The sequence below is a fragment of the Ruegeria discodermiae genome, from assembly GCF_030758345.1.
Taxonomy (GTDB): Bacteria; Pseudomonadota; Alphaproteobacteria; order Rhodobacterales; family Rhodobacteraceae; genus Ruegeria_C.
Genome location: NZ_JAVAMO010000006.1, coordinates 171,212 through 228,087, shown reverse-complemented (window position 1 = coordinate 228,087; position 56,876 = coordinate 171,212). Strand labels below are relative to the sequence as shown.

Sequence of the window (56,876 nt, the reverse complement as noted above, 5' to 3'; positions counted from 1 at the left end):
AGATCAGAGCGCCGGGGTCGTAATTCGAATAATGATGGCCTTCAGACAGGACATGGCCGCCTTATATGGCGGGTTCCAACCGGGGTAAAGCGGTCACATTCACTTCCAGAGCGGGATATCTGGCCGCGCAAGCATCAACCAGATGATTGCCAGCACCGCGAAGAATGCCGGGATGCCACAGAGAAACCAGATGCGGTAGAGCTGATCGAACGCTGGTGGCAAGGGCGCGCCCTGCGCCGCGGCGACACGCGCGAGGTCGCGAAGACGGAGCTGTATCCAGACAACCGGCAGCCAGAACGCACCGGTGAAGGCATAAAGCCCGATCGAGAGCAAAAGCCATCCTTCGGTCAGGTCCCAGCCCAGCTCGTGGGCCAGCAATATGCCCGTTACCGGCTGCGCGATCACGGCGGTCGCGGTGAAGATCAGATCCGCAATTACCACCCACGCCGCCACCTGGGCGATCACGGCAGGGATACGGCTGCGCACCGCCATCAGCATGAAAAAAGCGATTCCCGCCCCGGTTCCAAGCAAGACGCAGGCCCCGATCACATGCAGCCAGCGCAGGATGAGGTCGGGCTCGATCATCGGTCCTCCAGCAGGGTGTAGAGTATGACCGACAGCATCGCAGCAGGCAGGATCTTGACCAGGGGACCCAGCGGGTCTGCCCAAAGCCGCGGCACGACAAAGGTTGCGGCCAAGAGGTAGGCGCTTGAGACCGCGACCTGTCCGATGCAGGCCAGCGCGGCCCAACGCCGCAGCAAAAGCCCTGCCCCCAGAGCCAGATCAGCAAGGGACCAGAACAGAACCGACGCCACCGCAAGCGATGACCCCCAACCGGCCTGGCGCAAGACGTCGGCAGCGGCGTTGATCCGGAACAGGCCAATCACTCCCGAGATGCACCAGAAGATGCAGAGCACGGCCAGAATCAGTGGCATCAGCAACGAAAGTCGGGCCTCCTGACGCTCGGCCCGGGTGCAGTCCTGGCTTGCATAGATTTCGGGCAGCGGCCGGATATGCCCTCCGGTCGCCGCATAAGCGCTCGGATCACCGGTGATCCCATCGCGCAGCACCGTCAACGCCGTGCTGCGCAGGGGCGAGCGCCACCCCAGATGGCCCAGTAGATCGGCGATACGCGATGCCCCTCCGGTGAACCAGCCCGGCATCTCGATCACATATCTGGCCGGTTCAAACCCTAGCCATTCGCGTGTTGACGCCACGACCCCGGCCAAATCGCGCGGATGGGCTTCGACCAGATCATAACACCCCGGCGCGAGCTGCCCCTCAATCGCGTCTGTGATCACGCGGCACAGGTCGCTCAGCCCGACGCATTGGATCGGAACCCGTCCCAGCGCAAGGGGTTGAAGCAAAGGCACAGCCGCCAGCATTCGCAGCAGCGCCGTTCCGCCATAGGCGCTCTGCCCAATCACGAGACCGGGCCGCAGCAGGTGCAGCGAAACACCGGATCGGCGCAACGCCGCATCTCCGCGCGCCTTGCTTTGCATAAACACGGTGGGCGCTTGAGGGTCGGCACCAACAGCAGAGACCTGAACCACAGCAATGTCGCGCTCGGCGCAGGCCGCACCCAGTGCTGCGATGGCAAGATGGTGCACAGCTTCCAGATCATCGCCGCCGCCATCCTGCAGCGCACCGGCGCAATTGACCACGACATCGATATCAGACAGCAGGCCGGACCAGCCGGAGGCGTCCGTCAGCGCCCTGAGATCAGCGACCCTGATAGGGACATTGGGGAGAACCCGGGCCGCAACACGCCGATTACGCACCAGCCCGGTGACTCGCAAATTCCGCTCTTGCAGCGCTCTGACAACGGCGCTGCCGATGAACCCGTAGGCCCCCAGAACCAGAACATGTGCGGTCAATGCGTCACCTCGGATCAGGCAGATCGTCCCGCGATCCTACAGACCTGCGAGCCGCCGGAAACCCATATAACGCTCGGCGCGACATCGGGGCACAAGATCAGTTTCGGGAAAAGAGGCTGCTGAGCGCCCGCTTGATGATCCCGCGGACCGAGGGTTTGTGGCGGTCCGAGAAGGGCAACGGTCGGCAGACCTCCATCGCAGCGACGCCGACGCGCGCGCTGAGCGCGCCGTTGACCAGACCTTCGCCAAAGCGGCGCGAGAGTTTGCTGAGCAGTGAGCCGCCCAGAAGCGGCTCCAGCAGGTCATCGCCGACGGCCACTGCGCCGGTGGCCACCAGATGCGCAAAGACCGCGCGGGTCAGTCGCCAGCTGCCCAACAGCCCGGCGCGCCCGCCATAAATCTCGGCAATGCGGCGGATCATCCGCAATGAGGCGGTCAGCGCCGTCAGCACATCGGCAAGCGCCAGCGGAACCAGGGCCGTGACCGTCGCAACCTGACGGGCGGCGTTTTCGACCTCGCGGCTGGCAGCGTCATCGAGCGGGGCCAGCACCTCATCCTCGATCAGCTGCATCATGGCATCGGCATCGAACTGGTCCGCCTTGCGCTCGGCCAGGCTTTGCAGGCCCCAACGCGTATCCTCGCGCCCTTGATAAAGCTTGTCGATCCGGTCGCCGACCGCCCGCGCCTGGGTCAGGTCGTGTTCGGCCAAAGCCTGCACGGCGGCCTGCCGCAACCCGTCGACGCGGCGCAACCGGCCCAGCGCCGCCAATTCGCGGATCACCAGGATCAAGCAGACCAGAACCAGCGCCGCAAGCATGCCCGAAACCACCCAGCCCAAAAGAGGCATGCGCAGCAGCAGGTTGTTGACAAAGTCCCAGGCCGCGATGGAGACCATCGCGCCGATCACCGTCAGCAGCAGCCCCCAGAACCAGCGCGCCAGACGCGACGGTCGTCGCGCGACGACCTGGGCCGCCACCTGCATGGCGCGCCCTGCCCCGGCATCGGGAACGGGCGGCGCGTCGGCGACGCTGGGCGCAGGGGTGTCCTCGTCTTCGAGATCGATCAGGACCGGGCCTTTGGTCATGTCTTTGTTGCCTCTCTGGACCAGATGAACTTGATATCGGGCAGCTTCTCGTCATTGTCACGGCCATCGCTGCGGGCCGCCTCGCTGAACCCCTCGCGCCGATAGAAGCGCGCCGCACCGGGATTGGCTTGAAAGGCAAACAGCTCCAGCAGGTCGCTTTGCGCCTTGGCGGTTGCAAGCAAACGCGCGCCGATGCCCTGTCCGCGACTGTGTCGCGACAGGTAAAGCGAGTGGATCAGCGCGCCATCGCGGGCCAAAAACCCTTCGACCCTGCCCTCCAACTCGGCCACTGTGACCCAGCGTCGCGCGATCATCGTCCCGCAAAAGGCAATGGTTTCCGCCGCGCTGTGCAGGTCGGGCATCCAGTGATTGTCGCGCGTGAAGCCGTGCAGGATGTCCCCACACCGCCCGGCATCGGTCAGCCGCGCCGGTCGCAGCACCACGCTCATAGCCGGTCACCGATCAAGAATTGCGCCGCCCGGTCCAGCCGGATATGGGGCGGCCCCTCGCCCGGTCTGAGCGTCAGGCGCGCCGGGGCAAAACTCATCACCTCATAATCGCCCGAAAGCCATTCGCTGGCACCGTCCCGTGCTGGCCCTAGCAGATGCGAGGGATCTTCGGGCAAATCACCGGGATAGAAGGCCGCCTGTTTGCCGCTTTCCAGCAGCTGTCCCCGCACGCAGGGCAATTCACGGCCCTCATGCGCGCGCATCTCTTCAGTCGTGGCCCTTAGCGAGGCCATGGACAGCGCCGCCGTCTCGCTACCGGCAAAGCGGGCGCGGTCGCGCGCCTCACGCGTCATCGCCTCGATGATCGCGGTCAGGCGGGGATGCTGGCTGTGATGCAGATGATCGGCCTTGGTGGCCGCAAACAGAATCTTTTCAACCCGTTTGCCCAACAGCAAACGCGACAGCCAGGCGTTGCGACCCGGTCGAAAAGCCGAGAGGATATCGCCCATCCCGCGCCGTAGATCCTCGACAGCGCGCGGGCCGCGATGGATCGCACCCAGCGCATCGACCAACACGACCTGCCGGTCGATACGGGCGAAGTGATCGCGGAAAAACGGCTTTACCACCTGTGATTTATAGGCCTCGAACCGCCGCTCCATCTCGCGATGCAGCGATTTGCGGGGCGCGAGCCCGTCGACCGGCAGTGGCGCGAAGGTCAGAACCGGCGAGCCTTCAAGATCGCCGGGCAGCAGGAACCGACCGGGCGTGCAGTCGTAATGGCCCTGATCGCGCGCCGCGACAAGATAGTCGGCAAAGTTACGCGCCAGGGCCTGCGCGACCGGCTCAGCATGCTCAGCCTTGGGCGCGACATCCTGCAGATGCGCAAGGAAGCCCGCCGCGCAATCGCGCGACCGGATGCGGGTCAAAACCTCCTGCGACCAATCGGCATAAGATCTTTCCAGCAGCGCCAGATCCAGCAGCCATTCGCCGGGATAATCGACAATATCGATATGAACCGTGCGCGGCCCCGACAGCCCCGAGAGCAGGCCCGATGGCCGCACCCTGAGCGACAGGCGCAGTTCCGATACCGCCCGCGTGCTGTCCGGCCAGCGCGGCGCATCCGAGGTGAGCGCCGCCAGATGGGTCTCATAATCGAAACGCGGCACGGTGTCGTCCGGCTGCGGCTGCAAATAAGCGGCCTCGATCCGGCCTTCCTGTGCGGCCGCAAGGCCGGTCATTCGCGCCCGGTCCAGCAGATTGGATACGAGTGATGTGATGAACACCGTCTTGCCCGACCGCGCCAACCCGGTCACGCCCAGCCGGATCACCGGTTCAAACAGCGCCTCGGAGACCGCATCCCCGGCATTTTCCACACCGCGCACCAAAGTGTCGGCAATTGAAGATAGAACCAAACCGCTGCCTCTGACTATTCGACGCCAAGATAGGCAGCCATTGCGGAATTTGCGAGGCTCTGCGTCGCGGTCCGGGATGTTTTTGCCGAATGGACAAGGTACCCGCTCCATCGCGGCCCAAAACTCTATCGACCCTCAATCACCCTTCAGGTCGATGGGACGCGGGCCGCTATAGGTCCATCGGTAGGACGGTGGGGTCGGTCCCTTGTTGCGCCCGCCCTGGTTCATCTGCTCCCAGGCATGAGCGATGATCCCGACTGAACGCGAGAGGCAAAAGAGCCCGCGCGCCAATGGCCCGGCAAAGCCCAGCTCCGCATAAATCACCGCTGTGGCACCATCAATATTCATCGGTACCGGCTTGCCTTTACGGGTGTTGAGCACATGTTGGATGGCGCGGCCGATCTCCGCATAACGGCCAGTGACCGTGCCCGTCTGCGCGGCCTCATCGACCAGGCCCAGCAGACGTGGCGCGCGTGGGTCCACCGGTTTGTGAAAACGGTGTCCGAAACCGGGGATAAATTTCGTGCGCTCTGCCTGCCAGCGATCGATCATTTCGCCGGTCGCCGCTTCAAGCGCTTGACCGGTCTGAGCCGCATTGTCGATCCAGCTATAGAGTTCAACCGCCTGTTCGCCTGCCCCGCCGTGGATGTCATCCAGCATATTGACCGCCGAGGCCAGCGCCCCGTTCAACCCCAGCCCGCAGGTGACCGCCATACGTGAGGCCGCAATCGATGGCGCTTGTGGCCCGTGATCCACCGCTGCCACCAGCGCGGATTCCAAAAGCTCCGCCTGCGCCTTGGACGGGACATCGCCGCGGGTCATGAGCCAGATCATCTGTGGAAAGGTCACGTTGCCGATCAAATCCCCGATCGGATGACCGCGAATCCGGATCTGGCCCGGCGCCATATCGATGATCTCCGTTTGCCACCAATCGGAGACATCGTTTTGTGTCTCGCTCATATCGCGCCATCCTTCTTCAGTGCCTCCAGAGTCTCGCCAGTCACGCCCAGCTCACCCCAGATCTGAGCATTGTGCTCACCCAGTAGGGGCGGCGGAGTGTCGACCACCGGCGCGCTGCCATCGATCTTGATGCCGGTGGTCGCGACCTGAATATCGCGCTCCACACCAGGTACGTTTTCGAAACCGTGCAGAAAACCACGCTCGGCGACTTGCGGCATCTCCAGCACCTCCGGGACCGTCAGAACCGCGCCCGACGGCACGCCGATCCGGTTCAGCTCCTTTGCCCAATCCCGCGCGGGCCGCGTTTTCAGGACGGTTTCCAGCTCGGCCTTCAACGCCAGCCGGTTTTTCTTGCGATCTTCGCGGGTGGCATAGCCCGGCCGCGCGCGAAGTTCGGCCAACCCCAGATGGTCGGTCAGCAACACCCATTGCTCGTCCTTGTTGGCGGCGATGTTGATCAGGCCATCACCCGCCTCGAAGGTGCCCGAGGGTGCCGAGGTCACATTTTCATTGCCATTCGCGGTGGGTACGACCCCGGCGATCAGGTAGTTTGACACCACCCAACCCATCGTGGCGAGCACCGATTCAAGCATCGAAACGTCGATGAAGGACCCGCGCGGACTGCCGTTCAGCGCTGCGGTAATTGCGAAGGCGGCGGTGATGCCGCCCACTGTATCGGCAACCGGATAACCCACCCGCAGGGGCGCACTGTCGCTAACTCCGGTGATCGACATCACGCCGGAGGCGCCCTGAATGATCTGATCATAGGCCGGGCGATGGACCCATGGCCCGTCTTGACCAAAGCCTGAAATCGCACAGTAAATCAGGCGCGGGTTGATCTCGCTCAGGACCTGATAGCCAACCCCGAGACGGTTCATCACACCGGGGCGAAAATTCTCGACCACCACATCGGCGGTGTTCGCCAGCTTCAGAAACAGCGCCTTGCCGTCCGGGTGCTTGAGATTGACCGTGACGGATTTCTTGCCCGCGTTCTGGGCCAGAAACGAAACGCCCATACCCTTCTTGTTCAGCTCGGGATCGGCCCCCAATTGCCGGGCCAGATCGCCGCGCCCGGCGGCCTCGACCTTGATCACTTCGGCCCCAAGATGCGCCAGATGATGGCAGGCAAACGGGCCTGCCAGTACGTTTGTCAAATCGAGAACTCGGATATTGGAAAGCGGACGCATGTGGCTCCATCGGCGTATTCGTTGCCTTTTCAGGTAGACATTCGGGCACATTCAACGCAACTTTCTCTGAGATTTGTTGCGCAGAGTAGAACAAATGAAACAGCCACGTGTTGAATCCGTCGAGAAGGCGCTGTCAATTCTTGAGGCATTCTCGAAAGATCGACCCGCGCTGACCCTGACGGAAATTTCAGTGGAAACAGGTCTTTACAAGAGCAACGTGAGTCGCCTCGCTGCGTCGCTGGAGCGTTACGGCTATCTGAAACGCGATCCGAACCGGCGTTTCCGTCTCGGACCGGCCCTATGGCGGCTCGGCGCGCTTTACCGCCGCAACTTCGAATTAGGCGAATCCGTCCGTCCGGTGCTGCGCCAATTGGTCAGAGAGACCGGCGAAACGGCCTCTTTCTACGTTCCCGATCAGGATGAACGGCTGTGTCTTTACCGCGAGAATTCGCCCGATCCTGTTCGCCACCATCTCGATGAAGGCGCGCGACTGACGATGCAATCGGGCGCGGCGGGGCATGTTCTGGCGGCCTTTCATCTCGGCGATGACACAGCCAGGGCACGCCTGGACGCCGACGGGAGCTGCGTTTCGCAAGGAGAACGCAATCCCCATATTTCAGCCGTCGCCGCACCGATCATAGACGCGACCGGGCAGTTTCACGGGGCGCTTGCAGTATCCGGGCCGCTCGAAAGGCTAAACCGCGAAGCGCTTGCCAAAGCGCGCGCCGTTGTTGTGGCCTCTGCGCGGGCGTTGAGCCGTGGCCTTGCTTGACGCTTTCGCAACTCGGGAACCAGAAACTTGACCTTAAGGAGAGTTCAAAAAGGACAAGGAGACCTGTTCTGCATTCCACCTCAAGGCTGACACACCCTCTGTTACGCAACGTTGCCAACTCAAAGAGTTGCCACGTGCAACTTAAATGTTAGGACTTCCTAAAATTCGGAGGAGACCATAATGCCGCATTTCACAGCACCGGTTGATGATGCTGAGTTCCTGCTGCACGATGTCTTTCGGGTCACGGAATCCGACGTTCCTGGTTACAAGGACCTCGAAAGCGGTTTTACGGCTGCGGTTCTAGATGAAGCAGGCAGGTTGGCCTCGGATACTTTTGCGCCAATAAACCATGATGGCGATCAGATCGGGTGCACGCTCGAAAATGGTCGGGTTCTTACCGCTCCGTGCTTTCGCGAAGGCTTTGATGCGCTGCGTGAAGGGGGCTGGACCGGCTTCAGGGGCGCGACGTGACCGGCGCGAAGACCCCGGAAGGCCGGGCGGACCCGCTGATTGTGCATCCTGAAATGCGCCGCAACCTTCTGGAACAAAAGAGCTTTGTCGAGGGTGGTCGCGCGCTGGCCTGTTGGGCCGCGACGCTGATCGACCGGGCGCATCGCAACGAAGATGCGGAGGCGCGCGCGCTGGTCTCCCCGGTGACCCCGGTGACGAAGGGCTTTCTGCCCGATATCGGCTTTGACATGACCGCCGAGGAATTCTGAAGACTTTGAGACAAACCCCGCCGGACACCCAAACCAACCGGCACAGCAATGAAACACCAGCTACCGGGTCAGATAAGCTAAACGCCCCATAGCCGACTGGAGGATATCAAGCCAATGACTGAACAGTATCCCAACCTTTTTACCCCGCTCGAAGTTGGCCATGTGATCTTGCCGAACCGCATCCTGATGGGGTCGATGCACCTTGGTCTTGAGGATATCAAGGGTGGTGTCGAGCGGATGGCGCGGTTTTATGCGGATCGCGCGCGCGGCGGTGTTGGCCTGATCGTGACCGGTGGCGTCGGCCCCAACCCGGAAAGTGCCGTGATCAAGGGCGGCGGCACCATGATGAACGAGCATGACATCGAAGAGCATCGCCCGATCGCCGAGGAGGTGCATGAGGCGGGCGGGATCATCTGCATGCAGATCCTGCATACGGGCCGCTACGCCTATAACCCCGACAATATCAGCGCCTCCCCCATCAAGGCTCCGATCAACCCGTTTGTCCCACGCGAGCTGACCTCGGACGAGATCGAGAAGCAGATCGACGATTTCGTCAACTGCGCCGTCTGCGCCCAGAAAGCGGGCTATGACGGGGTCGAGATCATGGGGTCTGAGGGCTATTTCATCAACCAGTTCATCGCCGAACGCGTGAACCACCGGACCGATGACTGGGGGGGCTCTTACCAGAACCGGACCCGCCTTGCGGTTGAGATCGTGCGCCGCACACGCGCGGCCGTGGGCGAGAACTTCCTGCTGATCTTCCGCCTGTCGATGCTGGATCTGGTCGAGGGCGGCTCGACCATGGAAGAGGTGATCGAGCTGGGTCAGGAGCTGGAAAAGGCCGGGGTTTCAATCATCAACACCGGCATCGGCTGGCACGAGGCGCGGGTACCCACCATTGCCACGCTGGTGCCGCGCGCGGCTTTCACCCGCATCACGGCCGCGTTCAAGGGGGCGGTTTCGGTGCCGGTCATCACCTCGAACCGGATCAATACGCCGGAAGTCGCCGAAGAAATCCTGGAACGCGGCGACGCCGACATGGTGTCAATGGCGCGCCCCTTCCTGGCCGATGCAGAGTTTGTGGTGAAGGCTGCCGAAGGCCGCTCGGATGAGATCAACACCTGCATTGGCTGCAATCAGGCCTGTCTGGACCAGGTCTTCAAGCAACAGGTCACATCTTGCCTTGTGAACCCGCGCGCGGCCCATGAAACCGAGATCGAGATCGCGCCCACCGACGCGCCTAAGAAGATCGCGGTTGTCGGCGCGGGCCCGGCGGGGCTGGCCTATGCCACCACGGCGGCGCGGCGCGGCCATAACGTGACCCTGTTTGACGCCTCCGACAAGATCGGCGGGCAGCTCAACATTGCAGTGCAAGTGCCCGGCAAGGAAGAATTCCACGAAACCATGCGCTATTTCGGCAAGGAAATCGAACTCTCCGGCGTCGACCTGAAGCTGAACACCTTCGTCAAGCCGGGAGATCTGGAGGGATTTGACGAGGTGATCACTGCAACAGGTGTGCATCCGCGTGAGCCGCAGATCCTGGGCATCGACCATCCCAAAGTGCTGACTTATGTCGACGTTCTGCGTGACCAGAAGCCCGTCGGCAAACGCGTGGCTGTCATCGGTGCAGGCGGCATCGGCTTCGACGTCAGCGAGTTTCTTGTCCATTCCGGCCCATCCGCCAGCCTGGACCCCGATCAGTTTGCCCGCGAATGGGGCATCGATCTGAGCGGCAAGACCCGTGGCGGCCTGACCGGTGCGCCGGACATCCCCGCCCCTGCCCGCGAGGTGTATCTGCTGCAGCGCAAGACCTCTAAACTGGGTGAGAACCTGGGCGCGACCACCGGCTGGATTCACCGCGCGCAACTGCAGCGTGCCCGGGTGAACATGATCGGTGGCTGCCAGTATGTGAAGATCGACGACGAGGGTCTGCACATCAACGTGGACGGTGAACCACGGGTGCTGGAGGTCGACAACGTGATCCTGTGTGCTGGCCAGGAATCAAACCGCGATCTGGCCACCCAGATGGGCGGCACCCCCACCCTGATCGGCGGCGCCGACGTCGCCGCGGAACTCGACGCAAGACGCGCAATCGATCAGGCCGTCAGATTGGCCGCAGTCGTCTGATCCAGGGACTTTCAGACACAGGTATCGCAGCATATGGGGCGTGCTCTGGATACATGGCGGCGGCTTTATCGCCGGCACGACCGAGCAGGTGAACACGGTCGCGCCGCGTTTTGCACGCTGGCTCCGCGTTCCAATTGTGACCGTTGAATACCGCTGGGCGTCGGAAAACCCCTATCCTGCGGCTTTGGACGATGCGCGCGCGGCGTGGCAATGGATGCTGGACGCGGATGACATCGACTCGACGCGTCTGGCCATTCTGGGTCAAAGCGGTGGGGGTGGGCTCGCAGCAGCGCTGGTCAACCGCATTCACAACGAAGGTGGCCAGCAGCCAGTGGCGCAGGTTCTGCATTATCCGATGCTGGACGACCGTGTTGCGGCAGACCGGTCACTGGGCAAGGAAACGTTTGAGATCTGGAACAACCGCTGCAACAAGATTGCCTGGAACGCCTATCTGCAACCGGCCAAGACCGGGGACGCTGCTGTATGGGAATATGCGGCACCGGCGCGACGCGCAGATTTGAGCGGCCTCCCACCGACTTGGATTGGGGTTGGCATATATGACCTGTTCTCGGAAGAAACCCGCAAATATGCGGACCGTCTGATCGACGCCGGAGTACCCTGCGAAACCATGTATGTCGATGGTGCGCCGCATGTCTTTGAAATCGTGGCGCCGGAATGGAAAGTCTCTGGGCTCTTTCTTGAGAGGACACGTGCGTTCCTGAAGAAGCATCTTGCCGCCGGCGAAACAGCAAACGCCACGTGATGCCTGCGCGGGCGACCGAACCGCCACCGGGTTCGCTGATCGACAGCTACGCATTCAAAACAGGGTTCTATACCGATTGTTTTTCAACCGAGATTGCCGGCCACGTGACTTTAGAGGACTATCTGTCAGCGTTCTATGGCATCTGGCTGTTTCGCCTGGAACGTCTGATCCTGAGATCGCTATTGAAGGCGCCAACAAGCGACCGGGATTTATCGACCTATATTGCCGGTGACATCAACGAATTCGGGCGGGCAACAGCAGATGGTTGCCATCGGGCGGGCGCTGATGGCCAATCCCGATCTGACCCTCTTCGACGAGATCAGCCTCGGCCTCGCGCCGACTATCATCAAGGACATCTACACCGCGCTTCCCGGCATCATCGGCGAAGGGACGAGGCCAGTATCTTCGAATAGGACATCGCCCAGACGCTGTCGGTCTCAAACCGGGTCTAATGCCTGCAAGGGAGGCGCGTTTCGCTGCAGGCAAACGGCATGAGAATGGGCGATTTCTTCCACGGCGTGTAGCTTAAGAAAGAATTGGCTGGCAGAGTGAGCTCACAAGCAGGTATTCGGCTAAACCAGTTTCGACTGAAGCGGGCATTCAAGGACATGAGATAAAGGTCGGGTTTCTTCGCCTAGCGGTCGTCGGCCCGGCCAACGGATAAGGTCTGCCGCGCGGACGAAAGCGGCCGCACAAAATCAGTGGAGAGCTTAGCGTTGGGGTATTTTGAATGGGTGCTCCGGATTGCGAGCAATGAAGTCGTCAACTTCAGATAGACGCTCTGGCAGCCTCTCTGCGTCGGGACAGCACCTATAGCTATGGAAGCGAAAACCGGCGTTCCAGAGCCGCCTTACCTTTTCCCACTGCTCCTTGTCGGACTTTTTGGGAGCCTTGAACGAGCGGCCCATAGTGCAAACCGCTTGCCCACATTCAGGACAGACATGACCGCTTTTGTCAGGAGTCATTTTCCACGATTTATTGCAGCTAAAGCATGCGTGTGCAGTAAGGTATTCTGGCCAGCGAGGCGGCCCGGCTTCTGGCATCTTCGGGAATTCCCGCGTGCCGTTTTCACGTCGAAGTTCCATCCGCCGCCACTTTTCATTTCCTCTAGCCGTGGGAGCAGATTGCGCACTACTTGAACTGACTGCAATGGGTTCATTCCGCACCTTCTCCGCAGCGTGTCGCTAGGACAAAGATATCTGGCGCTGGACGGTGGAGATTGGAGAGTTCAGCCGAAGTCGGTAGGGTCAGTTTTTGGCGCAAAGGTCAAAGTTGTTTGACGTCCTACAAACCGGAGCGCTTCAGCGGGCACGGTCACCGGCGCTCCTGCCTACAGCGCGAAGACAATGATCAAGCACATCACCTGAAGATCCGGTACTTAATCTGGCTATGACTATCACGATGGGGTCGCCTTTGGTGACGGGGTCAGCGCTCTCTGTCCGCTGGACATCGGGGTGCCGGTTGGATACCTGCGCGGCCATGCCACGTTATGCTTTGAAAGTCGAATACCAGGGCGCACCCTTTGCCGGATGGCAGCGCCAGAAGGATCAGCCCTCGGTGCAGGGCGCGATTGAAGGGGCTTTGGCCCGGTTGCAGCCGGGTGCGCATACGATTGCTGCGGCGGGCCGGACAGATGCAGGCGTGCATGCGCTGGGCCAGGTGGCGCATTGCGATCTGGACAAGGACTGGGAGGCGTTTCGGCTGTCAGAGGCGTTGAACCATCACCTGAAACCGCACCCAGTCGCCATCACCGCTGCAGCGCGGGTAGAGGACGATTGGCACGCGCGCTTTTCCGCTGTTGAGCGGCAATATCTGTTTCGCATCCTGATGCGCCGTGCGCCTGCCACCCACGAGGCGGGACAGGTCTGGCGGGTCAACCACCGGCTGGATGCGGTGGCCATGCAGCAGGGCGCGGACAGGTTGTTGGGGCGGCATGATTTCACCACCTTCCGCTCGTCGCTCTGTCAGGCGGCGAGCCCAGTCAAGACACTGGATGAGTTGCGTGTAGAAGAGGTCGCAGGCTTCTCCGGCCCCGAGATACATTTTCATGTGCGCGCCCGCAGCTTCCTGCACAATCAGGTGCGCAGTTTTGTCGGCACGCTGGAGCGTGTGGGGGCCGGTGCCTGGACACCCAGTGATGTGCAAGACGCTCTGGAGTCGCGCGATCGCGCCGCCTGTGGTCCGGTCTGTCCGCCGCAGGGCCTGTATCTTGCGCAGGTCCGCTATCCCGATCCGGTCTTCGGGTAAACCGGCTCAGAGCGCGCGCAACAACAGCCCGCCCGCCACGACCGCAACAAGAAGTCCTGCCATCAGTTCGACCAAGGGCAGCACTTTTGCCGCCTGCTGGAACGCTCCGGCGGACCCGGCGATCCCGCCGCGCATTCCGGCAGCGGCAAGGCCGACCGTGATCGTGACGGTTGCAGTACCCAGGGCCATGGCAAACGCCCCGGCGATGCCCGCACCCCCGATCCCCATCTGCCAGGTGATCAGCAACACAAAGAGCGCGCCGGTGCAGGGCCGGATCGCAATGCTGGCGATCAGCGCAAGCGCCTCGCGCGGGGTCGAGACCTGATCGACCTCATTCAGATCGGGACCGTGTTTGTGGCCACAGCTCTCGCACGTGCCGTGATCATGTGCATGCGTGTGCGTGTGCGTGTGAGGCCGGTGCATCAACTTCCGCAGCCCGCGCCAGACCAGCCAGAGCCCGACCAGCGCAATCGCACCGTAGCTGACCGGCGCCATGACATCCTCGGTCACGCCGATCAGCCGCTCGCGGGTCATGTCAAACAGGAAAACCCCGGCATAGACGATGGCCACCGCCGTCACCGCCTGCCCCAGACTGGCCAGCAACGAGATCACGCTCAACCGCAGCCAGGGCACACGACGACCCAGCCCGTAGCCTCCGATCAGCACCTTGCCATGCCCCGGCCCCACGGCGTGAAAGAACCCGTAGGCAAAACAAAGCCCCATCAAGAGCCAGAGCGTGCCGTCATGCCCGGCCCGCAAGCCCCGCAATGCGCCAGCAATCTGGTTCTGAAACTCCCGCTGCTCACCTGCGGCCCAAACAGAAAGCTGATCGAAGCCGCCCCCGGCCCAGAGCCACAAAAACAAAGCCGCGGCGATGCCAACCGGCAGGATCAGGAGTTTGGACATGTGATCCGGATCTCAGTCGCAAATTGCTCGCCGATCAGAGGGATGTCGTTCTCTTCGAGATCAGCATTGACATCCAGGCTCAGCAGAAATGCCCGCATCTCCGACAGTTTCTGGTCGATATCTGGGTCAATCCGTTCAGTCAGGCAGGTATGTTCGCCGGTCAATCGCACCGGCAGGGTGAGGTCGTAGCTCACATAAAACGTCTCATCATAGGGTTTTATGGAAAGTGTTTCCCCGCCGACCTGTGGCTGACCAGTGACCTCTCGCAGATGGGTGGTAATAATGCGACCGTCACGCAGTTCTGCGGTCGGCTCCATCGGTCTGGACAGTTGAAGCTGTTGACCGCCCAGCGTTGCGTCAAGATCACCGTTGAACCCTTCAACCCAGTTCATGTCGAAGCCTTGCAGCCGCTTCTGCTCCCACGGCGCAAGGATATTGTCAGCGTCCGAATCCAGACCCAGATCTTCGAGGATCAGAAGCGAGTAGAAATCATCATATGCCCAGGTGACCCGCACATGGGTGAGCCGGTTCTGGTCGTCAAAGATCACATCCAGCCCGGTATCCACAAAAACGTGCGGATGGGCGGTCAAGCCGACCGGCATCAGACACAGAACAAGAGGCAACATGCGTTTCATGCGCAGAAGATAGGGCGCTGGCGGCGGCGGCGCAACGCAATGCGGCTCAGACTTTTTCCTGCGTGTATTTCTTTAGCTCCGTCCGGGCGACCTGCCGCCGATGCACCGCGTCCGGGCCATCGGCCAAGCGTAGCGTCCGCACATGAGTCCAGGCGGCGGCCAGCGGCGTGTCCTGACTGATACCTTGCGCGCCGAACATCTGCGCGGCCTCATCGATCACCTTGAGCGCCACGCGCGGCGCGATCACCTTGATTTGCGAAATCCAGGGGGCTGCAGCCCGCGCATCCCCCTGATCCATGTACCACGCCGCCTTGAGGCAGAGCAGGCGCGCCATCTCGATCTCCATCCGGCATTCAGCGATGATGTCGTAATTCGCGCCAAGCTGCGCCAGTCGCTTGCCGAACGCCTCGCGTTGCAGCGACCGCCTGCACATCTGTTCCAGCGCGGTCTCCGCCTGCCCGATGGCACGCATGCAATGGTGGATGCGGCCCGGCCCAAGACGGCCTTGCGCGATCTCGAAGCCACGCCCCTCGCCCAGCAGGATGTTCTCGACTGGAACCCGCACATTGGTGAATCGGATATGCATATGCCCGTGCGGCGCATCGTCATGACCGTAGACCTGCATGGGCCGCAGCACCTCGATCCCTGCAGTGTTCGCAGGCACCACGATCATCGAATGGCGCTGATGCTTGGGAGTGTCATCATCCCCTGTGCGCACCATCACGATATAGACCCGGCAACGCGGATCGCCCGCGCCCGAGGCCCACCATTTCTCGCCATTCAGCACATATTCCGCCCCGTCCCGCACACAGGACATCGAGATATTGGTGGCATCAGACGAGGCCACATCCGGCTCGGTCATCAGATAGGCGGACCGTATCTCTCCCTCCAGAAGCGGCGCCAGCCACTCGGATTTCATGGCCTCGGTGCCATAACGTTCAAAGACTTCCATATTGCCGGTATCGGGCGCCGAGCAGTTGAACACCTCGGCCCCCAGCGGGGTCTTGCCCATCTCTTCGGCGAAATAGGCGTATTCAACGGTGGTCAGGCCGACCCCCCGGTCACTGTCGGTCAGCCAGAAATTCCACAACCCCGCCGCCTTGGCCTTTGCCTTTAACCCTTCAAGGATCTCGGTCTGCCGGTCAGTGTATTGCCAACGGTCGCCCTTGGCCACTTCCCCCTGATATTCCTCCTCCAGCGGCATGACCTCATCACGGATCATCGCGCTCACCCGGTCCAGAAGCGCGCGGTGTTCGTCCCGCATCCCAAAGCTCATTGTCATGACATGTCTCCTTCGCCGGGATCACCGGACTTTACGTTTGACCGGAGGATGACTTAGCTGGGCAGCAGAAGTCCAGTTGGGTGACGATACGTCACCGCTATTTCTGAAAGGACCTTTGATGGCGCTGTTGATCAATGTTGGCCATGACGGATGGATGGGAGATGATGAGATTGCCAAAATCCTGAGTGCGCATACCCCGACATCGGATGTACGCACGCTGGCTGATCCCGGCGATCTTAGCGAGGTGAGCATGCTGGCCGTCTCGCGGCTGGACCCGGATCTGCCGCACCGCCTGCCCAACCTGCAACTGGTGCAGAAACTGGGTGCCGGCGTGGAAACCATCGTGCGCCACCCGGCGCTGCCCGATCACGTCCGGGTTACCCGGCTGAAGCCAGAGGCCCCCGCCCGCGAGATTGCCGAATGGTTCCTGACCTATATCCTGAACGCCCAGCGGCAGGGCGATCGCTATCGCCGCCAGCAGACGCAGGCGGACTGGTCGCCGGTCGCGCCGCTGATCACGACACAGACACAGGTGGGCGTATTGGGGCTGGGCCATATCGGTGGCTATACGGCACGGCTGCTGGATCAACTGGGGTTTCAGGTCCATGGTTGGAGCCGGTCGCCGAAATCCCTACCCGGTGTAACCTGCCACCACGGCTATGACGCGCTTCCCGCGCTTTTAGGCCGCTGCGACCATATCTGCGCCATCCTGCCCAGCACGCCCGAAACCGAAGGGCTGATCGATGCGCGCATGCTTGCCGCCATGAAACCGGGCAGCCAGTTGCTCAATGCCGGGCGCGGCGATCTGATCGACGAGGCCGAGCTGTTGCAGGCGCTGGATAGGGGCACACCCGGCCTTGCGGTTCTGGATGTGGTCAGCCAGGAACCCTTGCCCGCCAACAGCCCGCTATGGTCACACCCGAAACTCACCCTCACACCGCATGTGTCCGGCTGGCATCTTGGGGACGCGCTGAAAGATGTGGCGGAAAACCTGCGCCGCCTGAGCGCAGGCGAGGATCTGTTGCACGAGGTCGACCGCGCACGCGGCTATTGAGAACAGGGCACAACGCCCGCCACAAGCGGCAGCGCCTGTCCGCAAGGACAGGCCAGCAAAAGAGCGGCGGGCCCGCGGCCCGCCTCAATGTGAAAACAGCCCGATCCCCCAGCGAAAAGCTGAACAGTCAGGCGATAAAGGCGTTATAGGTGGCCTCGTCCATATAGTCGTCTATCGGCGACATGTCGGACACTTTCAGCTTGAAGAACCATCCGGCCCCGGTCGGGTCCTCATTGACCTTGCCCGGCTCGTCGGCCAGCGCCTCGTTGACCTCAACAACCTCGCCATCCAGTGGCGCAAGGATGTCGGACGCGGCCTTGACGCTCTCGATCACCACAATCTCGTCATCCTTGGCCACATCAGAGCCGATCTCGGGCAGCTCGACAAAGACGATATCACCCAGTTGTTCGGCGGCATGGGCCGTGATGCCCACGGTCACCACATCCTCCTCGACGATCAGCCATTCATGTTCTTCGGTATATTTCATGCTGTCTTCCCTCGACCTAGCACTTGTCCCTGGCGCCCCAATCGGCATGCCAAAGCCTAGGACCGCCTGCGCCGCAAGCGCAAGCGTTCAATGCATCGACCTTCGGCGGAGGTTATCGGCGCGGGACCCAACCGGGTCAGGGCACAAGCAGCCATCTGCCATCCGCTTGCCGGCACATGCGGCTGCGAATCTGTACGGGCTGTTCGGCACCCTTGGGATGCGCCTGCTGACTGAGGAACCCGCAATTGTCGCGCATTTCCTCCAAGGTGACTGAGCCCTTGGATTTGGTCGCCGGATTTTCCCATGCCACGGTCTTTCCAACCTGCGGTACACCATTCACAACCAGCTTACCCATGGCTTGCCGCATCAGCTGAAAATCCTCGGGCGACAACCCGCTTTCGGCGATGATACGCGACAGGGGTTTTGCTTGCGACGTGACGGCAAGCCCCGCCAAAGCAAAACTCAGACAAAGCGTTAGAAAAATCTGTTTCATGGCAGGCTCGCGATAAAATTGTGTTGCAGTCATGCTCGCATGGACCGCAGGGCTCGTCTAGGGTCACGACCCAAATTCACCGACGGGGTCGACCCGTGCCATTTTGGACGCCACGCGCGCAGATTGATCTGCGGGGGCTTCCCATAAGATGAAAAATTTGGTGTGGTTCAACGAGATGTCGCATCCACGGAGATGAGTTATGAAAATTCGCGCTGCCCTTTTGGTCACTCCCATTTTGCTTGGCCTTGGTGCTTGCAGCGATCCGTTCGCCTTGTCGGGGGGGCCGAACGCCTATCCCAGCAAGAATGTCTCGGTCATGAGCCGGACCTGGGCGGTGCGGCAGGTGTCCGATAACCCGGTGGTCTACCGGGCCACGCGCGACATGAACAACCTTAACCCGTTTGGCCAGCCCGCGCGCCCGCGTCCGGTTCAGGCCAGCGCCGCGATCCGGCAGGCGACGGGATGCCGGGTTCTGGGCAACACGATGTATGAAAACATCTCGGGCCAGTTCTTTGCCCAGGTGCAATGCCCGGCGGCTCCGGCCTCTTAACCGCCTAACCAGCTAAATTGTATCAATATTGCGGCTGTCGTTGAGCTGCCCGTCAAGCGCTGGCATATCTGCGGCATGAGACTCGCGATCAACGGATTTGGCCGCATCGGCCGCACCATTCTGCGCCAGATACTGGCCTTGCCCGCCGACGCGGGCATCGAATTGCTGGGCGTCAACGACATCGCCCCGCTGGGGGCCTGCGCCTATCTGTTCCAGTATGACAGCACCTTCGGCCCCTATCCCGGCCGAGTCGAAACCGCGCCCGAGACGCTGGTGGTAGACGGGCGGTACATTCCCTTCACCCATAGCGACGACCTGAAACGGATCGATCTGTCGGGCGTTGATGTTCTACTGGATTGCACCGGTGTTGCGCGCTCCTCCGATGTGGCGCGGCGCGGTCTGGATGCGGGCGCGCGCAAGGTGCTGATTTCCGGCCCCTCGCCGGCTGCAGAGTTGACGGTTGTTCTGGGCGCCAACGAGGATCAACTGGGCGATGCGCGGATCGTGTCGAACGCGTCCTGCACCACCAACGGGCTGGCGCCGCTGATCAAGGTGATCCACGGCATTGCCGGGATCGAGACGGCGCATATGACGACGATCCATTGCTACACCAACAGCCAGCCCATGGTCGACGCCCCGCGCGGCAATCTGGCCCGCTCGCGCGCCGGAGCGCTGTCAATGGTGCCCACCACCACCAGCGCCACGCATCTGGTGAACGAGGTCCTGCCGGAACTGGCCGGGCGTATCAGCGGGGCCGCCGTTCGCGTGCCCAGCGCCAGCGTCTCGGCGGTCGATCTGGTTATTCAACTGGCGCAGGACTGCCGCGAAGACGCGTTCGTCAGCGCCCTGCGTGCCGCGATCGACGCCTCGCCCATCCTGGGCTGGACCGATCAACCACTGGTCTCTTCGGATCTGCGCGCAAGACCCGAGTCGCTGGTGCTCGCAGGCCCAGAGACCCGGATGACCGGACCGCGCCAGGTGCGCGTCTTTGGCTGGTACGACAATGAATGGGGCTTTTCCGCGCGGATGCTGGATGTGGCCCGGCTGATGGCCTGAGCGGCCCGCAGCCGGGCTTACCGTTTACCGCCGCCCTTGCGCATCGGTGCCGCCATCCCACCGGCGTTGCCTGCGGCAGCCCGACGCGCACGGTTCTTCTTGCTCGACGGTTTGCCGATGGGGGGTTTGGGCCCGCGCGGACGATCCCCTTTGCCATCGCTCCGCTTGGATCCACCTGCCGGTCTGCGGGGTTTGGCAGGCTCGACCACAACCGCTTCGGGCGGTTGCGCCGCTATGGGTTTCGGGCCCTTCCGGTGTCCGGGTTTCGCGCCCGGTTTGGGCTTTTTCACGCGTGGTTTCGGATCGTCATTCCAATCCACCGGCGTGGTGGTGCCCGGCGTTTTGCCTTTGGCTTGTGGTCCCGCGTCGCGCGGTTTGCGGGGTTTGGACCCAGAGTGTTTGTCGTGTCGCGGAGCGCGATCCAGCTTCGGCGGGGTGGCCAGCCGGGTCAACAACGCCCCGCCTTCCAGCACCATTTCGGACCCGATTGCCGTCAGGAAACCCTGAACCGCGCCTTCGCGCATTTCGATCAGCGATTCCTTGGGCTGAATGCGGATAGCCCCAACATCCTCGCGCGAGATTTTGCCCCGCTTGCACAGCATCGGCAGCAACCGTCGCGGCTCAGCCCCCGCGTCACGCCCGCCGTCCAGCGAGAACCAGACGCTGGGACCAAAGGGCGCGCGCGGTTTGGGGGCTTCGCCGATATCGGACAGCTCCTCGGGCGCGGAATGGCGTTCGCGATAGAGCCTGAGATAGGCCGCCGCGATCTGTTGGGCGGTAAACGCCTGGGTCAGGGTCGTGACCATATCCTGGTCCGACTCCTCAACCGGCATTTGCCAGTCCGGGTTGGCCAGCAAACGCTCCTCATCCATCGCAGACACCGCCTCGGCGGAGGGTGCTTCATCCCACTCTGCGGTCAGTTTCGCCCAGCCTAGCAGGCGTTGCGCCTTTTTCTGCGCGGCGGGCGGCACAATCAGCGCGCTGACGCCCTTGCGCCCGGCCCGGCCGGTGCGGCCCGAGCGATGCAGCAGCGTTTCCTGATTGCTGGGCAGTTCCGCATGGATCACCAGATCGAGATTTGGCAGGTCGATTCCGCGCGCCGCAACATCGGTCGCGACGCACACCCGCGCCCGCCCGTCGCGCATGGCCTGCAAGGCATGGGTACGCTCGGTCTGCGACAGCTCTCCAGACAGGGCAACGACGGAAAATCCACGGTTGGACAGGCGCGTGGTCAGCCTGTTGACCATCGCGCGGGTGTTGCAGAAGACAATCGCGTTGGGCGCCTCATAGTAACGAAGCACGTTGATGATCGCATTCTCGCCATCACGCGCGGACACTTTGAAGGCCCGATAGTCAATATCGGCATGCTGCTTTGATCCGCTGGTGGTGGCGATGCGGATCGCGTCCCGCTGATAGCTCTTGGCGAGCTTCGCAATGGCCGGGGGCACCGTGGCCGAAAACAGCAGCGTCTGCCGCTCGGCCGGGGCGTTTTCCAGAATGAACTCCAGATCCTCGCGAAAGCCAAGATCCAGCATCTCATCCGCTTCGTCCAGCACCACCGCCTTGAGCGCGCTCAGATCAATCGAGCCGCGCATGATATGGTCGCGCAGACGTCCGGGCGTGGCGACAACGATATGGCTGCCGCGTGCCAGCGCGCGCCGCTCGTCACGCATATCCATGCCACCCACGGTCGAGGTCACGATGGCGCGCGTGTTCTCAAAGAGCCACCCCAACTCCCGCTTGACCTGCAGGGCCAGTTCCCGCGTCGGCGCAATCACCAGCGCCAGCGGCGCATCCGCAGGATCAAACACGTCGCCCTCGCCCAGAAGGCCCGGCGCGATGGCCAGACCAAAGCCCAGCGTCTTGCCTGACCCGGTCTGGGCCGAGACCAGCAGGTCCTGCCCGATGGCTTCAGGTGCCGTCACCGCCTCTTGCACAGCGGTAAGGGTGGTATATCCACGCGCGTCCAGCGCATCAGCGAGAGTCTTCTTCACAGCCGTTCCATCTTCTTGTTGTAAACAGTTCTGGAGGCTCGAAGTCGCGGCACCGGCCAACAAAGGCGCGCGTGTAGACCTTTGCACCGGGCATGTACAGGGCTTGTTGCGGCGAGAAGCGCGAAAATGGCGCGCCCATGTCGGATTTTCAGCGGTTTATGCCTGTTTGTGCGCCGGACGCATGGCGGCCATTCCGTCTGGGGCGTGCCTCAGGTCAACAGCCTCAGTCAATCGAGACTGCCATAGCACCTAACCTTCGGGTGACTGGCGTGACGGCCTGTACCCGCCTAGGATGAGACATCCGTATCCTGTTCCGGGACTTTCATGCCATGCTCACCATCACCGGCCTCAGCCATATCTGCATCAATGTCGATGATATCGACAGCGCGCTTGCCTATTATCAGGACTTGCTCGGCGCCGAGCCGCTACAGATCTTCCCCCATTTCCGAAACAAAGGCTTCGCCAAAAGCGCGGGCTTTGGCGAGGGTTGGGACAGGGTCGATGTCTCGATCGCCTTCATGGCGCTGCCCGCCAATGCGATGACGCTGGAACTGATGGAGTATCACGCGCCCGCAGGCCAATCGCTTGACTATGACCTGGCCACGACTGACCGCCGCCGTGTCGGACATGTCGCACTCAAGGTTTCAGGCATCGATGCCGCCTTTGCCCATGTTCAGGCGCAGCCCGACACGCGGATGATCTCGCAAGCTCCGGACTATCGCCCCGAGCGGATCAGCCCGACAACCCCAGCCGATTTCCGCTTTTTCGATGCGGCGGTCGAGGCGGATGCCGCGCAAAAACAGGCCACCGCCGATATCATCAGCGGCATCCGATATTTCTATTTCGTCGATCGTTACGGCATACAGTGGGAATGCGAGGAAGGGCATCACGATATCGGCGATCCGACCGAGTGACCGCCGATATCGGCCCGCAGAACCCCCATTTCGTGGGGCCATGGTCACATAAACCCAATAGAAAGTGTCTGCGGGCAGAAAATACCTTTCCGATACGCGCCCCGCATGTGTTAACTGGTGAACAAGCACGGTGCCATTCGGGTGGGCAAACCGTCGGAACATTGAGGCAATTCGGAGCCGGCCATGACAGGTCTCGGTAAGTGGAAAGCAGTGAAACGCGGCTGCATGATGGCCTGCGTGATGCTATCGCCTTCCATGCTCTGGGCGCTGGAAACCGGGCTTTCGGCCCCCGGTGCCTCCGAGGAGTTGCGCGAGAAGCTGGAAGAGGGTTCATCGGTTCTGAACGCTGAGGCGCGCGGTCTGGACACCCCGCTAGAATTGCTGTCGGCGGCCCTGGCGGATTACCGGACACTGGTGCAAATCCTTTATGATGCCGGGTATTTCAGTCCGGTTGTGAACATCCGCCTCGACGGTCAGGAAGCGGCGGATATCGATCCACTGAACACGCCCGGCGCGGTGCAGTCGGTCAATATCTCGGTCAAGACCGGCCCGTCCTTCACCTTTGGCGCGGCGGAAATCGCGCCGCTGGCGCGCGGCACCGAACTGCCGGAAAATTTCGCGCCCGGTCGCCCTGCCAGCACCGGCACCATTCAGCAGGCGGCCACCGCCGCCGTGCAGGGCTGGCGCGATGTCGGCCACCCCAAGGCCGCGATCGGCGATCAAAAGATCACCGCAAGGCACACGCAGGCGCGTCTCGATGCGCAGATCGATGTGGCCCAGGGGCAGAGGCTGACCTTCGGCACATTGCACATCAAGGGCGATACCCGCGTCAGGCCCGAGTCGATCTACCGGATCGCAGGCTTTCCCACCGGCGAGATCTATTCCCCCGCGCAGGTCCAGCAGGTCGGAACCCGGCTGCGCCGCACCGGGACCTTCAGCAGCGTCCGGATCACCGAATACGAAACCGCAAACCCCGATGGCAGCCTCGATTTCGATGCAACCTTCGAGGATATGCCGCCAAGACGGCTGAGCTTCGGGGTCGAGCTGTCGTCAAACCAGGGCCTCGACCTGAGCCTTGCCTGGTATCATCGCAACGTGTTCCGCCGCGCCGCACGCTTCAAGTTCGAGGCAGCGCTGCGCAATATTGGCGGCGACGAGGATATCGACGGGCGCATCGGTATGCGGCTGGACATGCCCGACCGGCTGGGTCCGGATGACAGCATGTTCTATCTGGCTCAGTGGGAGAGGCGCAATCGCGAGCACTATGACATCTCGACCCTGCTGCTGGGCGTAGGTGCACGGCGGGTGTTCTCGCCCGCGCTTTTTGCCGAAGCCTATGTCGCTGTAAGCGACGCCAAGGCCGACGACGCCTTTGGCGATGACCGGCCCTTCCGCTATCTGCTGGTGCCGTTCCGGGCCGAATGGGACCGGCGGGACAACAAGGTCAACCCCACGCGCGGCTTCTTTCTGGATGGGCGCTTCACCCCGCTGATCGGTATTTCCGGCACCGAAACTGCCGCGCAGCTTTATGGTGATGGGCGCACCTATTTCGATGTCGCCTCGAATGGCAATCTGGTGCTGGCCGGTCGCGTTCAAGTCGGATCGGTCGGCGGCCCGGCCTTGAACAAGGTATCCCCGGAATATCTGTTCTTCTCCGGTGGTGCCGGCACCGTGCGCGGGCAACCTTATGAAAGCCTCGGCATTCCGGTTGGCGACGAGGTTGCAGGGGGCAAATCGTTTCTGGGCCTCTCTGCCGAGGTCCGGGGCCGCGTGACCGAGAGCATCTCGCTGGTGGGGTTCTACGATTATGGCATGGTCGGTGCCGATGCCATTGTCACGGGTGACTCGGAAAGTCACTCTGGTGCCGGGATCGGGGTACGCTATGATCTGGGCGGGTTCGGCCCGCTGCGGGTTGACCTGGCGGTTCCGGTCAGCGGTGATACCGGTGACGGGCTGCAATTCTATATCGGGATCGGACAGGCGTTTTGATCAGATCAGCTCCATATGCCGTGGCAGTCACACTCTGCCTCAGCCAGGTCCCTGCCCCGGCGGTGGCGCAGGAAGAAACCGGCGGGCTGCTGGTCGATTTTCTTGAGGATACGCTGTCAGGCGATGGCCGTTACCTGAAAGTGGTGGGTCTGGAAGGCGCCCTCAGCTCGCGAGCGACCATACAGGAAATCACCGTCTCGGATGATGACGGCGTCTGGCTGACCATCAAGAATGCGGAACTGGACTGGAACCGGCTAGGCCTGCTGCGCGGGCGGTTCTCGGTCAATACGCTATCCGCCGAAGAGATCGACATCGCGCGCAAGCCCGAACCCATTGAACAGGACACTCCGCCGCCCGATCCGGGTGCCTCGACCTTTCAGGTGCCGGAACTGCCGGTGGCGGTAAATATCGAAGAGCTGCGCGTTGACAAGCTAAGCCTGGGCGAGCCGCTGATCGGGCGCGCGGCGGTGCTGGAGGTCAACGGCAACCTGTCGCTGGCTGATGGTACGCTGGACACCAACCTGGAGGTCACACGCCAGGACCGTCCCGGCGACAGCGTCAAACTGACCGCTGGCTATGTCAATTCCAGCACCCAGATCACGCTGGATCTGCAGGTGGTTGAGGATGCGGGCGGGATTATCTCGACCGCTTTGAACCTGCCCGATTCACCGCCCCTGCTGCTTACCGCCAAAGGCGAAGGCCCAGTGGATGATTTCACCGCCGATATCGGCCTGACCAGCGACGACACGGAACGAGTCTCGGGTCAGGTGCGGCTGCGGGGCGTTCCGACCCCGGATGCCGAGGATGAGACCAGCATTTCCTTTGCGGCCGATGTGGGGGGCGATCTGACGCCATTCCTGCAACCCCGGTTCGATCCGTTTTTCGGCACCGATACGCGGCTCGTGGTGGATGGCCGCAGCGACCCGGATGGTGGGCTAACGATTTCCGAGCTGGACCTGACCTCGGAAGCCTTGCGCCTTGAAGGTGAAGTGGAACGCGCGGGCGACGGTGTGTGGGAAAAGCTGGCCATTCAGGGTCGCATCACCCCACCGGATGGCAATGCGGTCGTGCTGCCGGTCGCCAATCCGGTCACCCAGTTGGAGGCGGCGGAGTTTTCGCTGCTGCTGGACGCGGCAAGCGGTGAGGGCTGGTACCTCAACCTGAGCGCCAACGCGGTCTCGACTCCGGACATGTCGCTGGATCAGTTGAAACTCGGCGCGCAGGGCGAACTGAACCAGACTGGCAGCAAGGAACTGACCGGTGATCTGCAGGCCGCGCTGAACGGGCTGAGCTTCAGCGATCCGGCACTGGCAGAGGCGGCAGGCGACACGATCACGCTGGACGGGTTCTTTGACCTGCTGGGTGATGGCGAGCTGAAACTGTCCGAGTTCGAGCTGATCAGCGGCGATGTCACCGCGCAGGCGGATGTGGACATCAAGGGGCTGAACAGCGGCTTCGAGATGGATGGCAACGTGATGCTGGATGCTTCCGACCTGTCGCGGTTTTCTGGCGTGGCGGGCCGTGATCTGGCCGGGTCGGTGATGGCCAGCCTGGACGGCACCGGCGCGCCCTTGGGGGGCAGTTTCGATTTTGTGCTGACCGCCGATGGCACCGGCCTGAAAAGCGGCATGGGCGAGGTCGACCCGCTGCTCGATGGCCCGGTCTCCATCACGCTCGACGCGCTGCGCGACACGGATGGGTTGACGGTTCGCGAATTCACCCTGACCGGCGAGACGTTATCGGTCGAAGCCGCCGCCAATCTGACCGGGTCGGAGGGCGATTTCAGCGGTGACGGACGCGCCAAGGTGGCCGCCGAAGACCTGTCGCTGTTCTCGAAACTGGCCCAGCGCGATCTGGCGGGGACGATCAACGCCGAGATCGAAGGCAGCGGGGCCATCAAGGACAAGCATTTCGACATTCAGATGAGTGCGACTGGCCGGGACCTGAAAAGCGGGCTGTCACAGGTCGATCCGCTGCTGAGCGGCGACACCAGCATCCAGTTGGACGCAAAGAATGACAGCGACGGCCTGACACTGCGGGATTTCAAGATCGATGGCCGCAGCTTTTCGGCTGAAGCGACGGGCATGGCGACCGGGATCGACAGCGGTGACTATGCCGTCTCGGAGGCGGATGTGAACCTCTCTGCCAAAGACCTGTCGATCTTTTCCGATCTGGCGGGACGGGAGTTGGCGGGGAGTTTGACGGCAGCGCTCAAAGGCAGCGGCGCGCTGAAGGTTCGCAGCTTTGACATTCAGGCGCAGGCTTCCGGCAGAGACCTCAAAAGCGGCATGGACCAGATCGACCCGTTGATCGCGGGCGACCTTAAGATCACCATCGACGCTGCAAACGCGGATGACACGCTGACCATCCGCGATTTCGATGTGACCGGCAAAACGCTTAAGGCCAGCGGAGCAGTGACCGTTTCGGGGATCGAGGCACAAGAGTATGCGGCCAATGGCAACATCAAAGCCAGCGCCTCTGATCTGTCGCTATTCTCGGATCTGGCGCAGCGCGATCTGGGCGGCTCGGTAGCCGTGACGCTTGGCGGTTCGGGCGCGGTGGCGGATGAGACTTTCGATATTCAGCTCAGTCTTGACGCGCAGAATCTGCGCAGCGGCATCGAACAGCTCGACAAGCTGATCACCGGTCGCACCACGCTGAAAGCGGATGCTGCCAAGACCGACGCGGGTCTGAACATCCGCGATTTCGACCTCGCCGCAACGGCAATTTCGGCGCAGGCCAGCGGCACCCTGCAGGAAGCTGGCGGCAAGCTGACATTTTCGGCCGCACTTGATGATATCAGCCGGATCACAACGCTCAGCAGTGGAGAGATGAAACTGCAGGGCGATGTGGCGCGCACCGGATCCGGGTTTGACGGTGTTGTGCAACTGAACGGCCCGGCCTCGTCTTTTGCCAAGCTTGACGGGTCGGCCGAGTTGAACGGCAATGCCGATTTCGACTTCGAGGCCAGGCTTGACCAGGTCGAACGGCTGATACCCGATTTCCCCGGCTCGCTCACCGCCAATGGCAATGCGCGTCGCGACAATGGTGTCTGGACCATCGATGGTCAGGCCACCGGCCCGGCGGATGTGTCCACGACGCTCAAGGGTACCTTTGACGAAGCCAGCGGCGATGCCGATCTGGCGGCCAAGGGTCAGGTCAATATCGGTATCGCCAACAATTTCATCTCGCCCAACAAGATCGAAGGCACCGCGCAATTCGACCTCGCCCTCAAGGGGCAACCGGCGCTTGATGTGTTGAGCGGTACGATTTCGACCAACGGTGCGGCACTGGCGATCCCCGGTGCGCGCCAGACGCTGACCGGCATCAATGGCACCGTGACGATGGCCAACAGCACCGCGACCGTTGCCATGAATGCGGCCATCCGCACCGGCGGCAACATTCAGGTCAACGGGCCCATTCAACTGACACCGCCGCTCAACACCGACATCAATATCGCGCTCAATCAGCTGGTGCTGACCGACAACCTGCTCTACGAAACCTCGGCCAATGGCCAGATCGCCATCACTGGCGCGCTGGCGGGCAACAACGCGATCGCCGGGCGGATTGATATTGGCGAGACCAATATCAACCTCAACGCCGCCACCGGGTCGGCCAGTGCCGCCCCGATCCCCGACATGACACATGTGGGTGAATCCCCTGCGGTTTACCAAACGCTGAAGAATGCCGGTCTGATCAAGCAGGACGAAGAGGAAGGGCGCAGCGATTCGACAACGTCCCTGAATATCGACATCGTGGTTCCCAACAAGTTGTTCGTGCGCGGGCGCGGGCTGAATGCGGAACTGGGCGGGGCGATCAATATCGGCGGAACCACAGCCAATGTCTCGCCCTCGGGTCAGATCGAGCTGATCCGAGGCAATCTGGACCTGCTGGGACGGCGCCTGGAACTGACAAAGGGCATTGTCGCGCTGCAGGGCAATCTGGACCCCTATATCGAGTTCGAATCCACCTCCACAACCTCGGATGGTCAGGCGACGCTGGAAATCTCTGGGCCGCTCGATCTGCCCGAAATCCAGGTCTATTCCGATCCCGAGCGCCCCCCCGAAGAGGCCTTGGCGATGCTGCTCTTCGGCAATCGCTTTTCGGAACTGTCGCCGCTGGTCGTGGCGCAGATGGCGGCCTCGCTGGCGCAGCTGAGCGGTGCCGGTGGCGATGCAACGAAAGGTGTGCGCGATAGCACCGGGCTGAGCAATATCGACATCGGCGCCAACGAAGGCGGCGGCGGTCGTTTCGGCGCGGGCGCTTATCTGAGCGATGAGCTTTATACCGACTTCACGGTTAATACCGAAGGCGAGACCGAAGTGAACCTTAACCTGGATGTGACCGACAACATCACGCTGAAAGGCAGCGTGGACAATACGGGCAGCACCGGGATCGGCGTGTTTTTTGAACGTGACTATTGACCGGCAAGGCGTGGTGCCAACCCATCGCGCGCAACCGCATACAGAAGGAACGAGGCCAGAATGACCATGACAAAAACACGATACATACCAGGCAGAAATTCCCTCCTGCTGACAGCCGCCGCTGCGGTATTGCTAACCTCCGCCTGCACGATGCAACCGCTCAAGGACCCGTCCACCAAACCGGTCAATTGCGCCACCGCCGAAGGGGATCTGCGGGCGCTGAATTCGGAAAAGAAATACGCGCAAAGCCAGGAACTTGTCTCGGCCACCGCAATCACGCCCGCAGGCGCGCTGCTGGGGATCGTGACAGACACCGAGAACGAAAAGCTGGAAATCCTGTCGGGCGACTACCAGAAAAAGCTGGATACCCGCATCGCCGAGATCAACGCCAAGTGCAACACATAGCGGTGATCAGCGGTTCTGCTTAACGTCCGCCGCCTGCAGCATAGATCCCGTCGATCACCTGCTGGACCTTCTTGGACATCTCCAGCGGAAAGACGTTGCTGCGGTCGCCACGGCAGGCGGCGACAAAGGCATCGGCCTGTAGCTCGTACTGGTTCACATCGAACCTGTAGACCGTCTGTGTGGCGTTTTTCTGGTCGTGCAACACGACCTCGGCATAGTCGTAATTCACCGCGTTGAACGGCGCACGCACGTCGATCCAGCCCGCATCGCCCATGAACCGCATGGACTGGTGCAGGGCCATCTGGCTGGAGACGTAAAAGGACAGGTTGAACCCATCAAAGGCGACATTGGCGCGGGCGTAGATATCGGTTCCAAACTCGGGCGAAAACTCAACCTGCCCGGTCACCTCCCCCGCCTCGGCCCCGGTGGCCAGCAAGGTCGACACCACCGGATAGACCCCGATATCGGGCAAGGCACCGCCACCCAGATCGGGCTTGTTGCGCATATTGCCCGGGTCGGTCAGATGGTATGAGAACCCGCCTGTCACATGGCGCAACCGTCCGATTGCGCCCTCGGCGATCAGGTCCCGCACCTTGTGCCATTGCGGGTGATAGGCAACCATGAACGCCTCGGAAATCAGGCAGCCCGTGCTGTCGCGCGCGGCGATGATCGGGTCGATCTCTGCGGCCTTCAAAGCAATGGGTTTTTCGCACAGCACATGCTTGCCCGCCTGCGCCGCGCGGATCGACCATTCGGCGTGATGGGCGGTGGGGATCGGTAGGTAGACACCATCAATCTCGGGATCGGCCAACAGCGCGTCGTAGTCGCCGTAGGATTTCAGCGCGCCGAACCGGGCGGCCTCGGCCTGTGCACGCGCCGGATCGCGACTGGCGATCGCATGAACCACCCCGGAGGCCGAGCGGGCGATCGCGGGCAGGACCTGCTCGCGCCCGATCTTTGATGTCGACAAAATGCCCCAGCGAAACAGCGCGTCGCCCATGTCTTATCCTTTCTTGCCGCTTGTCACGAAATGAGCCGCGCCTATTAACGCGGCAGCGTCATCGGCGATCAGCCTGATCGGCACGCGCGCAACCTGATCTGCCAGCACTCCATCCTGCTCGAAAGCGGCCAGAAACGTAGACACGGCAGAGGACCCGAGAATGCCGCGCGCGGCACCCCCGGCAAAATGTATCCCGGCAAGCGGCAGGTATTGCAGCACCATTTCGCGGGTCAGTATGCCCAGCAGTCGCGCGCTGAGCAGGACGGTGCGCTGCGCTTCGCACCCTCCCGGGCTTTGGGCAAACTGCTCAAGGATTTGCGGCCCCGACATCTGCGTGCCAGAGATCGCTTGATGAAGCCGCGCCAGCCCGCGCCCGGAGAACAAGTCTTCGTTGGTCTCGAACCGCTCCGCAGCCCCGCCCAACTCCGCGCGCAGCACATCCGCGACGCTCACCGGCAGGCTGACATGGCCCAGTTCCGCCTCTACAACCGTCGTGCCCTTGAGCAGGCAGGCATTGAACCCGGTTCCCGCCCCGGCGACCAGCGCCTGATCATTGGCGGCCGGCCCGGGGACGGGGCGAATTTCGTCCAGTTGCTCGGCCCGCAAATGCGGCAACGCATAGCCAAGGGCCACAAGGTCGTTGGTCAGCCGCACATGTTTTGGCCCGCCCAGAACAGAGCGCAGATCATCGACGTCGAAATCCCAATCCCGATTGGTCAGTCGCGCATGATCAGCGTTGACAGGGCCCGCCACAGCCACGCAGCAGGCCTCGACCGGGGGGCTATCGATACTGTCCCGATAGGCCTGCAACACCTCATAGAACGAGGAGTGACTGTCATTATCGTATCGCTTGATGGCGGTTGGGATTCCGTCCCGGACCATGGCGAGCCGGGCATTGGTCCCTCCTACATCGGCAACAAGAACAGACATCGACCTTCCTCATCTGGTATAATACGGCAGCTTCGGGACCAACGGGCGTCCCGGAAAAACTGCCGGAGATCTGCGTGCAATTGGGCCCGGACAGGGCACATTTGGGGTATCGTAGCTTTTTTATTTCGCAAAGTAAATTAATTAAAATCGCGCGCGACCCGCTCTCAGACGAGGCGAAACTGACCCGGTGTCTGCCCGGTCCAGCGTTTGAACGCGTCATTAAAACTGCTCAATCCGGAATAGCCCAGCAGAAAGGCAATTTCGGCCAACACCAGATCGCTATCCTTGAGATAGCTGACCGCCAGCGCCCGGCGAAGCTGCTCCAACGTCTTGAAAAACGTGGTATTCTCAGCCGCGAGGCGCCGAGACAGGGTGCGCGGGCTCATGCCCATGGCACGCGCCACCTCTTCCTGGCTGGCCTCGCCTTTGGCAAGCCGGTCGGCGATGGCCCGTTCGACATCAACGATCAGCGGCGGCAGGTTGCGCGATTTGTCGCTCAGGATCGCTTCGCAATATTCGGTCAGAACCGAATAAAGATCGTTGTCGGCGGTCAGCAGGGGCAGATCCAGGTCTTCGCGCCGGAAATGATAGGCGTTCTCGGCCTCGCCAAACCTGACATCGCAGCCGAAATACTGCCGAAACCGATCCTGATTGCTGTTGCGCATGTGGTGGAAGGTCACCAGGCGCGGCCGAAACTCGCGATTTGCCGCTTGCCGCATGGCATGAAGCAGGCCAGAGGCGCCAAATTCCACATATTGACGGCGACGCACCTTGGTCGGGACCGCAAAATACCAGCGCAGGATGCCGTCACTGTCCAACTGATCGACATCGATCTCAACCGCATCGCTGAAGACGCGGCGATAGCGCGCAACGTTCTTGATGAAGTCCAGAACGGTCGGGGCCGCCATTCCGACATAACAGATTACCCCGGACCGGCGCATTTCGCGCTGCGCGCCACGATCAAAGCCCAACGTGTCTTCGCCGGTCAGCTCTACCGCATGTTCGAAGAAGGAGGCGATCGCCTCGAAAGCCACGAAGGGCTTTTCCTGATGGATGATGTCGGGGGAAATGCCGGTACCGTCAAATACCTGACGGGGTTTGTATCCCCGCGCGAGCAGGTCGATGGCCAACTCTTTTGCATAGACGGCCCCATGCCTTGGTGAGGTGCTAGGCATTCGGCAAAGATATCCGTGCAAATCGAAGGCGCATTGTCGTCAAATATCGTGTCATTGCGGGTAGCATAGGCCGTTTCCTTTGCACCCGGCAATATGGCGGGTGCAAATTTAGCGTGCCTGTTTATCGGCCATATCCGCCCCATGATTCGAGATGACGGGACTGTGGCGGACACATGGCGGCCAAGCCTGATCCCCTGCCAATCAAAGGTCAAAAACCGAATTGTTTCCAGCGAGATAGGCAATTAACCAGCAATAAACCAGAGTACGGGACAAGCCCTTAAAATTTAGGGCAAATGGTTCTGCTAGCCGGCATCAAGGTGTCGCGCAGCCGCCCGGTCGCACTTGGGGGTGTCCTACCGACAGGACGTGCGACCGGGTGCTTATTCCCTCGTGTGGGTTACGAGTTTCTGCGGATACCGAGCGGCGCGCCAAGGCGCGCCGCGAGGTCCGGGTGTTCATGCGCTGCCGCCATCCGCGCCAGTCGCGTCTGAGCCCAGTCGGGAAACGGGGCCGAGCGACCGGTGGACTGGCTGACATTGACGATCAGGGCCTCTTGCGTGGCGCAAAGCGCACCGTCCTCCTCGGCAAACATCTCCGCATAATAATGCAGCCGCTTGGCGTCGGTATCGGCTAGCCAGTAATGGATGGTGTATCCTGCACCCTCAAGCAATTCGCGGGTGAAATGCAGATGCGATTGCAAGATATAGGGGCCATGCCCCGCCGTGCGCACATAGGTTTCGCCAAGCCCCAGATGCTCATCCAGCATCACCTCCAGCGCCTGATCGAAGGCAACGCCGTAATAGCCGACATTCATATGCCCGTTATAGTCGATCCAGCCGGGATCAACACTCAGCCCGCGGACCACGACCGGCGCGGGATAGGGCCCGTCATGACCTGATTTCGGCTCTGTTTCTTCTGACATGCCCCTGCTCCTTACCGCTTCCCCTGTCCCATCCTGCCGTGCATCGCGGCGCAAAGGAAGCACCGGCAAAGCCGCGCCCATGTACGGCGAAGTGATTGTCGCCCGGATAGGGCAATGCTATCGGACAGTCATGACGAGTGCCCCCGATACCCGCCAGCGCGGTTCCGCTGATCTGTGGCTAGATGCCGCGACCAAGATTCTCTGTGATGCCGGCATTGATGCCGTCAAGATCATGCCGCTGGCCAACCAGTTGGGCCTGTCGCGGACCGGCTTCTATTGGCATTTCAAAGATCGCGCAGCGCTTCTGGACGCGCTGATCGCTCGGTGGGAGGCACGCAATACCGGCAATCTGGTCGCCCGCACCGAGGCTTATGCCGAAACCATCTGCGAGGCGATTTTCAATATCTTCGACTGTTGGCTGGATGAGGAGCTTTTCGATTCGCGCATGGATCTGGCGATCCGCAACTGGGCGCGCACCGACCCCGCCCTGCAGTCCCGCGTCGATGCGGCAGATGACCGGCGCAGGCAAGCGGTCGAGGCCATGTTCAGCCATTTCGGCTATTCCGAGACTGAGGCCGAGGTACGCGCGATGACGGTGATCTACACCCAGATCGGCCATCTTTCGATGCAGGTGCACGAGACCCGTTGGAAACATGTCGCCCGAATGCCCGATTTCGTCGAGGTCTTCACCGGCCAGCGCCCCAGTCAGAGCGATGTGGGCCGCTTCATGTCCCGACATCTGAACGATTGAAAAGGCGACCGTCTCCGGTCGCCTTCTCTTAAGTCAGCACCAAACTTCCGCTATTCCGCAGCAACCGCTGCAGCGGGCTCGACTCGGACCGCCGAATACTTGAACTCGGGGATTTTTCCGAAAGGATCAAGCGCGCTGTTGGTCAGGATATTCGCTGCTGCCTCGACATAGGCGAAGGGCAGGAATACGTTATCCTCGGCAACCGCGCGGTCGGCCCGCACCATGACCTCGACCGACCCGCGACGGGTGGTCAGGCGCACAGCGTCACCGGGAGCGAGCCCCATGCGGCGCAGGGTTCTGGGGTGCATCGAACAGTTCGCCTCGGGCTCGACAGCGTCCAGAACGTGGGACCGGCGAGTCATTGAACCGGTATGCCAATGCTCCAGCTGCCGTCCAGTGATCAGGACAAACGGATATTCGGCATCGGGGCGCTCATCCGGTTCGACGATCTTGGCCGGGGTAAAGCGGGCGCGCCGGTTTGGGCGCGGGAAGCCGTCGCCAAACACGATCGCCTGACCGGGATCTTCTGGGCTGAGCGAGGGATACGTCACCGCCTCACCTTCCAGCCGCTCCCAGGTGATGTTGTCGAGTGAGCCCATATTGAGCTTCATCTCGGCAAAAACCTGGCTGGGATGGGTGTAGTTCCAGTTCAGACCCAGCCGTTTCGCCAATTCCACCTCGATCCACCAGTCCTCTTTTGCTTCACCCGGAGGCGTCACGGCGGGGCGGCCCATCTGTACCTGACGGTTGGTGTTGGTCACGGTTCCGGTCTTTTCCGCCCAAGCGCTGGCGGGCAGGATCACGTCGGCGTAGTTCGCCGTCTCGGTCAGGAAGATATCCTGAACCACCAGATGATCCAGCTTGGCCAAAGCGGCACGGGCATGATCCACATCCGGGTCAGACATAGCCGGGTTTTCGCCCAGGATATACATGCCCTTGATGTCATCCGCATGGATCGCATCCATGATCTCGACCACGGTCAGGCCCTTCTCGTTCGAGAAGTCGCCGCTGTTCCACACATCGGTAAAGGCCGAACGCACGCCGTCATCCATCACCGACTGATAATCCGGCAGGAACATCGGGATCAGCCCCGCATCCGAGGCACCTTGCACGTTATTCTGGCCGCGCAGCGGGTGCAGGCCGGTGCCGGGACGGCCCACATGGCCACACATCAGCGCCAGCGAGATCAGGCAGCGCGAGTTGTCGGTGCCGTGGATATGCTGGCTGATGCCCATCCCCCAAAAGATCATGCCTGCTCGCGCGGTCGCGAAATCCCGCGCCGCCTGACGCAGCACATCTGCCTCGATCCCGCAGATCGGCGCCATCTTCTCGGGCGTGTAAGCGGCGAGATGGGTTTTCATCTCGTCCCAATTCTCTGTGTAGCCCTCGATATATTGCTGATCGTAGAGGCCTTCTTCGACGATCACATTCATCATCGCGTTCAGCATCGACACATCCGCGCCCGGCTTGAACTGCAGCCGGTGCGTGGCGAATTTGCCCATGCCAACCCCGCGCGGATCGCACACGATCAGCTTGCCGCCGCGCTTGGTGAACTGCTTGAAATAGGTGGCCGCGACCGGGTGGTTCTCGATCGGGTTGCAGCCGATGACGATGGCCACGTCTGCGTTTTCGATCTCGTTGAAGGTCGCCGTCACCGCGCCCGATCCGACGTTTTCCAAGAGGGCGGAGACCGAGGAGGCATGGCAGAGCCGCGTGCAGTGGTCCACATTGTTGTGGCCAAAGCCCTGCCGGATCAGCTTCTGGAACAGATAGGCTTCTTCGTTGGAACATTTGGCCGAGCCAAAGCCCGCAACATTTGTTCCCTTCTCAGCGCGAAGGTCCGACAAGCCCTTGGCGGCGGCATCCAGCGCCTCATCCCAGGTCGCTTCGCGGAAATGGGTACGCACGTTGGCGGGGTCAACATTCAGCCCCTTAGGCATGCCTTCCTTGCGGATCAGAGGTTTGGTCAGGCGGTGAGGGTGGCTGATATAGTCGAACCCGAACCGGCCCTTCACACATAGACGGTTTTCATTGGCCGGGCCCTTGATCCCGTCGACATATTTGATCTTGTTGTCCTTGATCTTGTAGCTGAGCTGGCAGCCCACGCCGCAGAACGGGCAGATCGATTTGACCTCGCGGTCGTAATCCTTGCTGTCGCCTGCCTGTTCGTCATCCAGAACCGTGGCCGGCATCAGCGCGCCGGTCGGGCAGGCCTGTACGCACTCCCCGCAAGCCACGCAGGAGGACGCGCCCATCGGGTCGTTCTGGTCGAACACGATCTCTGACGTCGCCCCGCGACCGGCCATGCCGATCACGTCATTGACCTGCACCTCGCGGCAGGCGCGGACGCAGAGATTGCAGCTGATGCAGGCATCCAGATTGACCCGCATCGCCACATGGCTGGCATCCAGCAGCGGGATCGTCTCAGGCGCTTTGGCCGGAAAGCGGCTCTCATCCACCCCGTTCATGGCCGCCATATCCCAGAAATGCGACGAGGCATCATGGGCAACCTCGGGCTGATCGGCCACCAGCAATTCCATCACCATCGCGCGGGATTTTTCGGCGCGCTCGCTGTCGGTGGTGACCACCATCCCATCAGCGGCAGGGCGGATGCAGGAGGCCACCAGCGTGCGCTCCCCCTCCACCTCGACCATGCAGGCCCGGCAATTGCCGTCCGGGCGATAGCCGGGCGCGGGTTTGTGGCACAGATGCGGGATTACAAGGCCCTTGCCATTGGCGGCCTCCCAGATGGTCCAGCCTTCGGGGACAGTGACATCTTCGCCATTGAGGCTGAAGGTCACGGTTTTGGTTTCGCTTGCGTCAAGCATGGCTCGTTCCCTGTCCTTCAGATTTCGTCTGCGAAGTGTTTCATGACCAGCCGGATCGGGTTCGGGGCCGCCTGCCCCAGACCGCAGATCGAAGCATCGGCCATCACATCACACAGATCACTCAACAGATCGGTGTCCCAGCTCTCGGCCTGCATCAGCTTCACCGCCTTTTCGCAACCTGCACGGCAGGGCGTGCATTGGCCGCAGCTTTCATCCTCGAAAAACCGCAGCATGTTTAGCGCCGCGTCGCGGGCGGTGTCCTGATCGGACAGAACCACCACCGCCGCCGACCCGATGAAGGTGCCATGCGGCTGCAACGTGTCGAAATCGAGCGGAATGTCATCCATTGATGCGGGCAACAGGCCAGAGGAGGGCCCGCCCGGCTGATAGGCCTTGAAGGCGTGGCCCTCAGCCATGCCCCCGGCAGCCTCGATCACATCCAGAATGGTCGAGCCTGCGGGCAGCAGGTAGACGCCGGGCTTGGCCACACGGCCCGAGACCGAATAGCTACGCAGCCCCTTACGACCGTTCTTCTCGGTGCTGTTTAGGCATTCCGGCCCCTCACGGCAGATCTTCGAAACCCAATAAAGCGTTTCGACATTATGCACGAGCGTGGGTCGCCCGAACACGCCAACCTGCGCCACAAAGGGCGGGCGATGGCGCGGCAGGCCCCGCTTGCCTTCGATCGATTCGATCATCGCGGATTCCTCACCGCAGATATAGGCGCCTGCGCCGCGCCGCAGGTCGATATAGCCGGGCGCGACAATCCCCGCTGCTTCCAGCGCGGCGATCTCGCGACGCAATATCTCCAGCACGGCCGGGTATTCGTCGCGCATATAGATGAAGCAGGTCTGCGCCTCGACCGCCCAGGCGGCGATCAGCATCCCCTCAAGGAACACATGCGGCGTGCGTTCCAGATAGTAGCGGTCCTTGAAGGTGCCCGGCTCGCCCTCATCCCCGTTCACGGCGAGATAGCGCGGGCCGTCATTCATCCGCACAAAGCCCCATTTCTTGCCCGACGGAAAGCCCGCCCCGCCAAGACCGCGCAGGCCCGAGGCCAGAACCTGTTCCTGCACCTGCTCCCAATCGCCGGAATCGCGCAGGGATGTCAGGGCCTCGTAACCACCGTTGGCCGCATAGCCAGCAAAATCCTCATAGTCAGGCAGATGCGCATGAGTGTCGCCTGCGGCAATCGCCCGTTGCACCTTTTCGGGTGTGGCATGATCGATATGGTTGTGGCCGATCTCCAGCACAGGCGCCGTATCGCAGCGCCCCATGCAGGGCGCGCGCAGCACGCGAACCTCGCTCGCTTCCAGCCCCTCTTCCAGCGCCTTCTGCAACTGCTGTGCCCCCGCCATTTCACAGGAGAGTGAATCGCAGACCCGGATGGTCAACGAAGGCGGCGGCGCCTCATCTTCTTTGACCACATCGAAATGGGCATAGAAGGTCGCCGTTTCATACACCTCGGCCTGACCGACCTTCATCTCGGCAGCTAGCGCGCAAATATGTTCGGCGGACAGATGTCCGTGCGCATCCTGAATCAGATGCAAAAACTCAATCAACAGGTCGCGACGCCGGGGACGGTCCCCCAGCAGGCGCTGCACCTCTTCCAGCGCCTCATCCGTAAACTGCCGACCCTTGGGCGTGCGCCGCCCCTTGCCTTTACCTGACTTCCAGACGCCCTTTTTGTCGCCTGATGGCTTGGTATCCAATGGTGCCATGATGCCCTCCGATTGAGGTCCCGTTTTTCATAAGCAGGATGTATCATCAAATCTTGAATTCGAATGGCACGATCACGACAAATTATCACGACAAAGAGGCAACAACGCTCCGCAACGCCGCTATTGTCGGCAGATCGGGGTCGCGATCCAGCGTGGCCAGACAGATCGGTTTGCTGACCTCCGGATCAATCAGCGGGCGCACAACAGTTCCCTCAAGCACGCCCAGCGAGGCGACCAGTATTTCAGGCAGCACGGTCGCTGCCAAACCCTCGCGCGCCAGCACAAGCGAGGCGGTAAAACCGCTGGTCTCTGCGACCACCTGCGGGTGCAGGCCCTGATCGGCAAATATATGGTTCAGGATGCGGCGGTTCTGCATCTGCGGCTCAAGCAGCGAGAGCGGGTATTCGGCCACCTGCGACCAGGGCATCGGACCGGTTGCATCACTCATATGCGCGGGCATCAGCAGCACATAGGTCTCATCATAAAGCGGCTGCACGATGCGCAGATCAGCACCGATACTGTCACCATAGGTCACGCCCGCATCGATCGAGCCATCGTCCAGCTTGTTGTGGATCGCCGTGGCAGACAGCGCCTCGATCCGCGTCACGATCCTTGGATGCGCCTCATGTACCCTGCGCGTCAGTTCCCCGGTAAAGGCCAGCGCGGTCGGCACAACGCCCAGGATCAGCGTTCCGGTGATCGCCCCGCGCGCGGCCTGCACCTCCTGTTCGAGTGCCTTGGTATCATCAAGGATACGGCGCGCGCGGCGGACGATCATCTCGCCCTCTTCGGTGAGCCCCTGAAACCGGTTGGCCCGGCGCACGATCGAAACCCCAAGCCGCCCCTCAAGCCCACGGATACGCATCGAAAATGCCGGTTGTGAAATCCCGCAAGCCTCAGCGGCCTTGGCGAAATGCTTGTACCGCGCAAGGGCGGTCAGCAATTGCAGATCTTTGAGATCAATCAAGAGGGTATCCGGGCAATGTCAACGAGCCTGACCATAATGACATGTCCCGCAGGCCCCGCAATGGCTTCTCGCATCAGGCCGCCTGGGGTCCAGGGCAGCGCACTGTTTGACAGATCACGTGTTGAACAGGAAATGCAGCACGTCGCCATCCTTGACGACATATCCCTTGCCCTCGGCGCGCATCTTGCCCGCTTCCTTGGCCCCCTGCTCGCCATTGCAGGCGACAAAATCGTCATAAGCGATGGTTTCGGCCCGGATGAAGCCCTTTTCGAAATCGCCATGAATGACGCCTGCCGCCTGCGGCGCGGCCGTCCCCGTGCGAATGGTCCAGGCCCGCGCCTCTTTCGGGCCGACGGTGAAGTAAGTCTCCAGATGCAAAAGCTCGTAGCCCGCCTTGATCAACCGGTCGAGCCCGGCCTCGGCAAGCCCCATCTCTTCAAGGAACATCGCTGCCTCATCCTCTTCAAGCTGGCTGATCTCTTCCTCAATCTGGGCTGAAATGATGACATGGGCATTACCCTGCTCCGCCGCCATCGCAGCAACTTTGGCGGAGTGTTTGTTGCCATCGGCGGCCTCGGCCTCGCCCACATTGCAGACATAAAGCACCGGCTTGGTCGTCAGAAGCTGCAGCAGCTTCCAGGCTCTTGCATCTTCGGCATCCACCTCGACCAGCCGCGCGGGCTTGCCATCTTCGAGCATCGCCTGCGCGGCAGCCAGCAAGCGGTCCTGCTGTTGGGCTTCCTTGTCATTGCCCTTGAGCTTGCGCACCAGATTGGCACGGCGTTTCTCGATGCTTTCCAGATCGGCCAGCATCAGCTCGGTCTCGATCGTGTCGGCATCAGCAACCGGATCGACGCGACCCTCAACATGGGTCACATCGCCATCTTCGAAACAGCGCAGCACATGAGCAATGGCGTCCACCTCGCGGATATTGGCCAGAAACTGATTGCCCAGCCCCTCGCCCTTCGAGGCGCCTTTGACCAGACCGGCAATATCAACAAATGTCATGCGGGTGGGGATGATCTGTTTGGATCTGGCAATTGCCGCTAGCTTGTCCAAACGGTCATCGGGCACTCCCACCTCACCCACATTGGGCTCAATGGTGCAAAACGGAAAATTCGCCGCCTGCGCCGCCGCCGTACGGGTCAGCGCGTTGAACAAGGTCGATTTGCCCACATTGGGCAGACCCACGATTCCCATTTTAAAGCCCATGACAGTCTCCTGATGTCAGTCGCGGCTGCTTCTAGGCAGCTTGCAGGGAATGCGCAAGCGGGCTCATTTGCAACAGTGCTGGGCTGCAAGCACGCCCTTCACGCCCTCGTCACTATACTTAGCCCCGAGCACCCAATATTGACGGAAGCAAAAATGGGAAAGTTCGACGGGGACAATGATCAGAATTCTCTTAACTACGGTCCTGCTCACCGCAGGGGCCACGGTCGCGCAGTCGCAAAGCCTTATCTTAGGTGCTGGTTACGCAGACTTTTCGAACAGTCGGGGTGAGGATCAGGCGATCTTTGCGCTCGACTATCATCACAAGCCGTTTCACGAAGCCACCCGCTTCAGTGCCGGTTGGGGCGGTACGCTGTCGGTCGATACCAGTGGCGACACCCATATTGGCGCGGGTCTTTATGGTGTCTATCAGCTCGGCCAAAGCTGGTTTCTGGAGGGCAGCGTGATGCCCGGCGCTTATTTCGAATCCGAAAGCCGCAACGATCTGGGCGGAAATTTCCAGATCCGCAGCCTGATTGGCGTGGGCTACAGCTTTGACAACGGCAACAAGCTGTCGCTTGCCATCGCCCATAAATCCAATGCCAGCACCGAGGAATTCAATCCCGGCGTCAACGAGGCGCTGATCCGCTATCACTTCTCTTTCTGAGCCGCAGGGCGCGCGGCGGGATTGATTTTCGGGACAAGTTTCTGCACATCAGGTCGAACCCTGACTGCAAGGAAACCCGATGACCCGTATCGACGCCAAATTCGCCGCCCTGAAATCGCAAGGGAAGAAGGCCTTTGTCGCCTACATCATGGCGGGCGACCCGGATTTCGACACCTCGCTTGACGTGGTCAAGGGGCTGCCCGGCGCGGGTGTGGACGTGATCGAACTGGGCTTGCCCTTCACCGACCCTATGGCAGACGGACCAACAATCCAACTGGCCGGTCAGCGGGCGCTCGATGCAGGCATGACGCTGGAGCGCACGCTGGAGCTTGCGCGCCGGTTCCGCGAAACCGACGGCACGACCCCAATTGTTCTGATGGGCTATTACAACCCGATCTACAATCGCGGCGTCGATCAGTTTCTGCGCGATGCGAGTGCCGCTGGTATCGACGGCCTGATCGTCGTCGACCTGCCCCCGGAAGAAGATGACGAGTTGTGCATCCCGGCGCAGGAGGCGGGGCTGAACTTCATCCGTCTGGCCACGCCCACCACCGATGACAAACGCCTGCCGCGTGTCCTGCGAAACACGTCAGGCTTTGTCTATTACGTCTCGATCACCGGCATCACCGGCGCAGCCGAGGCGCAAGCGACCGATGTCGGCCCCGAAGTGGCCCGCATCAAGTCGGCCACCGATCTGCCGGTCATCGTGGGGTTCGGCATCAACACGCCCGAGAAATCCCGCGCCATCGCCAGCGTTGCCGACGGTGCCGTAGTGGGCTCGGCCATCGTCAGCCAGATCGGCGCAGGCAAGCCGGTGGGTGAAGTGCTGGATTTCGTCAAAACGCTGTCAGACGGCGCGCATTCGGTCTAGACGCCGACCTCAGACCCGGTCCCGGCTTTCATCAAGATAGATCCGCAGCTCGGTCAGAACCGGCAGGATGTGCTGTAACTTCGAGATGTCGAAGTCACGGGCCAGCCGTTCGAATTGAGGGCTCATATCACTGATGATTCGGGCGCGCAGGGCGCGGCCCGCATCGGTCAGCCAGACCTGTTTTGAGCGGCCATCCTCGGGGTTTGGCCGCATCTCGACCAGCTCGTGTTTCACAAGCCCCGAGACCGTGTGCGTCATCGAGGTTTTGGGCACCTGAAACGCCCGCGCCATCGCCATGGGCGTGCTGCCGTCGCCCACCCGCACAAGGTGGTTGAGCACACCGAAATGCGGCGCGATCAGGCCCTTGGGCATATGCGCCTCAAGCACTGTGCGACTGAGTTGTTCGATGATACCGATCTCATTGAAGACCTGAAAGACCAGCGGCGGCGCATCCTGTGATGTCAAACGGTTCGTACTTTCGCATCCAGCGGCCAGCGCGGGCTTTGGGGAACCTGCGGGCCATATCCCAATCGGCCCAACATTTGCACGGTTCCCCCGTCAGGGGCCAGCAATTCATGCACTTTTTGGTACTGCCCGGCCATCTCGGGGAATTCCTGTAGCGCCTGGCTCATGGGCTGCACACCCAGCCCCTGCGCGGTGGCGGCGAGGTTGAGACGCACCCAATCCCGCCCCGCCGCAATCTGGTCGGTGCGGGAGTTTTCGTCACTCGCCAGCCAGATATAGGCCATGCTGGCCTGAGCTGTGCCGCGCACCATGTCAAGGCCGGAGCTATAGGCAAACCCATCGCGGTCAAGCGCCGCCTCGCGGGAGAACAGGCCGGTGAGGCGCATCATCTCCCACATCGGGCCAGAGAAATTGAGCCCGTCGGGATTGGCATTGACCTCGCGCTTGCCGATGCGGAACAGATCGACGCTTTCCTTGTAGGTATGGGGCGTTTCGAACTCGACCTGCAGGGCGTCTGCGGTCAGATTACGCAGGTTCTGCACCAGGCCGGGTGTGTTGGTGGTGGCCACATCACTGCCCTTGTCGACCGCCTGTTCGAGGGCTGTCAGAACCTCCGCTCCGACTGGTCTAGCCATGTCGTAAGGTTCTTTCAGTGACCGGCGGTTGAGAATCTGCGCAAAAAGATCCGGTTCTTCGCCGCCCGTTTCGGGGATGAAACGCGCGACCGCGACGGGCCGGTTATCGAGATTGAGGCCCGGTTCGCCATCGGGGAACAGATCAAATGCAACGCGATACCCGTCCTGCGCTGCCGCTATCGAAAGCAGCTCCAGAAAGCAGCCCAGCCCAACAATGATCTGACGGCTGAATGGATCGGTATGGGGCAGCAGACGGTTGGTATCGACATAGAGCGTCACCTTATCCTCATGCCGCAGATCAACCAGCCAAGGCTGCCGGTTATGCGGGTTCGGGGCCAGGATGGCATAGCTCAGCGCGCGTTTGCGCGGATCGGAATACTGCCCGGCCAGTGACCAGGGCCGCAGTGCATCCTGCGGTGTTCGGGTGGATACGAAACCGGCGGTGGCCGCGCCTGCGGCAACAACGGCACCCCCACCCAGCAAAGCGAGGGTTTTTCTGCGGCTCAGGGTCATGGGACTCTCCTTTAGTGCGATATTGCACCAATATAGTTCGATATCGCACCAGTCAAGCGACCAAAGATTCCCTGTTGCAAAGCGAATTCCAAATTGGTAAATAATTTTTACCAAATTCGGAGTTTCTCGAAAATGCCAGTGATTACAAACATCGACGACCTCAAGCGCATTCATGAGCGTCGAGTGCCGCGCATGTTCTATGACTATGCCGAAAGCGGTAGCTGGACCGAGCAGACCTTCCGCGAGAACACATCGGATTTCGAGAAACTGCGCCTGCGCCAGCGAATCGCCGTCGATATGTCAGGCCGATCAACCACCAGCCAGATGATCGGACAGGATGTGGCAATGCCGGTGGCTCTGGCGCCGGTCGGGCTGACGGGCATGCAGCACGCCGATGGCGAGATCAAGGCAGCAAGGGCGGCCGAAGCTTTCGGTGTGCCCTTTACGCTCTCGACCATGTCGATCAACTCGATCGAGGACGTGGCCGAAGCAACATCCGCGCCGTTCTGGTTTCAGCTCTACACGATGCGCGATCAGGACTATACCAGCCGTCTGATCCAGCGGGCCAAGGACGCCAAATGCTCGGCCCTGGTGATTACACTAGACCTGCAAATCCTCGGCCAGCGGCACAAGGACCTGAAAAACGGGCTGAGCGCACCACCGAAACTGACTCTCAGCACCATGGTGAACCTGATGACCAAATGGCGTTGGGGCATCGGCATGCTGGGCGCGCATCGGCGCGAATTCGGCAATATTGTCGGCCATGTCGATGGGATTTCGGACGCCTCCTCGCTCGGGGCCTGGACCGCCGAACAGTTCGATCTGACACTGGACTGGGCCAAGATCGAAAAGCTGATGGAGCAATGGGACGGCAAGGTGATCCTGAAGGGCATCCTTGATCCCGAGGACGCGAAGATGGCCGTCAAGCTGGGGGCTGATGCGATCGTGGTGTCAAATCACGGCGGGCGGCAATTGGACGGCGCGCTCAGCTCGATCCGCATGTTGCCGCAGATCATGGATGCGGTCGGCGATGATATCGAGGTGCATCTGGATAGCGGCATCCGCTCGGGTCAGGACGTGCTCAAGGCACTGGCGCTGGGGGCGAAGGGCACCTTCATCGGGCGCGCCTTTGTCTATGGTCTGGGCGCGATGGGCCAGCAGGGCGTCACCACCGCGCTGGACGTAATCCACAAAGAGCTCGACACCACCATGGCGCTGTGTGGCGAACGCCACGTGACCGACCTTGGCCGACATAACCTGCTGATTCCTGAAGACTTCGAAGGCCGCTGGCAGAAGGTCTGAATTGCTCCTAAAGTGGCGCCATGCTGATCTTTTCCGATCCCTGTCTGGCATTTATTGCCGTTCCCAAAACCGGCACAACCGCGTTCGAACTGGCCTATCGGAGGCAGGCGGATGTGGCGCTTCTGGGGCGGCGCAAACACATGCCGGCGCAGCGCTACCACAGCAAGATCAAGCCGTTTCTGGCGGATACATTTCGCCTGTATCCCGAAACCGTGGCGATCATGCGCGATCCACTCGATCAGATCGGTAGCTGGTACCGCTATCGCACCCGTGACGAGTTGAAGGGAACCGACCGCTATACCGGTGACATGAGCTTTGACAGCTTTGTTCAAGACCTGCTCAGCGACGAGCCGCCCGAACATGCCGTGATTGGCAGTCAGCACCGGATGCTGACCAGCAAAAAGGGTGAATTGCTGGTGGACCATCTGTTCCGGTACGAGCAATTCGAGATATTCGAAGCGTTCCTGACACAGCGTTTTGGCGCGCAGCCAGAGCTCAAGACCCAAAATGCGTCGCCCGAAATGGAGCTTGAACTCAGCCCCTCGACCCTGCACGCGCTGCATCGGGAACGGGCGGCGGAGTTTGAGCTTTACGAGCGCCTTTGCGACGCCGAGGGCCACCTGCGAAACTAGGCGGGCCAGGCCTGCGAAATGGGCCTTTTCAAACCCAACAGTCTGGTCTATACGCGCGACTTCACGCGGGGTGACAGCCTTGGAGGCACCCTGCCCTAACTTTGGAGATTTATCATGGCTGGTGAGATTCCTGATCTCGTAGCTCTGGAACGGACGGGGACAGGCAAGGGCGCCGCTCGTCAGGCGCGTCGCGCCGGTATGGTTCCGGGCATTGTGTTTGGTGGCGACGTAGACCCGCTGCCGATCCAGATTCCGTTCAACGTGTTGTTCAAGCGCCTGAAAGCGGGCCGGTTCAAGTCGACCCTGTTTAACCTGAAAGTCGAAGGCCACGACGACGTCCGCGTCATCTGCCGCGACGTGCAGCGCGATGTGGTCAAGGATCTGCCGACGCATCTCGACCTGATGCGCCTGCGCCGCACCACCAAGATCAACCTGTTCATCCCGGTTGAGTTTGTTGGTGAAGATGTGGCCCCCGGTCTGCGCAAAGGTGGCGTTGTCACCATCGTGCGCCCCGAGGTTGAACTGATCTGTACTGCGGGCGACATTCCCGAAAAGATCATCGTTGATCTCTCGGAAATGGAAATCGGCGACGTGGCCACCATCTCGGGCGTGACTCTGCCCGAAGGCACCAAACCGACCATCGACCGCGACTTCGTGATCGCCAACATCGCCGCCCCGTCGGGTCTGGCGTCGGCGGATGACGACGAAGAAGGTGAAGGCGCTGAGGCGGAAGAAGCAGTCGAAGCGGAAGTAGCCGCAGAAGAATAATCCTCATCACATGAGGATCGGAACGGAGCCCCTGCGGGCTCCGTTTTTTTGTGCCGATTGTATCTGCGGACATCCGGCTGGAAATCCGGGCCAAATCGGTGCATCTACCCTGGGAGCAACAATTTGCTTGGAGCGCAGCCATGAAACTGTTTGTCGGATTGGGCAACCCGGGCGGGCAATATGCCGGCCACCGGCACAATATTGGCTTCATGGCCGTGGATCGGATCGCCGAGGATCACGGGTTCGGCCCGTGGAAATTCAAATTTCAGGGCCAGATCGCCGAAGGCCGTCTGGGCAGCGAGAAAATCCTGCTGCTCAAGCCGCAGACCTTCATGAACCGCTCGGGTCAGTCCGTGGGCGAGGCGATGCGTTTTTATAAGCTCGAATCAACCGATGTTACCGTGTTCCACGATGAGCTTGATCTGGCCCCCGGCAAGGTCCGGGTCAAGGCCGGTGGCGGTCATGCCGGGCATAACGGGTTGCGCTCGATCCACGACCATATCGGCGCGGCGTATGACCGGGTGCGTCTGGGCATCGGGCATCCGGGCCGCAAGGAACTGGTTTCGGGCTATGTGCTACACGATTTTGCCAAGGCAGACGAGGCCTGGCTAGATGACGTTCTGCGCGGGGTCTCCGACGGTGCAGTGCAACTGGCTGAAGGCGATGGCGGCAGGTTCATGAACGCGGTTGCCTTGCGCACCGCCCCGCCCCGGTCTTCCAACACAAAGCCTGCGAAGAAAGAACCCGAGGCCGCGCCCGCACGCGCCGAACAGCCCTCCGAAGACACCCGCTCCCAGATGCAAAAGCTCCTGGACCGTTTTCGCTGAGCATATGCCCTTACGTCGCCGTTGTCCGGGCGGCTGTCAGTTGCCACGGTAGCGCCAAACAGGAGGACGTCATGCGGGTGATCGTGAAATGGCTGTTGCGGATCGTTCTGGCCCTTGTGCTGGCGGTATTGGTCGTCGGGTTTTGGAAACGCGAAGAAATCGGGCGCCTGCTGGCCGCGAACTCGGTGTTTGACGAAGACAAGATCGTCGCGAATTTCTCGAACATGAACGCGGCTTTTCTCTCTACACCCCTGCCCCGGGGAAACGGCCCGACCAGTGAACTGACCTATGGCGCGGAATTCGAGCTGCCACAGGGGGCCGACCAATGGCTGGAGGCGCGAACAGCGACGTCCCTGCTGGTGCTCAAGGATGGCGATATCCGCTATGAGCAGTACTTTCTCGACACCAGTCCCGAGGGTCAGCGCATCTCGTGGTCAGTAGCAAAAAGCTACCTTTCCGCGCTTTTTGGGATTCTGCTGGAAGACGGCGCAATCACGTCCCTGGATGATCCGGTGATCAAATATGCGCCGCAACTCAAGGGCAGCGCCTATGAGGCCGCAACCATCCGCAACGTGCTGAACATGGCCAGCGGCGTGGTTTTTGACGAGGACTATTTCGACTACAATTCCGACATCAACCGGATGGGCCGGGTTCTGGCGCTGGGCGGCAAGATGGACGATTTTGCGGCCTCGCTGAGCGAAACCTTCGCCGAACCGGGCGAGACCTGGCAATATGTATCCATCGACACGCATGTGATTAGCATGGTGATCCGAGGCGCGACCGGGCGCAGCATTCCTGAATTGCTGACCGAGAAGATCATAGAACCTCTGGGGCTGGAGCGAGACGGCTATTACCTCACCGACGGCGTGGGTGTGGCCTTTGTTCTGGGCGGCCTCAACTTCACCACGCGCGATTTCGCGCGCTTCGGGCAGATGATCCTGCAGGACGGGACCTTTGAGGGAAAACAAATCGTTCCGGCGGGCTGGATCGCGGATTCCACCGCCGCCAGCGCCCCGACCAAAGCCGGGCAGAGCGGCTATGGGTATCAATGGTGGATACCCGCGGATGCGAAGGAAGGCGAGTTCTTTGGCCGCGGCATTTATGGGCAATATCTCTATTTCGACAAACCGCGCGACGTGCTGATCGTTATGACCGCCGCCGATCGCGGGTTCCGCGACAAGGGCGTCCATCAAAGCAATCTGGAAATGTTCAGACAGATCGCGCAAAACCTGTAAGATAGGCCTATGGAGCCCGATGACAGCATAAATGCCCTTGGCGAAGCCCTTGAGCCCTGTTCAAACGACCCCCTGACCGGGTTCTTTCGCGACGGGTATTGCAACACCTGCGCGCAGGATCGGGGCAGCCACACGGTCTGCGCGGTAATGACGGCCGAGTTTCTGGCCTATTCCAAATATGTCGGCAACGACCTGAGCACCCCGCGCCCGGAGTTTGGCTTTGCAGGGCTGAAGCCGGGCGACAAATGGTGCCTGTGCGCCGCGCGGTTCCTGCAGGCCCATGACGAGGGCTGCGCGCCCAAGGTCAGTCTGGCCTCAACCCATCGCAGGGCTCTGGCCATTGTTCCGCTGGATATCCTGAAACGCTATGAGGCACAGGCACATTGACCGCAAGGCTGGGCTGGCGGCCATACCTCCCGGCCCTTTGGCATTTTTTCGTCAGTCAGCCTCGCGTCCTTCGGTGTCTGACATGTCGAAACCCAGATGCTTGGCGACGGTGAAGATGTCCTTGTCGCCGCGTCCGCACATGTTCATGCAGATGATGTGATCCTTGGGCAGGTCTGGTGCGATCTTCATCACATGGGCCAGCGCATGGCTGGGTTCCAGCGCCGGAATGATCCCCTCGGTCGCGCAGCAAAGCTGGAACGCTTCAAGCGCCTCCTTGTCGGTGATCGAGACATATTGCGCGCGCCCCACCTCATGCAGCCAGGAATGTTCCGGGCCGATACCAGGGTAATCCAGACCGGCGGAAATTGAATATCCCTCAAGGATCTGGCCATCGTCATCCTGCAGCAGGTAGGTGCGGTTGCCATGCAGCACGCCCGGGCGCCCCCCGGTAAGCGAGGCACAATGCTCCATCTTTTCGTTCACACCCCTGCCGCCTGCTTCGACGCCGATGATACCGACCTCTTTGTCGTCAAGGAACGGATAGAACAGGCCCATCGCATTCGACCCGCCGCCAATCGCCGCAATGAGCGTATCGGGCAGACGGCCCTCGGCCTTCATCATCTGCTCTTTCGCTTCCTTGCCGATGATCGACTGGAAATCGCGCACCATTGCTGGGTAAGGGTGTGGCCCGGCCACGGTGCCGATGCAGTAGAACGTATCACGTACATTGGTCACCCAGTCGCGCAGCGCGTCGTTCATCGCGTCCTTGAGGGTGCCGCGACCCGAGGTGACCGGGATCACCTCCGCCCCCAGCAGGCGCATTCTGAACACGTTGGGCGACTGGCGCTGCACGTCATGCGCACCCATATAGACCACGCATTTCAGGCCGAACTTGGCACAGACCGTGGCGGTCGCCACCCCGTGCTGCCCGGCGCCGGTTTCGGCGATGATGCGGGTCTTGCCCATGCGGCGGGCCAGAATGATCTGGCCAAGCACATTGTTGATCTTGTGGGCTCCGGTATGGTTCAACTCATCCCGCTTGAGGTAGATTTTGGCCCCACCCAGATGTTCGGTCAGGCGCTCGGCAAAATAAAGCGGCGACGGGCGGCCCACATAATTGGCCCAGAGGTCATCCATCTCGGCCCAGAAGCTGGGGTCATCTTTGGCCTTGTTGTATTCCTCTTCCAGCGACAGGATCAGCGGCATCAGCGTTTCGCTGACGAAGCGGCCCCCGAATATGCCAAACCGGCCCTGTTCATCTGGGCCGGACATGAAGGAATTAAACAGATCGTTGGCCATGGGTCCCTCCGACTTCGTGTGGGATGTTCATATGGGGCAATCGTGGGATTTGCCATCAGAAAAACGCACGCTCAGGCGTATGTTGCGAACCGTGCAAGCTGCCATCGGGCGTAGGCGTTTTCCTGGGTCGGCACATCCTCGCAGGGGAAATGGTGAAAGTGATGGGTGATGGCCAATCTCGGGGCGGCACTGACAACCGCCCGATGTGGACCGCTTGTCGCATAACGTCTCATCGCCTGCGCGTTTTCCCAAACCGACAAGGAAAGCAACACGCCCTCGCGCTGAAAGACCGAAGCATGGTGACATCCGGGGTCCCGTCTGGCCTGTCGTAGTACCCGACCCGCACGCCAGTAGAACTCGGGCGCCATGATCCAGCTTTTCAGTTCCAACCCACCGATGGCCGCCAAGAACATGCTTCACCTCCTGTTAAGGAGTGATACGGCCCGCAGCGGCACAAGGATCAGTTTGTCGCGGCCTGAATGAAGGCCCGGATGAGATCGGAATCCTTCTGGCCCGGCGCGATCTCAATACCTGACGACACATCCACCTGTTTTGCCCCGGTCATACGGATGGCCTCGCCCACATTCTCGGGCGTCAGGCCGCCAGCCAGCATCCACGGCTTGCGCCAGTATTTGCGCCCTGCCAGCAACCGCCAGTCAAAGCGCAGACCAAGACCGCCAGGCATCGGAGCGTCTTTGGGTGGTTTCGCCTCGATCAGAAACTGATCTGCCACATCGCCGAACAGGTCGATCTGTTCCAGATCGCCTTGATCAGCCACGCCGATGACCTTGATCACCGGCAGGCCATATCGCGCCTTCACCTCGGCCACGCGTTCCAGGCTTTCGCCGCCATGGAGTTGGAGCATATCGAGCGGTACGGCAGAAGTGATCCGATCAAGCTCTTCATCGTCAGACTTGACAGTGACGGCCACTTTGGCGACCCCCACCGGAACGATGTCGGCCAGGATAGCTGCCTGATCCAGCTCAACATAACGGGGCGACTTGGGAAAGAAGTTGAACCCGATATAGCGCGCACCAACCTCTGCCGCCGCGCGCACATGCTCGGCCTGTTTCAGGCCGCAAATCTTGACGCCGATTTCCGCGGGCATGGCTGGTCAGTTACTCTCTTCGAGCAAGGCCAGCACCTCGTCCTTGCCTTCGTTCTTCTGCTTCTTGAGCTTGTTCACCTCGCGCTCAAGCTTGCGCACTTCGCGGTATTTCTCACCCGCTTCGCGGCGATGCTTGTGCTCGCGCAGCCATTCCAGAACATAGCCGATGATCAACCCTGTCGCGATCCCGCCAAGGACCACGATGAAGACCGGCAGAGGCAGCGAGAAATTGAACCCCAAAAGTTCAGCCAGGGCATCCGGCATCAGCTTGAGGGTCACCATCTGGAGGTTGGCCAGCGACACCGACACCAGAACGATGATCAGTGCGGCCAGAAAGGCGTAGCGAATATAGCGCATCATGTCAGGCTTTTCCGTTTAATCGATCCCTGAGCAGCTTGCCGGTCTTGAAAAACGGCACGTGCTTTTGTTCCACATGCACTGTTTCGCCGGTCCTGGGATTGCGACCAATCCGCGCGTCCCGCTGTTTGACCGAAAACGCGCCGAAACCGCGCAACTCCACCCGGTCGCCGCGTGCCATGGCATCGGTGACCTCATCAAAAACCGTGTTCACAATCCGCTCGACATCGCGTTGGTAGAGATGCGGGTTCTCGTCAGCAATCTTCTGGATCAGTTCCGAACGGATCATAGGCTCTACCCTCCCAAGGCGACGCGACAGTTTTTGTGAACGTACCGGCAAGTATATGAAAATTCAGGCTTGTGTGGAACGTAAAGTCGCAGGCAAAACCCGCTATTTCAGGCGCCTCGGTGAAAGATTTCGCTTTGTTCGGCGCATTTGCGGCAAATCGGCTTACGCTGCGTCGCAGAAACACACGTCAGAGGGGGCTGCGTCGAAGCCCTTGATTCGCAAGGTAAAGCCAAAATGGCCGCGCTCGTTCAGGGGTTAGAGCGTGCAACCGCCAGGCCAAGGCCCGCGGCGAGGAAAAAGCCGCCGGTCAAGCGGTGCCGCCATTGCCCCAGCCGCAGCACGAACCCGCGCGCGGATTGTGCCATCGCAACCCAGACCAGATCGCCGACAAAGATGACGCCCAGATAAACAGACGCAGCCCAGATCAGTCCAAACCCACCCGCCTGCGGGCTAACAAACTGCGGCAGGAAAGCCGCACCGAACAAAAGCGTCTTGGGGTTGATCACCGCCAGAAACAGGCCTTGCCAGAACATGGCGGTGACGGGTCGGTCGGTGGCCCGAGCCTCGGGCATCGGATCGAAGCCTTGCCGCAATGCCTGAATGCCAAGGAACAGCAGATACAGCACACCTGCCCATTTGATCCACAAAAGCGCATCTGCGGCCAGTTGCAACAGCGCGCTCAGGCCGATCACCACAAGGCAAAGCTGCAGCAGAATGCCCAATGTGGTGCCCAGAACGGTCGCCGCACCAAAGCGGAACCCATGCGCGATGGTGTTGGCAATGATCAGCGCAACATTCGGTCCCGGTATAACCACCAGAACCGCAGTGGCGGCAATCAGAGCAAGGAGCAAATCCAGTGACATCTCTAACTTCCGAAATATCGTCGATCCAACTTGCAAAGAGCTTATCTCAAATGTCGCCCCCTACAAAACCACCCTAGAACAGGCCTGCCCAGCATGTTCAAAACACCTCTCTATGGCGATCCGGAAACTTTGAAAGTTTCCGGTCCGATTTCTTTGAAAGAAATCGGCGCAGATTGCGACCCGAACCCTGAACCGGTCACAAAAAAGCCCCGCAGCAGGCGCTGCGGGGCTCTTCAACTTCAAGACCTTGGGGATCAGTCGCCGGATTTCAGCGCCGCGCCCAGAATGTCGCCCAGCGACGCGCCGGAGTCCGACGAACCGTACTGTTCCACGGCCTCTTTCTCTTCCGCGATCTCGCGGGCTTTGATCGACAAGCCCAAACGGCGGGTCTTGCTGTCGACATTGGTGACGCGCACATCGACCTTGTCACCGACCGAGAAACGCTCGGGGCGCTGTTCGGCACGGTCACGGCTCAGGTCCGAACGGCGGATGAAGGACTTCATGCCTTCATATTCCACCTCAATGCCGCCATCTTCGATCGCGGTCACGTTCACGGTCACGATCGAGCCGCGCTTCACGCCGCCAACCGCTTCGGCGAACTTGTCGCCACCCAGCGCCTTGATCGAGAGCGAGATACGCTCTTTCTCGACGTCAACCTCGGACACAACGGCCGAAACCATGTCGCCCTTGCGGTAGTTCTGGATCGCATCCTCGCCACGCTCGTCCCAGCTGAGGTCGGAGAGGTGAACCATGCCGTCGATGTCGCCGTCGAGGCCGATGAACAGACCGAATTCGGTGATGTTCTTGACTTCGCCTTCGACTTCGGTGCCCTCGGGATGGGTTTCTGCAAACACTTCCCACGGGTTGCGCATGGTCTGCTTGAGGCCCAGAGACACGCGGCGCTTGGCACCGTCGATTTCCAGAACCATGACGTCGACTTCCTGGCTGGTCGAAACGATCTTGCCGGGGTGGACGTTTTTCTTGGTCCAGGACATCTCGGAGACGTGAACCAGACCTTCGACGCCCGGCTCCAGCTCAACAAATGCACCGTAATCGGTGATGTTGGTGACGCGGCCCTTGTGGACAGAGGACAGCGGGTACTTGGCGCCAACCAGATCCCACGGATCTTCCTGCAGCTGCTTCATGCCGAGGCTGATGCGGTGGGTTTCCTTGTTGATCTTGATGACCTGAACCTTGACAGTTTCGCCGATGTTCAGGATCTCGTTCGGGTGGTTGACCCGACGCCATGCCATGTCGGTGACGTGCAGCAGTCCGTCAACGCCGCCCAGATCAACAAACGCACCGTATTCGGTGATGTTCTTGACCACACCGTCAACAGCCTGGCCTTCGGTCAGGTTGCCGATAACCTCGGCGCGCTGTTCGGCACGCGATTCTTCCAGGATTGCGCGGCGCGACACAACGATGTTGCCACGGCGGCGGTCCATTTTCAGAATTTGGAACGGCTGCTTCAGACCCATCAGCGGGCCAGCGTCGCGCACAGGGCGCACATCAACCTGCGAGCCGGGCAGGAACGCAACTGCGCCACCCAGATCAACTGTGAAGCCACCTTTGACGCGACCAAAGATGGCACCTTCAACGCGCTGGTCGTCAGCATATGCTTTTTCCAGACGGTCCCAAGCCTCTTCACGGCGGGCCATCTCGCGCGAGATGACGGCTTCGCCCTTGGCGTTTTCGGCGGCGCGCAGGTAGACTTCGACTTCGTCACCAACAGCGATTTCAGGGGCTTCGCCGGGATTTGCGAATTCTTTCAGCTCGACGCGGCCTTCCATTTTGTAGCCTACGTCGATGATGGCCTGGCCCGCTTCGATCGCGATGACCTTGCCTTTGACAACGGTCCCTTCCTCGGGCGTGTCCATTTCGAAGCTTTCGTTCAGGAGGGCTTCGAATTCCTCCATGGATGCGTTAGCCATATGGCGGTTTTTTCCTTTACGTTTCACTTTATCTGGCCGAGCGGTTGTCTCCGCCGGTCTTGTTTCAAGTCCCCACCCAACGTGGCCCGACTACGCATCTGAAAACACAAACAGAAAGGGCCGAGGTAACCCGGCCCTGCTCAGATACGTCATCCGGACGTTGACCGTCCTTGTGTTGACAGCGCGCGTATAGGCGGATTTTCGATCCCATGCAAGTGCAAAGCCAATAGAGGCAGGGTTCAGCGCGGCCCCGCGGATCGATCCGGATTCAGCCCCAAACTCCCAAACAACTGAGCCTCTCGCGCCATTGCTTGCTCGATCGCATACAATTGCGACCTTAAGGCTTAGGGGTCTTGCGCATTGTTAACGCGCTGCCAGATTTTCAAAGGGGATTAGGGGCTCTCTGGAAGGAAAGCCAACGAGGCAATACTAACTCTGGTCAGTGGCTCAGATTTCTTCGCCCTTTTTCAGCAGATCGTCAATCAACTGGCGCTGCAGACCACCACTGTCGCCTCCGCCATATTGCACTGCTCCGCCGGAATAGAGCGTGCCATAAGTCTTGGCGACATTCACGGTCTGGCCCAGCCCCGAGATGAACTGGTTCTTCTCCAGCGGTGACAATGGATGGATGAAGGCGGCCCAAAGCGTGCCGTTGGCAATCGCGTAACGGGCATCCAATGCGGAATCGAAATTGGCCTGCATCATGCGCGTGAGGTCCTCGGCGCTCAGATCGCTGGCGCTTCGGATCGGCACCATGGCCCGCATCCGGTCGGCCTGCGCATCGGTCACGACCAGCACCGGCACCCCTTCGATCACGAACTGAAAGCCCGGCCCGCTCGGCTGCGCTTCGGGGTCGAGCGCAAAGATGATACGGCCCAGCCGCTCATAGGTCATGGCAGGTTCAGGCGCTGGGAGTTCCGGGGCGTCCTGGGCACTGGTCATGGAGGCGATCAGAACCAAGGGAAGGATATAGCGTAGCATCGGCGATCTCTCCTCTAGACTGGTCCCAACCTAGGCACGCTTGCCCGGGCTGGCGAGACACAGCTTGGTGAGATTTGTGACGCTTGCGCTCAGCCCTGAGCGGGTCTCTTCTCTTCAATCGCGGCGATGGCAACCGAAAGCGCCGCATCGATATCGAGGTCCGAGGTATCGATCGTCACCGCATCAGCGGCGGGTCTCAGCGGAGCCTCGGCCCGGTTCATATCCCGCTCGTCGCGCGCGCGCACATCGGACAGAACCTCATCAAGTGTGACGACCTGACCTTTTCCGGTCAGTTCCAGATAACGCCGCTCAGCCCGCACCTGGGCGCTGGCGGTCACAAACAGCTTGGCCTCGGCATCGGGGCAGATCACCGTTCCGATGTCACGCCCGTCCAGCACCGCGCCCCCGGCCCGGCGGGCAAAAGCGCGCTGGAAATCCACCAGCGCGGCACGCACAT

At 61.2% G+C, this 56,876-nt stretch carries 53 protein-coding genes and 2 pseudogenes (1 of these 55 cut by a window edge); 23 read left to right on the top strand and 32 right to left on the bottom strand.

The features are described from left to right. Window positions 1–99: 99 nt before the first annotated feature. From Q5Y75_RS15765 to Q5Y75_RS15735, 7 genes are all read right to left on the bottom strand, one after another. Window positions 100–585, bottom strand: a complete 486-nt coding sequence (locus tag Q5Y75_RS15765; RefSeq protein ID WP_306199153.1) for a DUF2269 family protein — start codon at window positions 583–585, stop codon at window positions 100–102. Next, window positions 582–1,877: an SDR family oxidoreductase gene (locus Q5Y75_RS15760; protein WP_306199152.1), complete on the bottom strand. Its 1,296-nt coding sequence runs from the start codon at window positions 1,875–1,877 to the stop codon at window positions 582–584. The genes Q5Y75_RS15765 and Q5Y75_RS15760 overlap by 4 nt, the downstream gene beginning before the upstream one ends. Window positions 1,878–1,974: 97 nt before the next feature. Then, on the bottom strand, window positions 1,975–2,961 hold the full coding sequence (locus Q5Y75_RS15755; protein WP_306199150.1) for a YcjF family protein: 987 nt from the start codon (window positions 2,959–2,961) through the stop codon (window positions 1,975–1,977). Continuing rightward, on the bottom strand, window positions 2,958–3,410 hold the full coding sequence (locus tag Q5Y75_RS15750; RefSeq protein WP_306199148.1) for a GNAT family N-acetyltransferase: 453 nt from the start codon (window positions 3,408–3,410) through the stop codon (window positions 2,958–2,960). The genes Q5Y75_RS15755 and Q5Y75_RS15750 overlap by 4 nt, the downstream gene beginning before the upstream one ends. Beyond that, window positions 3,407–4,822: a YcjX family GTP-binding protein gene (locus Q5Y75_RS15745; RefSeq protein WP_306199146.1), complete on the bottom strand. Its 1,416-nt coding sequence runs from the start codon at window positions 4,820–4,822 to the stop codon at window positions 3,407–3,409. Before Q5Y75_RS15745 ends, Q5Y75_RS15750 begins: the two co-directional genes overlap by 4 nt. A gap of 135 nt (window positions 4,823–4,957) precedes the next feature. Further along, a complete protein-coding gene (locus Q5Y75_RS15740; protein WP_306199144.1) occupies window positions 4,958–5,782 on the bottom strand; it encodes a citryl-CoA lyase in 825 nt (274 codons plus the stop codon). Continuing rightward, entirely contained in the window at window positions 5,779–6,969 is a 1,191-nt protein-coding gene (locus tag Q5Y75_RS15735; RefSeq protein WP_306199142.1) for a CaiB/BaiF CoA transferase family protein, read from the bottom strand. The genes Q5Y75_RS15740 and Q5Y75_RS15735 overlap by 4 nt, the downstream gene beginning before the upstream one ends. Window positions 6,970–7,063: 94 nt before the next feature. Here Q5Y75_RS15735 and Q5Y75_RS15730 point away from each other — a divergent pair, with 94 nt between their 5' ends. The 7 genes and pseudogenes from Q5Y75_RS15730 to truA all read left to right on the top strand — a co-directional run bounded on the left by Q5Y75_RS15730 (window position 7,064) and on the right by truA (window position 13,597). Continuing rightward, window positions 7,064–7,741, top strand: coding sequence for an IclR family transcriptional regulator (locus tag Q5Y75_RS15730; protein WP_306199139.1), 678 nt, complete (start codon window positions 7,064–7,066; stop codon window positions 7,739–7,741). Window positions 7,742–7,921: 180 nt separating this feature from the next. After that, window positions 7,922–8,212 carry a hypothetical protein gene (locus Q5Y75_RS15725; RefSeq protein ID WP_306199137.1) on the top strand — a complete coding sequence of 97 codons (291 nt, stop codon included), beginning with the start codon at window positions 7,922–7,924 and terminating at the stop codon, window positions 8,210–8,212. Next, a pseudogene (locus Q5Y75_RS15720) lies at window positions 8,188–8,451 on the top strand (acyl-CoA dehydrogenase); the annotation flags it as partial. The gene Q5Y75_RS15725 and the pseudogene Q5Y75_RS15720, both read left to right, overlap by 25 nt. A 123-nt stretch (window positions 8,452–8,574) precedes the next feature. Then, on the top strand, window positions 8,575–10,587 hold the full coding sequence (locus tag Q5Y75_RS15715) for an NADPH-dependent 2,4-dienoyl-CoA reductase (RefSeq protein WP_306199133.1): 2,013 nt from the start codon (window positions 8,575–8,577) through the stop codon (window positions 10,585–10,587). Between the two features lie 40 nt (window positions 10,588–10,627). Beyond that, window positions 10,628–11,350, top strand: a complete 723-nt coding sequence (locus Q5Y75_RS15710; RefSeq protein ID WP_306199131.1) for an alpha/beta hydrolase — start codon at window positions 10,628–10,630, stop codon at window positions 11,348–11,350. Between the two features lie 237 nt (window positions 11,351–11,587). Continuing rightward, window positions 11,588–11,699 (top strand): annotated as a pseudogene (locus Q5Y75_RS15705) (ATP-binding cassette domain-containing protein); the annotation flags it as partial. 1,130 nt (window positions 11,700–12,829) lie between these two features. Then, complete coding sequence (truA, locus tag Q5Y75_RS15700) at window positions 12,830–13,597, top strand: tRNA pseudouridine(38-40) synthase TruA (protein ID WP_306199129.1); 768 nt, start codon at window positions 12,830–12,832, stop codon at window positions 13,595–13,597. Window positions 13,598–13,603: 6 nt separating this feature from the next. Here the strand turns inward: truA and Q5Y75_RS15695 are convergent, their stop codons facing one another. Genes Q5Y75_RS15695 through Q5Y75_RS15685 form a run of 3 tightly spaced genes read right to left on the bottom strand, consistent with a single transcriptional unit; the run spans window position 13,604 to window position 16,420 of the window. After that, the gene (locus Q5Y75_RS15695) at window positions 13,604–14,503 is read right to left on the bottom strand and encodes a nickel/cobalt transporter (protein WP_306199127.1); all 900 of its coding nucleotides are present in this window, start codon (window positions 14,501–14,503) and stop codon (window positions 13,604–13,606) included. Continuing rightward, window positions 14,488–15,129 (bottom strand): DUF1007 family protein, encoded by a 642-nt coding sequence (locus Q5Y75_RS15690; RefSeq protein WP_306199125.1) that lies wholly within the window; start codon window positions 15,127–15,129, stop codon window positions 14,488–14,490. Before Q5Y75_RS15690 ends, Q5Y75_RS15695 begins: the two co-directional genes overlap by 16 nt. A gap of 55 nt (window positions 15,130–15,184) precedes the next feature. Then, complete coding sequence (locus tag Q5Y75_RS15685) at window positions 15,185–16,420, bottom strand: acyl-CoA dehydrogenase family protein (RefSeq protein WP_306199123.1); 1,236 nt, start codon at window positions 16,418–16,420, stop codon at window positions 15,185–15,187. A 118-nt stretch (window positions 16,421–16,538) separates the two neighbouring features. Here Q5Y75_RS15685 and Q5Y75_RS15680 point away from each other — a divergent pair, with 118 nt between their 5' ends. Further along, window positions 16,539–17,474: a 2-hydroxyacid dehydrogenase gene (locus Q5Y75_RS15680; protein WP_306199121.1), complete on the top strand. Its 936-nt coding sequence runs from the start codon at window positions 16,539–16,541 to the stop codon at window positions 17,472–17,474. A gap of 127 nt (window positions 17,475–17,601) precedes the next feature. On the opposite strand, the gene gcvH is transcribed toward Q5Y75_RS15680, so the two are convergent. After that, window positions 17,602–17,961, bottom strand: coding sequence for a glycine cleavage system protein GcvH (gene gcvH / locus Q5Y75_RS15675; protein ID WP_306199119.1), 360 nt, complete (start codon window positions 17,959–17,961; stop codon window positions 17,602–17,604). Between the two features lie 136 nt (window positions 17,962–18,097). After that, on the bottom strand, window positions 18,098–18,454 hold the full coding sequence (locus tag Q5Y75_RS15670) for a hypothetical protein (RefSeq protein ID WP_306199118.1): 357 nt from the start codon (window positions 18,452–18,454) through the stop codon (window positions 18,098–18,100). A gap of 199 nt (window positions 18,455–18,653) precedes the next feature. Here Q5Y75_RS15670 and Q5Y75_RS15665 point away from each other — a divergent pair, with 199 nt between their 5' ends. Together Q5Y75_RS15665 and Q5Y75_RS15660 are read left to right on the top strand one after the other, a co-directional pair. Continuing rightward, window positions 18,654–19,004: a hypothetical protein gene (locus Q5Y75_RS15665; protein WP_306199116.1), complete on the top strand. Its 351-nt coding sequence runs from the start codon at window positions 18,654–18,656 to the stop codon at window positions 19,002–19,004. A gap of 75 nt (window positions 19,005–19,079) precedes the next feature. Beyond that, on the top strand, window positions 19,080–20,060 hold the full coding sequence (locus Q5Y75_RS15660) for a type I glyceraldehyde-3-phosphate dehydrogenase (protein ID WP_306199115.1): 981 nt from the start codon (window positions 19,080–19,082) through the stop codon (window positions 20,058–20,060). A 17-nt stretch (window positions 20,061–20,077) separates the two neighbouring features. On the opposite strand, the gene Q5Y75_RS15655 is transcribed toward Q5Y75_RS15660, so the two are convergent. Continuing rightward, window positions 20,078–22,054 (bottom strand): DEAD/DEAH box helicase, encoded by a 1,977-nt coding sequence (locus Q5Y75_RS15655; protein WP_306199113.1) that lies wholly within the window; start codon window positions 22,052–22,054, stop codon window positions 20,078–20,080. Between the two features lie 329 nt (window positions 22,055–22,383). Between Q5Y75_RS15655 and Q5Y75_RS15650 the strand changes: the two genes are divergently transcribed. The 4 genes from Q5Y75_RS15650 to Q5Y75_RS15635 all read left to right on the top strand — a co-directional run bounded on the left by Q5Y75_RS15650 (window position 22,384) and on the right by Q5Y75_RS15635 (window position 29,786). Further along, the gene (locus Q5Y75_RS15650; RefSeq protein ID WP_306199111.1) at window positions 22,384–22,968 is read left to right on the top strand and encodes a VOC family protein; all 585 of its coding nucleotides are present in this window, start codon (window positions 22,384–22,386) and stop codon (window positions 22,966–22,968) included. Window positions 22,969–23,151: 183 nt separating this feature from the next. Next, the gene (locus Q5Y75_RS15645; RefSeq protein ID WP_306199110.1) at window positions 23,152–24,957 is read left to right on the top strand and encodes an autotransporter assembly complex protein TamA; all 1,806 of its coding nucleotides are present in this window, start codon (window positions 23,152–23,154) and stop codon (window positions 24,955–24,957) included. After that, window positions 24,954–29,381 (top strand): translocation/assembly module TamB domain-containing protein, encoded by a 4,428-nt coding sequence (locus tag Q5Y75_RS15640; RefSeq protein WP_306199108.1) that lies wholly within the window; start codon window positions 24,954–24,956, stop codon window positions 29,379–29,381. Before Q5Y75_RS15645 ends, Q5Y75_RS15640 begins: the two co-directional genes overlap by 4 nt. Before the next feature lie 60 nt (window positions 29,382–29,441). Then, a complete protein-coding gene (locus Q5Y75_RS15635) occupies window positions 29,442–29,786 on the top strand; it encodes a hypothetical protein (protein WP_306199106.1) in 345 nt (114 codons plus the stop codon). A 19-nt stretch (window positions 29,787–29,805) separates the two neighbouring features. On the opposite strand, the gene Q5Y75_RS15630 is transcribed toward Q5Y75_RS15635, so the two are convergent. The 4 genes from Q5Y75_RS15630 to Q5Y75_RS15615 form a co-directional block, all read right to left on the bottom strand. Further along, complete coding sequence (locus Q5Y75_RS15630) at window positions 29,806–30,786, bottom strand: Gfo/Idh/MocA family protein (protein WP_306199104.1); 981 nt, start codon at window positions 30,784–30,786, stop codon at window positions 29,806–29,808. Window positions 30,787–30,789: 3 nt separating this feature from the next. After that, window positions 30,790–31,716: a glucokinase gene (locus Q5Y75_RS15625; protein ID WP_306199102.1), complete on the bottom strand. Its 927-nt coding sequence runs from the start codon at window positions 31,714–31,716 to the stop codon at window positions 30,790–30,792. A 164-nt stretch (window positions 31,717–31,880) separates the two neighbouring features. Beyond that, a complete protein-coding gene (locus Q5Y75_RS15620) occupies window positions 31,881–32,891 on the bottom strand; it encodes an AraC family transcriptional regulator (protein ID WP_306199100.1) in 1,011 nt (336 codons plus the stop codon). 397 nt (window positions 32,892–33,288) lie between these two features. Continuing rightward, on the bottom strand, window positions 33,289–33,813 hold the full coding sequence (locus Q5Y75_RS15615; RefSeq protein WP_306199097.1) for a thioesterase family protein: 525 nt from the start codon (window positions 33,811–33,813) through the stop codon (window positions 33,289–33,291). Between the two features lie 130 nt (window positions 33,814–33,943). Between Q5Y75_RS15615 and Q5Y75_RS15610 the strand changes: the two genes are divergently transcribed. Then, window positions 33,944–34,564, top strand: coding sequence for a TetR/AcrR family transcriptional regulator (locus tag Q5Y75_RS15610; RefSeq protein ID WP_306199096.1), 621 nt, complete (start codon window positions 33,944–33,946; stop codon window positions 34,562–34,564). Window positions 34,565–34,614: 50 nt separating this feature from the next. Here Q5Y75_RS15610 and fdhF read toward each other — a convergent pair whose 3' ends face one another. The 4 genes from fdhF to ychF all read right to left on the bottom strand — a co-directional run bounded on the left by fdhF (window position 34,615) and on the right by ychF (window position 41,292). Continuing rightward, on the bottom strand, window positions 34,615–37,392 hold the full coding sequence (gene fdhF / locus Q5Y75_RS15605; protein WP_306199093.1) for a formate dehydrogenase subunit alpha: 2,778 nt from the start codon (window positions 37,390–37,392) through the stop codon (window positions 34,615–34,617). Window positions 37,393–37,409: 17 nt separating this feature from the next. After that, entirely contained in the window at window positions 37,410–39,113 is a 1,704-nt protein-coding gene (locus tag Q5Y75_RS15600; protein ID WP_306199091.1) for an NAD(P)H-dependent oxidoreductase subunit E, read from the bottom strand. Between the two features lie 85 nt (window positions 39,114–39,198). After that, the gene (locus tag Q5Y75_RS15595; RefSeq protein WP_306199089.1) at window positions 39,199–40,080 is read right to left on the bottom strand and encodes a LysR family transcriptional regulator; all 882 of its coding nucleotides are present in this window, start codon (window positions 40,078–40,080) and stop codon (window positions 39,199–39,201) included. A gap of 114 nt (window positions 40,081–40,194) precedes the next feature. After that, entirely contained in the window at window positions 40,195–41,292 is a 1,098-nt protein-coding gene (ychF, locus tag Q5Y75_RS15590; protein ID WP_306199087.1) for a redox-regulated ATPase YchF, read from the bottom strand. A 175-nt stretch (window positions 41,293–41,467) separates the two neighbouring features. Between ychF and Q5Y75_RS15585 the strand changes: the two genes are divergently transcribed. Beyond that, complete coding sequence (locus tag Q5Y75_RS15585; protein WP_306199086.1) at window positions 41,468–41,956, top strand: acyloxyacyl hydrolase; 489 nt, start codon at window positions 41,468–41,470, stop codon at window positions 41,954–41,956. A 79-nt stretch (window positions 41,957–42,035) separates the two neighbouring features. Then, on the top strand, window positions 42,036–42,827 hold the full coding sequence (gene trpA / locus Q5Y75_RS15580; RefSeq protein ID WP_306199084.1) for a tryptophan synthase subunit alpha: 792 nt from the start codon (window positions 42,036–42,038) through the stop codon (window positions 42,825–42,827). Between the two features lie 9 nt (window positions 42,828–42,836). Here the strand turns inward: trpA and Q5Y75_RS15575 are convergent, their stop codons facing one another. Continuing rightward, on the bottom strand, window positions 42,837–43,292 hold the full coding sequence (locus tag Q5Y75_RS15575) for a MarR family winged helix-turn-helix transcriptional regulator (RefSeq protein WP_306199082.1): 456 nt from the start codon (window positions 43,290–43,292) through the stop codon (window positions 42,837–42,839). Continuing rightward, window positions 43,289–44,440, bottom strand: a complete 1,152-nt coding sequence (locus Q5Y75_RS15570) for an Acg family FMN-binding oxidoreductase (protein ID WP_306199080.1) — start codon at window positions 44,438–44,440, stop codon at window positions 43,289–43,291. The genes Q5Y75_RS15575 and Q5Y75_RS15570 overlap by 4 nt, the downstream gene beginning before the upstream one ends. A gap of 132 nt (window positions 44,441–44,572) precedes the next feature. On the opposite strand from Q5Y75_RS15570, the gene Q5Y75_RS15565 reads away from it, so the two are divergent. The 6 genes from Q5Y75_RS15565 (at window position 44,573) to Q5Y75_RS15540 (ending at window position 49,591) form a co-directional block, all read left to right on the top strand. Then, entirely contained in the window at window positions 44,573–45,742 is a 1,170-nt protein-coding gene (locus Q5Y75_RS15565) for an alpha-hydroxy acid oxidase (protein WP_306199079.1), read from the top strand. A gap of 20 nt (window positions 45,743–45,762) precedes the next feature. Next, window positions 45,763–46,374: a hypothetical protein gene (locus tag Q5Y75_RS15560; protein ID WP_306199077.1), complete on the top strand. Its 612-nt coding sequence runs from the start codon at window positions 45,763–45,765 to the stop codon at window positions 46,372–46,374. 114 nt (window positions 46,375–46,488) lie between these two features. Continuing rightward, window positions 46,489–47,142, top strand: a complete 654-nt coding sequence (locus tag Q5Y75_RS15555) for a 50S ribosomal protein L25/general stress protein Ctc (protein ID WP_306199076.1) — start codon at window positions 46,489–46,491, stop codon at window positions 47,140–47,142. A 140-nt stretch (window positions 47,143–47,282) separates the two neighbouring features. Further along, window positions 47,283–47,969, top strand: a complete 687-nt coding sequence (gene pth, locus Q5Y75_RS15550; protein WP_306199075.1) for an aminoacyl-tRNA hydrolase — start codon at window positions 47,283–47,285, stop codon at window positions 47,967–47,969. Between the two features lie 71 nt (window positions 47,970–48,040). Then, on the top strand, window positions 48,041–49,204 hold the full coding sequence (locus tag Q5Y75_RS15545) for a serine hydrolase domain-containing protein (protein WP_306199074.1): 1,164 nt from the start codon (window positions 48,041–48,043) through the stop codon (window positions 49,202–49,204). A gap of 9 nt (window positions 49,205–49,213) precedes the next feature. After that, on the top strand, window positions 49,214–49,591 hold the full coding sequence (locus tag Q5Y75_RS15540) for a DUF2237 family protein (protein WP_306199072.1): 378 nt from the start codon (window positions 49,214–49,216) through the stop codon (window positions 49,589–49,591). A gap of 51 nt (window positions 49,592–49,642) precedes the next feature. On the opposite strand, the gene trpB is transcribed toward Q5Y75_RS15540, so the two are convergent. The 9 genes from trpB to Q5Y75_RS15495 form a co-directional block, all read right to left on the bottom strand. After that, entirely contained in the window at window positions 49,643–50,890 is a 1,248-nt protein-coding gene (gene trpB / locus Q5Y75_RS15535) for a tryptophan synthase subunit beta (protein WP_306199071.1), read from the bottom strand. 71 nt (window positions 50,891–50,961) lie between these two features. Further along, a complete protein-coding gene (locus tag Q5Y75_RS15530; protein ID WP_306199069.1) occupies window positions 50,962–51,303 on the bottom strand; it encodes an antibiotic biosynthesis monooxygenase in 342 nt (113 codons plus the stop codon). Between the two features lie 47 nt (window positions 51,304–51,350). Next, window positions 51,351–51,998, bottom strand: a complete 648-nt coding sequence (locus tag Q5Y75_RS15525; RefSeq protein ID WP_306199067.1) for a phosphoribosylanthranilate isomerase — start codon at window positions 51,996–51,998, stop codon at window positions 51,351–51,353. A 6-nt stretch (window positions 51,999–52,004) separates the two neighbouring features. Further along, window positions 52,005–52,355: a LapA family protein gene (locus Q5Y75_RS15520; protein WP_306199216.1), complete on the bottom strand. Its 351-nt coding sequence runs from the start codon at window positions 52,353–52,355 to the stop codon at window positions 52,005–52,007. Between the two features lie 4 nt (window positions 52,356–52,359). After that, window positions 52,360–52,644 carry an integration host factor subunit beta gene (ihfB, locus tag Q5Y75_RS15515; protein ID WP_249709668.1) on the bottom strand — a complete coding sequence of 95 codons (285 nt, stop codon included), beginning with the start codon at window positions 52,642–52,644 and terminating at the stop codon, window positions 52,360–52,362. A 248-nt stretch (window positions 52,645–52,892) separates the two neighbouring features. Further along, complete coding sequence (locus Q5Y75_RS15510) at window positions 52,893–53,507, bottom strand: LysE family translocator (RefSeq protein WP_306199064.1); 615 nt, start codon at window positions 53,505–53,507, stop codon at window positions 52,893–52,895. A 254-nt stretch (window positions 53,508–53,761) separates the two neighbouring features. Beyond that, entirely contained in the window at window positions 53,762–55,438 is a 1,677-nt protein-coding gene (gene rpsA, locus Q5Y75_RS15505; RefSeq protein WP_306199062.1) for a 30S ribosomal protein S1, read from the bottom strand. A gap of 447 nt (window positions 55,439–55,885) precedes the next feature. Beyond that, window positions 55,886–56,419 carry a hypothetical protein gene (locus tag Q5Y75_RS15500; protein ID WP_306199060.1) on the bottom strand — a complete coding sequence of 178 codons (534 nt, stop codon included), beginning with the start codon at window positions 56,417–56,419 and terminating at the stop codon, window positions 55,886–55,888. Between the two features lie 89 nt (window positions 56,420–56,508). After that, window positions 56,509–56,876: the 3' portion of a (d)CMP kinase gene (locus Q5Y75_RS15495; protein ID WP_306199058.1), read on the bottom strand. It continues 250 nt past the right edge of the window; the window shows 368 of its 618 coding nt (coding positions 251–618); its start codon lies off the right edge, out of view; its stop codon occupies window positions 56,509–56,511.

Bases quoted from the DNA above. Each gene is read 5' to 3' on its own strand.
- Q5Y75_RS15570 (WP_306199080.1), bottom strand. From the start codon at position 44,440: ATGACCCTGAGCCGCAGAAAAACCCTCGCTTTGCTGGGTGGGGGTGCC.
- Q5Y75_RS15530 (WP_306199069.1), bottom strand. From the start codon at position 51,303: ATGTTCTTGGCGGCCATCGGTGGGTTGGAACTGAAAAGCTGGATCATG.
- truA (WP_306199129.1), top strand. From the start codon at position 12,830: ATGCCACGTTATGCTTTGAAAGTCGAATACCAGGGCGCACCCTTTGCC.
- Q5Y75_RS15695 (WP_306199127.1), bottom strand. From the start codon at position 14,503: ATGTCCAAACTCCTGATCCTGCCGGTTGGCATCGCCGCGGCTTTGTTT.
- Q5Y75_RS15545 (WP_306199074.1), top strand. From the start codon at position 48,041: ATGCGGGTGATCGTGAAATGGCTGTTGCGGATCGTTCTGGCCCTTGTG.
- Q5Y75_RS15560 (WP_306199077.1), top strand. From the start codon at position 45,763: ATGCTGATCTTTTCCGATCCCTGTCTGGCATTTATTGCCGTTCCCAAA.
- Q5Y75_RS15690 (WP_306199125.1), bottom strand. From the start codon at position 15,129: ATGTTGCCTCTTGTTCTGTGTCTGATGCCGGTCGGCTTGACCGCCCAT.
- Q5Y75_RS15755 (WP_306199150.1), bottom strand. From the start codon at position 2,961: ATGACCAAAGGCCCGGTCCTGATCGATCTCGAAGACGAGGACACCCCT.
- trpB (WP_306199071.1), bottom strand. From the start codon at position 50,890: ATGGCCAACGATCTGTTTAATTCCTTCATGTCCGGCCCAGATGAACAG.
- Q5Y75_RS15665 (WP_306199116.1), top strand. From the start codon at position 18,654: ATGAAAATTCGCGCTGCCCTTTTGGTCACTCCCATTTTGCTTGGCCTT.
- fdhF (WP_306199093.1), bottom strand. From the start codon at position 37,392: ATGCTTGACGCAAGCGAAACCAAAACCGTGACCTTCAGCCTCAATGGC.
- Q5Y75_RS15525 (WP_306199067.1), bottom strand. From the start codon at position 51,998: ATGCCCGCGGAAATCGGCGTCAAGATTTGCGGCCTGAAACAGGCCGAG.
- Q5Y75_RS15620 (WP_306199100.1), bottom strand. From the start codon at position 32,891: ATGCCTAGCACCTCACCAAGGCATGGGGCCGTCTATGCAAAAGAGTTG.
- Q5Y75_RS15600 (WP_306199091.1), bottom strand. From the start codon at position 39,113: ATGGCACCATTGGATACCAAGCCATCAGGCGACAAAAAGGGCGTCTGG.
- ychF (WP_306199087.1), bottom strand. From the start codon at position 41,292: ATGGGCTTTAAAATGGGAATCGTGGGTCTGCCCAATGTGGGCAAATCG.
- Q5Y75_RS15670 (WP_306199118.1), bottom strand. From the start codon at position 18,454: ATGAAACAGATTTTTCTAACGCTTTGTCTGAGTTTTGCTTTGGCGGGG.
- Q5Y75_RS15685 (WP_306199123.1), bottom strand. From the start codon at position 16,420: ATGACAATGAGCTTTGGGATGCGGGACGAACACCGCGCGCTTCTGGAC.
- Q5Y75_RS15565 (WP_306199079.1), top strand. From the start codon at position 44,573: ATGCCAGTGATTACAAACATCGACGACCTCAAGCGCATTCATGAGCGT.
- Q5Y75_RS15725 (WP_306199137.1), top strand. From the start codon at position 7,922: ATGCCGCATTTCACAGCACCGGTTGATGATGCTGAGTTCCTGCTGCAC.
- ihfB (WP_249709668.1), bottom strand. From the start codon at position 52,644: ATGATCCGTTCGGAACTGATCCAGAAGATTGCTGACGAGAACCCGCAT.
- Q5Y75_RS15510 (WP_306199064.1), bottom strand. From the start codon at position 53,507: ATGTCACTGGATTTGCTCCTTGCTCTGATTGCCGCCACTGCGGTTCTG.
- Q5Y75_RS15635 (WP_306199106.1), top strand. From the start codon at position 29,442: ATGACCATGACAAAAACACGATACATACCAGGCAGAAATTCCCTCCTG.
- Q5Y75_RS15715 (WP_306199133.1), top strand. From the start codon at position 8,575: ATGACTGAACAGTATCCCAACCTTTTTACCCCGCTCGAAGTTGGCCAT.
- Q5Y75_RS15765 (WP_306199153.1), bottom strand. From the start codon at position 585: ATGATCGAGCCCGACCTCATCCTGCGCTGGCTGCATGTGATCGGGGCC.
- Q5Y75_RS15740 (WP_306199144.1), bottom strand. From the start codon at position 5,782: ATGAGCGAGACACAAAACGATGTCTCCGATTGGTGGCAAACGGAGATC.
- Q5Y75_RS15625 (WP_306199102.1), bottom strand. From the start codon at position 31,716: ATGTCTGTTCTTGTTGCCGATGTAGGAGGGACCAATGCCCGGCTCGCC.
- Q5Y75_RS15730 (WP_306199139.1), top strand. From the start codon at position 7,064: ATGAAACAGCCACGTGTTGAATCCGTCGAGAAGGCGCTGTCAATTCTT.
- Q5Y75_RS15630 (WP_306199104.1), bottom strand. From the start codon at position 30,786: ATGGGCGACGCGCTGTTTCGCTGGGGCATTTTGTCGACATCAAAGATC.
- Q5Y75_RS15610 (WP_306199096.1), top strand. From the start codon at position 33,944: ATGACGAGTGCCCCCGATACCCGCCAGCGCGGTTCCGCTGATCTGTGG.
- pth (WP_306199075.1), top strand. From the start codon at position 47,283: ATGAAACTGTTTGTCGGATTGGGCAACCCGGGCGGGCAATATGCCGGC.
- trpA (WP_306199084.1), top strand. From the start codon at position 42,036: ATGACCCGTATCGACGCCAAATTCGCCGCCCTGAAATCGCAAGGGAAG.
- gcvH (WP_306199119.1), bottom strand. From the start codon at position 17,961: ATGAAATATACCGAAGAACATGAATGGCTGATCGTCGAGGAGGATGTG.
- Q5Y75_RS15540 (WP_306199072.1), top strand. From the start codon at position 49,214: ATGGAGCCCGATGACAGCATAAATGCCCTTGGCGAAGCCCTTGAGCCC.
- Q5Y75_RS15500 (WP_306199060.1), bottom strand. From the start codon at position 56,419: ATGCTACGCTATATCCTTCCCTTGGTTCTGATCGCCTCCATGACCAGT.
- Q5Y75_RS15680 (WP_306199121.1), top strand. From the start codon at position 16,539: ATGGCGCTGTTGATCAATGTTGGCCATGACGGATGGATGGGAGATGAT.
- Q5Y75_RS15650 (WP_306199111.1), top strand. From the start codon at position 22,384: ATGCTCACCATCACCGGCCTCAGCCATATCTGCATCAATGTCGATGAT.
- rpsA (WP_306199062.1), bottom strand. From the start codon at position 55,438: ATGGCTAACGCATCCATGGAGGAATTCGAAGCCCTCCTGAACGAAAGC.
- Q5Y75_RS15750 (WP_306199148.1), bottom strand. From the start codon at position 3,410: ATGAGCGTGGTGCTGCGACCGGCGCGGCTGACCGATGCCGGGCGGTGT.
- Q5Y75_RS15645 (WP_306199110.1), top strand. From the start codon at position 23,152: ATGACAGGTCTCGGTAAGTGGAAAGCAGTGAAACGCGGCTGCATGATG.
- Q5Y75_RS15615 (WP_306199097.1), bottom strand. From the start codon at position 33,813: ATGTCAGAAGAAACAGAGCCGAAATCAGGTCATGACGGGCCCTATCCC.
- Q5Y75_RS15555 (WP_306199076.1), top strand. From the start codon at position 46,489: ATGGCTGGTGAGATTCCTGATCTCGTAGCTCTGGAACGGACGGGGACA.
- Q5Y75_RS15520 (WP_306199216.1), bottom strand. From the start codon at position 52,355: ATGCGCTATATTCGCTACGCCTTTCTGGCCGCACTGATCATCGTTCTG.
- Q5Y75_RS15660 (WP_306199115.1), top strand. From the start codon at position 19,080: ATGAGACTCGCGATCAACGGATTTGGCCGCATCGGCCGCACCATTCTG.
- Q5Y75_RS15735 (WP_306199142.1), bottom strand. From the start codon at position 6,969: ATGCGTCCGCTTTCCAATATCCGAGTTCTCGATTTGACAAACGTACTG.
- Q5Y75_RS15585 (WP_306199086.1), top strand. From the start codon at position 41,468: ATGATCAGAATTCTCTTAACTACGGTCCTGCTCACCGCAGGGGCCACG.